At 64.9% G+C, this 55,705-nt stretch carries 53 protein-coding genes and 1 tRNA gene (2 of these 54 running past the window's edge); 24 read left to right on the top strand and 30 right to left on the bottom strand.

Annotation, left to right across the window (positions count from 1 at the left end; all coding sequences use genetic code 11):
* From BI327_RS29320 to BI327_RS29300, 5 genes are all read right to left on the bottom strand, one after another.
* Positions 1 to 30: the start of a nicotinate-nucleotide adenylyltransferase gene (locus tag BI327_RS29320; protein WP_083742263.1), read on the bottom strand. Its footprint begins 594 nt before the window's first position; only the first 30 of its 624 coding nucleotides appear in the window; its start codon is at positions 28 to 30; the stop codon falls past the left edge of the window.
* A 45-nt stretch (positions 31 to 75) separates the two neighbouring features.
* Positions 76 to 1,368 carry a glutamate-5-semialdehyde dehydrogenase gene (locus tag BI327_RS29315; RefSeq protein ID WP_076864725.1) on the bottom strand — a complete coding sequence of 431 codons (1,293 nt, stop codon included), beginning with the start codon at positions 1,366 to 1,368 and terminating at the stop codon, positions 76 to 78.
* 121 nt (positions 1,369 to 1,489) lie between these two features.
* Entirely contained in the window at positions 1,490 to 2,632 is a 1,143-nt protein-coding gene (proB, locus tag BI327_RS29310) for a glutamate 5-kinase (RefSeq protein ID WP_076864724.1), read from the bottom strand.
* Between the two features lie 67 nt (positions 2,633 to 2,699).
* A complete protein-coding gene (gene obgE, locus BI327_RS29305; protein ID WP_076864723.1) occupies positions 2,700 to 3,752 on the bottom strand; it encodes a GTPase ObgE in 1,053 nt (350 codons plus the stop codon).
* Positions 3,753 to 4,166: 414 nt separating this feature from the next.
* Entirely contained in the window at positions 4,167 to 4,646 is a 480-nt protein-coding gene (locus BI327_RS29300) for a MaoC family dehydratase (protein WP_076864722.1), read from the bottom strand.
* A 167-nt stretch (positions 4,647 to 4,813) separates the two neighbouring features.
* On the opposite strand from BI327_RS29300, the gene BI327_RS29295 reads away from it, so the two are divergent.
* A complete protein-coding gene (locus BI327_RS29295; RefSeq protein WP_076864721.1) occupies positions 4,814 to 5,728 on the top strand; it encodes a DMT family transporter in 915 nt (304 codons plus the stop codon).
* A 186-nt stretch (positions 5,729 to 5,914) separates the two neighbouring features.
* Here BI327_RS29295 and BI327_RS29290 read toward each other — a convergent pair whose 3' ends face one another.
* The 4 genes from BI327_RS29290 to BI327_RS29275 all read right to left on the bottom strand — a co-directional run bounded on the left by BI327_RS29290 (position 5,915) and on the right by BI327_RS29275 (position 8,726).
* Positions 5,915 to 6,511, bottom strand: coding sequence for a GNAT family N-acetyltransferase (locus tag BI327_RS29290; RefSeq protein ID WP_076864720.1), 597 nt, complete (start codon positions 6,509 to 6,511; stop codon positions 5,915 to 5,917).
* A gap of 169 nt (positions 6,512 to 6,680) precedes the next feature.
* Positions 6,681 to 6,950 (bottom strand): 50S ribosomal protein L27, encoded by a 270-nt coding sequence (gene rpmA / locus BI327_RS29285; RefSeq protein WP_021080922.1) that lies wholly within the window; start codon positions 6,948 to 6,950, stop codon positions 6,681 to 6,683.
* Positions 6,951 to 7,042: 92 nt separating this feature from the next.
* A complete protein-coding gene (gene rplU, locus BI327_RS29280) occupies positions 7,043 to 7,519 on the bottom strand; it encodes a 50S ribosomal protein L21 (RefSeq protein ID WP_050630469.1) in 477 nt (158 codons plus the stop codon).
* Between the two features lie 256 nt (positions 7,520 to 7,775).
* Positions 7,776 to 8,726: a GlxA family transcriptional regulator gene (locus tag BI327_RS29275; RefSeq protein WP_076864719.1), complete on the bottom strand. Its 951-nt coding sequence runs from the start codon at positions 8,724 to 8,726 to the stop codon at positions 7,776 to 7,778.
* Positions 8,727 to 8,851: 125 nt separating this feature from the next.
* Here BI327_RS29275 and BI327_RS29270 point away from each other — a divergent pair, with 125 nt between their 5' ends.
* Together BI327_RS29270 and BI327_RS29265 are read left to right on the top strand one after the other, a co-directional pair.
* Positions 8,852 to 9,655, top strand: coding sequence for an SDR family NAD(P)-dependent oxidoreductase (locus BI327_RS29270; protein WP_076864718.1), 804 nt, complete (start codon positions 8,852 to 8,854; stop codon positions 9,653 to 9,655).
* A 115-nt stretch (positions 9,656 to 9,770) separates the two neighbouring features.
* Positions 9,771 to 10,916, top strand: coding sequence for an ROK family protein (locus BI327_RS29265; RefSeq protein WP_076864717.1), 1,146 nt, complete (start codon positions 9,771 to 9,773; stop codon positions 10,914 to 10,916).
* A gap of 370 nt (positions 10,917 to 11,286) precedes the next feature.
* Here BI327_RS29265 and BI327_RS29260 read toward each other — a convergent pair whose 3' ends face one another.
* Complete coding sequence (locus BI327_RS29260; RefSeq protein WP_076864716.1) at positions 11,287 to 12,150, bottom strand: alpha/beta fold hydrolase; 864 nt, start codon at positions 12,148 to 12,150, stop codon at positions 11,287 to 11,289.
* Positions 12,151 to 12,363: 213 nt separating this feature from the next.
* Here BI327_RS29260 and BI327_RS29255 point away from each other — a divergent pair.
* Positions 12,364 to 12,453 (top strand) — tRNA-Ser (locus tag BI327_RS29255).
* A gap of 408 nt (positions 12,454 to 12,861) precedes the next feature.
* Here BI327_RS29255 and BI327_RS41935 read toward each other — a convergent pair.
* Positions 12,862 to 13,143 carry a hypothetical protein gene (locus BI327_RS41935; protein WP_143271707.1) on the bottom strand — a complete coding sequence of 94 codons (282 nt, stop codon included), beginning with the start codon at positions 13,141 to 13,143 and terminating at the stop codon, positions 12,862 to 12,864.
* A gap of 120 nt (positions 13,144 to 13,263) precedes the next feature.
* On the opposite strand from BI327_RS41935, the gene BI327_RS29250 reads away from it, so the two are divergent.
* Positions 13,264 to 14,544 (top strand): hypothetical protein, encoded by a 1,281-nt coding sequence (locus BI327_RS29250; RefSeq protein ID WP_076864715.1) that lies wholly within the window; start codon positions 13,264 to 13,266, stop codon positions 14,542 to 14,544.
* 121 nt (positions 14,545 to 14,665) lie between these two features.
* Here BI327_RS29250 and BI327_RS29245 read toward each other — a convergent pair whose 3' ends face one another.
* The 6 genes from BI327_RS29245 to BI327_RS29225 all read right to left on the bottom strand — a co-directional run bounded on the left by BI327_RS29245 (position 14,666) and on the right by BI327_RS29225 (position 20,526).
* Positions 14,666 to 14,911, bottom strand: a complete 246-nt coding sequence (locus BI327_RS29245; protein ID WP_245334970.1) for a hypothetical protein — start codon at positions 14,909 to 14,911, stop codon at positions 14,666 to 14,668.
* A 479-nt stretch (positions 14,912 to 15,390) separates the two neighbouring features.
* Positions 15,391 to 15,555, bottom strand: coding sequence for a hypothetical protein (locus BI327_RS42455; RefSeq protein ID WP_159450494.1), 165 nt, complete (start codon positions 15,553 to 15,555; stop codon positions 15,391 to 15,393).
* 215 nt (positions 15,556 to 15,770) lie between these two features.
* Positions 15,771 to 16,655 (bottom strand): sigma-70 family RNA polymerase sigma factor, encoded by an 885-nt coding sequence (locus BI327_RS29240; protein WP_076864713.1) that lies wholly within the window; start codon positions 16,653 to 16,655, stop codon positions 15,771 to 15,773.
* A complete protein-coding gene (locus BI327_RS29235; RefSeq protein WP_076864712.1) occupies positions 16,652 to 17,290 on the bottom strand; it encodes a flavodoxin family protein in 639 nt (212 codons plus the stop codon). The genes BI327_RS29240 and BI327_RS29235 overlap by 4 nt, the downstream gene beginning before the upstream one ends.
* A 179-nt stretch (positions 17,291 to 17,469) precedes the next feature.
* Positions 17,470 to 19,074 (bottom strand): ABC-F family ATP-binding cassette domain-containing protein, encoded by a 1,605-nt coding sequence (locus BI327_RS29230; protein ID WP_076864711.1) that lies wholly within the window; start codon positions 19,072 to 19,074, stop codon positions 17,470 to 17,472.
* A gap of 132 nt (positions 19,075 to 19,206) precedes the next feature.
* Positions 19,207 to 20,526, bottom strand: coding sequence for an Hsp70 family protein (locus BI327_RS29225; protein WP_076864710.1), 1,320 nt, complete (start codon positions 20,524 to 20,526; stop codon positions 19,207 to 19,209).
* A gap of 247 nt (positions 20,527 to 20,773) precedes the next feature.
* On the opposite strand from BI327_RS29225, the gene BI327_RS29220 reads away from it, so the two are divergent.
* Positions 20,774 to 21,523 carry a class I SAM-dependent methyltransferase gene (locus BI327_RS29220; protein WP_076864709.1) on the top strand — a complete coding sequence of 250 codons (750 nt, stop codon included), beginning with the start codon at positions 20,774 to 20,776 and terminating at the stop codon, positions 21,521 to 21,523.
* Between the two features lie 6 nt (positions 21,524 to 21,529).
* On the opposite strand, the gene BI327_RS29215 is transcribed toward BI327_RS29220, so the two are convergent.
* Both BI327_RS29215 and BI327_RS29210 read right to left on the bottom strand, forming a co-directional pair.
* Positions 21,530 to 22,018, bottom strand: a complete 489-nt coding sequence (locus BI327_RS29215; protein ID WP_076864708.1) for an SRPBCC family protein — start codon at positions 22,016 to 22,018, stop codon at positions 21,530 to 21,532.
* Positions 22,019 to 22,025: 7 nt separating this feature from the next.
* The gene (locus BI327_RS29210; RefSeq protein ID WP_076864707.1) at positions 22,026 to 22,982 is read right to left on the bottom strand and encodes a LysR family transcriptional regulator; all 957 of its coding nucleotides are present in this window, start codon (positions 22,980 to 22,982) and stop codon (positions 22,026 to 22,028) included.
* Positions 22,983 to 23,082: 100 nt separating this feature from the next.
* Between BI327_RS29210 and BI327_RS29205 the strand changes: the two genes are divergently transcribed.
* The gene (locus tag BI327_RS29205; RefSeq protein ID WP_076864706.1) at positions 23,083 to 24,264 is read left to right on the top strand and encodes an MFS transporter; all 1,182 of its coding nucleotides are present in this window, start codon (positions 23,083 to 23,085) and stop codon (positions 24,262 to 24,264) included.
* A 23-nt stretch (positions 24,265 to 24,287) separates the two neighbouring features.
* Positions 24,288 to 25,322: an aldo/keto reductase gene (locus tag BI327_RS29200; RefSeq protein ID WP_076864859.1), complete on the top strand. Its 1,035-nt coding sequence runs from the start codon at positions 24,288 to 24,290 to the stop codon at positions 25,320 to 25,322.
* Positions 25,323 to 25,344: 22 nt separating this feature from the next.
* Here BI327_RS29200 and BI327_RS29195 read toward each other — a convergent pair whose 3' ends face one another.
* Positions 25,345 to 26,247, bottom strand: a complete 903-nt coding sequence (locus BI327_RS29195; RefSeq protein ID WP_076864705.1) for a helix-turn-helix domain-containing protein — start codon at positions 26,245 to 26,247, stop codon at positions 25,345 to 25,347.
* Positions 26,248 to 26,553: 306 nt separating this feature from the next.
* Here BI327_RS29195 and BI327_RS29190 point away from each other — a divergent pair, with 306 nt between their 5' ends.
* The 3 genes from BI327_RS29190 to BI327_RS29180 all read left to right on the top strand — a co-directional run bounded on the left by BI327_RS29190 (position 26,554) and on the right by BI327_RS29180 (position 30,644).
* Entirely contained in the window at positions 26,554 to 28,194 is a 1,641-nt protein-coding gene (locus tag BI327_RS29190; protein ID WP_076864858.1) for a flavin-containing monooxygenase, read from the top strand.
* 39 nt (positions 28,195 to 28,233) lie between these two features.
* Positions 28,234 to 29,427 carry a serine hydrolase domain-containing protein gene (locus BI327_RS29185; protein ID WP_076864704.1) on the top strand — a complete coding sequence of 398 codons (1,194 nt, stop codon included), beginning with the start codon at positions 28,234 to 28,236 and terminating at the stop codon, positions 29,425 to 29,427.
* Positions 29,428 to 29,495: 68 nt separating this feature from the next.
* On the top strand, positions 29,496 to 30,644 hold the full coding sequence (locus BI327_RS29180) for a PLP-dependent cysteine synthase family protein (RefSeq protein WP_076864703.1): 1,149 nt from the start codon (positions 29,496 to 29,498) through the stop codon (positions 30,642 to 30,644).
* 10 nt (positions 30,645 to 30,654) lie between these two features.
* Here the strand turns inward: BI327_RS29180 and BI327_RS29175 are convergent, their stop codons facing one another.
* The 3 genes from BI327_RS29175 to BI327_RS29165 are packed head-to-tail and all read right to left on the bottom strand — an operon-like array spanning position 30,655 to position 33,636.
* Complete coding sequence (locus BI327_RS29175) at positions 30,655 to 31,788, bottom strand: threonine synthase (RefSeq protein WP_076864702.1); 1,134 nt, start codon at positions 31,786 to 31,788, stop codon at positions 30,655 to 30,657.
* Between the two features lie 13 nt (positions 31,789 to 31,801).
* Positions 31,802 to 32,458: an HAD-IA family hydrolase gene (locus BI327_RS29170; RefSeq protein ID WP_083742251.1), complete on the bottom strand. Its 657-nt coding sequence runs from the start codon at positions 32,456 to 32,458 to the stop codon at positions 31,802 to 31,804.
* A gap of 17 nt (positions 32,459 to 32,475) precedes the next feature.
* Complete coding sequence (locus BI327_RS29165) at positions 32,476 to 33,636, bottom strand: DSD1 family PLP-dependent enzyme (RefSeq protein WP_076864700.1); 1,161 nt, start codon at positions 33,634 to 33,636, stop codon at positions 32,476 to 32,478.
* 71 nt (positions 33,637 to 33,707) lie between these two features.
* Here BI327_RS29165 and BI327_RS29160 point away from each other — a divergent pair, with 71 nt between their 5' ends.
* Positions 33,708 to 34,631 carry a LysR substrate-binding domain-containing protein gene (locus tag BI327_RS29160; protein WP_076864699.1) on the top strand — a complete coding sequence of 308 codons (924 nt, stop codon included), beginning with the start codon at positions 33,708 to 33,710 and terminating at the stop codon, positions 34,629 to 34,631.
* 233 nt (positions 34,632 to 34,864) lie between these two features.
* Here the strand turns inward: BI327_RS29160 and BI327_RS29155 are convergent, their stop codons facing one another.
* On the bottom strand, positions 34,865 to 36,976 hold the full coding sequence (locus BI327_RS29155; protein WP_283807818.1) for an acetoacetate--CoA ligase: 2,112 nt from the start codon (positions 36,974 to 36,976) through the stop codon (positions 34,865 to 34,867).
* 120 nt (positions 36,977 to 37,096) lie between these two features.
* Here BI327_RS29155 and BI327_RS29150 point away from each other — a divergent pair, with 120 nt between their 5' ends.
* Together BI327_RS29150 and BI327_RS29145 are read left to right on the top strand one after the other, a co-directional pair.
* Entirely contained in the window at positions 37,097 to 38,098 is a 1,002-nt protein-coding gene (locus tag BI327_RS29150) for a glycoside hydrolase family 3 N-terminal domain-containing protein (RefSeq protein ID WP_076864697.1), read from the top strand.
* 96 nt (positions 38,099 to 38,194) lie between these two features.
* Positions 38,195 to 38,377 carry a hypothetical protein gene (locus BI327_RS29145; RefSeq protein ID WP_076864696.1) on the top strand — a complete coding sequence of 61 codons (183 nt, stop codon included), beginning with the start codon at positions 38,195 to 38,197 and terminating at the stop codon, positions 38,375 to 38,377.
* 89 nt (positions 38,378 to 38,466) lie between these two features.
* Here BI327_RS29145 and BI327_RS29140 read toward each other — a convergent pair whose 3' ends face one another.
* Entirely contained in the window at positions 38,467 to 38,862 is a 396-nt protein-coding gene (locus BI327_RS29140) for a hypothetical protein (protein WP_245334969.1), read from the bottom strand.
* A gap of 634 nt (positions 38,863 to 39,496) precedes the next feature.
* Here BI327_RS29140 and BI327_RS29135 point away from each other — a divergent pair.
* The gene (locus BI327_RS29135) at positions 39,497 to 40,060 is read left to right on the top strand and encodes a helix-turn-helix domain-containing protein (protein ID WP_245334968.1); all 564 of its coding nucleotides are present in this window, start codon (positions 39,497 to 39,499) and stop codon (positions 40,058 to 40,060) included.
* 29 nt (positions 40,061 to 40,089) lie between these two features.
* Here the strand turns inward: BI327_RS29135 and BI327_RS29130 are convergent, their stop codons facing one another.
* From BI327_RS29130 to BI327_RS29120, 3 genes are all read right to left on the bottom strand, one after another.
* Positions 40,090 to 40,338 carry a hypothetical protein gene (locus BI327_RS29130; RefSeq protein ID WP_076864694.1) on the bottom strand — a complete coding sequence of 83 codons (249 nt, stop codon included), beginning with the start codon at positions 40,336 to 40,338 and terminating at the stop codon, positions 40,090 to 40,092.
* Between the two features lie 172 nt (positions 40,339 to 40,510).
* The gene (locus BI327_RS29125) at positions 40,511 to 41,230 is read right to left on the bottom strand and encodes a Crp/Fnr family transcriptional regulator (protein WP_076864693.1); all 720 of its coding nucleotides are present in this window, start codon (positions 41,228 to 41,230) and stop codon (positions 40,511 to 40,513) included.
* A 181-nt stretch (positions 41,231 to 41,411) separates the two neighbouring features.
* The gene (locus tag BI327_RS29120; RefSeq protein ID WP_076864692.1) at positions 41,412 to 42,122 is read right to left on the bottom strand and encodes a Crp/Fnr family transcriptional regulator; all 711 of its coding nucleotides are present in this window, start codon (positions 42,120 to 42,122) and stop codon (positions 41,412 to 41,414) included.
* Positions 42,123 to 42,665: 543 nt separating this feature from the next.
* Between BI327_RS29120 and BI327_RS29115 the strand changes: the two genes are divergently transcribed.
* The 6 genes from BI327_RS29115 to BI327_RS29090 all read left to right on the top strand — a co-directional run bounded on the left by BI327_RS29115 (position 42,666) and on the right by BI327_RS29090 (position 49,431).
* Positions 42,666 to 44,186, top strand: coding sequence for a flagellin N-terminal helical domain-containing protein (locus BI327_RS29115; protein WP_076864856.1), 1,521 nt, complete (start codon positions 42,666 to 42,668; stop codon positions 44,184 to 44,186).
* Between the two features lie 389 nt (positions 44,187 to 44,575).
* On the top strand, positions 44,576 to 47,287 hold the full coding sequence (locus tag BI327_RS29110; RefSeq protein WP_076864691.1) for a hybrid sensor histidine kinase/response regulator: 2,712 nt from the start codon (positions 44,576 to 44,578) through the stop codon (positions 47,285 to 47,287).
* A 22-nt stretch (positions 47,288 to 47,309) separates the two neighbouring features.
* Positions 47,310 to 47,783, top strand: a complete 474-nt coding sequence (locus BI327_RS29105; protein WP_076864690.1) for a chemotaxis protein CheW — start codon at positions 47,310 to 47,312, stop codon at positions 47,781 to 47,783.
* 43 nt (positions 47,784 to 47,826) lie between these two features.
* Positions 47,827 to 48,216 (top strand): response regulator, encoded by a 390-nt coding sequence (locus BI327_RS29100; protein ID WP_018269419.1) that lies wholly within the window; start codon positions 47,827 to 47,829, stop codon positions 48,214 to 48,216.
* A gap of 36 nt (positions 48,217 to 48,252) precedes the next feature.
* A complete protein-coding gene (locus tag BI327_RS29095) occupies positions 48,253 to 49,110 on the top strand; it encodes a CheR family methyltransferase (protein WP_076864689.1) in 858 nt (285 codons plus the stop codon).
* Between the two features lie 3 nt (positions 49,111 to 49,113).
* Entirely contained in the window at positions 49,114 to 49,431 is a 318-nt protein-coding gene (locus BI327_RS29090; protein WP_076864688.1) for a pilus assembly protein PilZ, read from the top strand.
* A gap of 224 nt (positions 49,432 to 49,655) precedes the next feature.
* Here the strand turns inward: BI327_RS29090 and BI327_RS29085 are convergent, their stop codons facing one another.
* Positions 49,656 to 49,961, bottom strand: coding sequence for a hypothetical protein (locus BI327_RS29085; RefSeq protein ID WP_076864687.1), 306 nt, complete (start codon positions 49,959 to 49,961; stop codon positions 49,656 to 49,658).
* A 154-nt stretch (positions 49,962 to 50,115) separates the two neighbouring features.
* Between BI327_RS29085 and BI327_RS29080 the strand changes: the two genes are divergently transcribed.
* The 3 genes from BI327_RS29080 (at position 50,116) to BI327_RS29070 (ending at position 53,599) form a co-directional block, all read left to right on the top strand.
* Positions 50,116 to 50,748, top strand: coding sequence for a response regulator transcription factor (locus tag BI327_RS29080; RefSeq protein ID WP_076864686.1), 633 nt, complete (start codon positions 50,116 to 50,118; stop codon positions 50,746 to 50,748).
* 254 nt (positions 50,749 to 51,002) lie between these two features.
* Entirely contained in the window at positions 51,003 to 52,742 is a 1,740-nt protein-coding gene (araD, locus tag BI327_RS29075) for an L-arabinonate dehydratase (protein ID WP_076864685.1), read from the top strand.
* A 137-nt stretch (positions 52,743 to 52,879) separates the two neighbouring features.
* Positions 52,880 to 53,599 (top strand): ribonuclease activity regulator RraA, encoded by a 720-nt coding sequence (locus BI327_RS29070; protein ID WP_076864684.1) that lies wholly within the window; start codon positions 52,880 to 52,882, stop codon positions 53,597 to 53,599.
* A 177-nt stretch (positions 53,600 to 53,776) separates the two neighbouring features.
* Here BI327_RS29070 and BI327_RS29065 read toward each other — a convergent pair whose 3' ends face one another.
* On the bottom strand, positions 53,777 to 55,705 hold the 3' portion of the coding sequence (locus tag BI327_RS29065) for a S9 family peptidase (protein ID WP_076864683.1). 177 nt of this gene lie beyond the right edge of the window; only the last 1,929 of its 2,106 coding nucleotides appear in the window; its start codon lies beyond the right edge, outside the window — the gene reads right to left on this strand; its stop codon occupies positions 53,777 to 53,779.

Raw genomic sequence — 55,705 nt, 5'->3', positions numbered from 1 at the left:
CGGAAGCGCCTGGGCTGCGGACAACGACACGGTTGAGGCTTGCTGCAAGGGTCTACCGTGCGCGTGCGACAATGATCACGGCCGCGTCTGCCCGGTGCCGTGGACGCGGTATTTGAAGCTCGTCAGCTGCTCGGCGCCGACCGGACCGCGGGCGTGGAATTTGCCGGTGGCAATTCCGATCTCCGCGCCGAAGCCGAACTCGCCGCCGTCGGCGAACTGGGTCGAGGCGTTGTGCAGCACGATCGCCGAATCGACCTCGTTGAGGAATCTCTGCGCGGCAGCGGCGTCCTCCGTCACGATCGCATCGGTGTGATGCGAGCCGTGATTTTGTATATGCGCAATCGCTTCATCGAGACCGTCGACGATCTTCGCCGAGATGATCGCGTCCTCGTATTCGGTGTTCCAGTCGTCGTCGGACGCGGGCTTCACCCTGGCATCGGCGCCTTGCACGATGTCGTCGCCGCGCACCTCGCAGCCGGCCTCGATCAGCAATTCGACCAGCGGCTTCAGCTTCGTCGCGGCCGCGTTGCGATCGATCAGCAGGGTCTCGACGGCGCCGCAGACACCGGGACGACGCATCTTGGCGTTCAGCACGACCGACTTGGCCATGTCGAGCTTCGCACTGGCATCGACGTAAATGTGGTTGACGCCCTCGAGATGCGCGAACACCGGAACGCGCGCCTCCGCCTCGACGCGCGCGACCAGGCTCTTGCCGCCGCGCGGCACGATCACGTCGACGCCGCCGTTCAGTCCCGTCAGCATCAGGCCGACGGCCGCGCGGTCACGCGTCGGCACCAGGGTGATCGCGGCCTCGGGCAGTCCGGCTTCGCGCAGGCCCTGCACCAGGCATTGATGGATCGCGCGGCAGGAGCGGAAGCTGTCGGAGCCGCCGCGCAGGATCACGGCGTTGCCCGACTTCAGGCACAGCACGCCGGCGTCGGCGGCGACGTTGGGGCGGCTCTCGAAGATCACGCCGATGACGCCGAGCGGCACACGCACGCGCTCGATGGTCATGCCGTTCGGGCGCTGCCAGCTCTCGGTGACGGCGCCGACCGGATCGATGATTGCGCGCACGGTCGCAACGCCATCGGCCATGCCGTCGACGCGCGCCTGCGTCAGGGTCAGGCGGTCGACGAAGGCGGAGGTCATGCCGCCCGCGCGCGCTTCTGCGACGTCCTCAGCGTTGGCAGCGAGGATCGCCGGCGCGTTGGCGCGGATGGCGCGTTCGATCGCGGTGAGCGCCCGGTTCTTCTGCTCCGGCGGCGCCAGCGCCAGCACGCGCGCAGCGGCGCGCGCCTTGGCGGCGAGGTCGGTCATCAGGGCGGAGAGATCGGCGTTGCCGTCGATCGCCTTCAGGGGGGCGCTCATGGAAGTCCCAGCTTTGGAATAAGGCCATGTTCTAGCATGGCAATTGGGGGGTGGCGAGGCGCGGAACCGGCATGGCAGGTGGGCGGCGAGCCGACCCGCTCGGCCAATGGCCTATTTGAGCCTATTTGGCCGGGATTGCGCCTGCCGGGCCGATTACAAGGTCGTCGCGGTGGATCATCTCCGACCGGCCGCTGATGCCCAGGATGGTCATCACATCAGGCGAGGAGCGGCCCTTGATCTTCTCGGCATTCTCGGCGTCGTAGGCGACCAGGCCGCGGCCGATCTCATGGGTGTCCGGGCCGCGCACCACCACGGCGTCGCCGCGGGCGAACTGGCCGTCGACCCGGATCACGCCGGCCGGCAGCAGGCTCTTGCCGGCGCGCAGCGCGGCGACCGCGCCGGCATCGATGGTCAGCGTGCCCTTCGGCTCCAGCGAGCCCGCGATCCAGCGCTTGCGCGCGGTGACGGGATTGGCCGGGGTCAGGAACCAGGTGCAGCGGCCGCCGTCGGCGATCGCCTGCAAGGGATGCTCGATCTTGCCGGAGGCGATCAGCATGTGGGTGCCGGCGGTGGTCGCGATCTTCGCGGCCTCGATCTTGGTGGTCATGCCGCCCCGCGACAGTTCGGACCCGGCCGAGCCCGCCATCCCCTCGATCTCCGAGGTGATGCTTTCGACCACCGGGATCAGCTTGGCGTCGGGATCGACCGCCGGCGGCGCGGTGTAGAGCCCGTCGATATCGGACAGCAGGATCAAGAGATCCGCGCTCGCCATGGTGGCGACGCGGGCCGCGAGGCGGTCATTGTCGCCGTAACGAATTTCAGTGGTGGCGACGGTGTCGTTCTCGTTGATCACGGGCACCGCGCCCCATTCCAAAAGCTTCGCGATGGTCGAGCGCGCATTGAGATAGCGGCGGCGCTCCTCGGTGTCCTGCAACGTCACCAGGATCTGCCCGGCGCCGATGCTGTGATGGCCGAGCACTTCCGACCAGATCCGCGCCAGCGCGATCTGGCCGACTGCGGCGGCAGCCTGGCTTTCCTCGAGCTTCAGCGGGCCGCGCGGCAGCTTCAGGCGGCTGCGGCCGAGCGCGATCGATCCCGACGACACCACCATGACCTCGCAGCCGCGCTTGTGCAGCTTCGCGATGTCCTCGACCAGCGCGGCAAGCCAGGATGCGCGCACCTCGCCGGCCTGCGAGTCGACCAGCAATGACGAGCCGACCTTGACGACGATGCGGCGAAAGTTCTTGAGCGCGGGGCGTTTCATGGGTTCGGTCTGGCAGGAGAGTGGAAGCAAGTGGCGCCACGAGGTGGCATGGGTGGTCGAGTTGCCGTCAACCCTGCGGCACCGGCGTCGCCCACGGCTCCGCCTGACCGCCCTTGGCCTTGTTGGACACCGGCGCTTCGCCGATCACGTCGACCAGCGCGCGCAGCGCCTCCGGCACGCCTTCGCCGGTCGCGCCTGACAGCAGCAGCGGCGTCTTCTTCGCCGCCCGCTTGAGGCGATCCTTCTGCTTCTTCAACTCGTCGGGCGCGACCGCGTCGATCTTGTTGAGCGCGACGATCTCGATCTTGTCGGCGAGCTGGCCTGCATAGGCTTCGAGCTCGGTGCGCACCGTCTTGTAGGCCTTGCCGGCATGCTCGCAGGTCGCGTCGACCAGATGCAGCAGCACGCGGCAGCGCTCGACATGGCCGAGGAAGCGGTCGCCGAGGCCGGCACCTTCGTGCGCGCCTTCGATCAGGCCGGGGATGTCGGCGAGCACGAATTCACGGCCGCCGTAATTCACCACGCCGAGCTGCGGATGCAGCGTCGTGAACGGATAGTCGGCGATCTTCGGCCGTGCCGCGCTGACCACTGAGAGGAAGGTCGATTTGCCGGCATTGGGCAGGCCGACCAGGCCGGCATCGGCGATCAGCTTCAGCCGCAGCCAGATCCAGCGCTCTTCACCGGGCGCGCCGGGATTGGCGTTGCGCGGGGCGCGGTTGGTGGAGGACTTGAAATGCGCATTGCCGAAGCCGCCATTGCCGCCGGTCGCCAGCACGAATTTTTCACCGAGCTCGGTGAAGTCGTACAGCAGCGTCTCGCGGTCCTCGTCGAACACCTGGGTGCCGACAGGCACTTTCAGCACGATCGACTTGCCGTTGGCGCCATGGCGGTCCTTGCCCATGCCATTGCCGCCCTTCTGCGCCTTGAAGTGCTGCTGGTAGCGGTAGTCGATCAGCGTGTTCAGTCCGTCGACGGACTCGATGATGACGTCGCCGCCGCGGCCGCCATTGCCGCCGGACGGACCGCCGAACTCGATGAACTTCTCGCGCCGGAACGCGACGCAGCCATTGCCGCCGTCGCCCGAGCGAATATAGACCTTGGCTTCATCGAGGAATTTCATGATCCGCTACTATAGCGCTTTCGGGCGAAGCGGACGCCGGTTCGCCGGAAGAAAACGCGTCAAAATGAGAGTCGGGAGCGTACCGGTTCTGATCCGATCAGGACCGGTCCGCTCTAGTTAGGGCAGGGCGGCCTTCGCGGCAACCCGCCAGCGCCCTGACTTTGGCGAAAAGCCTTAATTTTCGGGCGTTTTTGCGGCCCAGGCGAAAGCGGGATGAGTTTTGGTTGAATCGGCCCGGCGCGGTCTCGGCCCACCTCTCCCCGTCGGGGAGAGGTCGGCGCGAAGCGCCGGGTGAGGGCTCTTGCTCTCTCGATAGACCGTAACCCCTCACCCGATTTGCTGCGCAAATCGACCTCTCCCAAGGGAGAGGTGAACTTCGACGCCGTTCCAGCTCAACCTCATCTCATCATGTTCCTAGGCGGGCCGCCTCCGGACCAGGAATTTCTGCATCCCCTCCAGCACCAGCTCGCGGCGCTGGTTGTGCACGGTCGAGCGCAGCGTCACGACACCGGTGGTCTTGCCCGGCGACAGCTCGATCACCTCGAGCGCGGGGTAGATGGTATCGCCGGCATAGACCGGTTTCAGGAACTTGCTCGACTGTTCCAGGAAGCCGATCAGCGACTCCTCGACGACATAGGGAAACAGCCCCGCGCCGGGCGCGGTGTGCACCAGGGTCTGGAAGCCGTGGGCGAGCAAATCCGGCATGCCGCGGCTGCGGCAATATTCGACGTCGTAATGGATCGGATGGGTGTCGCCGCTGGCGGTCTGGAACGCGGCGAATACCGCCGAGGTCTGGGTCCGGCTCGGAATCACGAAGCGCTCGCCGAGCACGAAATCCTCGAACCAGCGCTGCGCGGGGACCATGCGATGCTGGGTGGGGTCGAATTCGCTCATGCGGCGTTTCCTGCTCTGTTTCTTGAATGGCGGGCCCAGCCGTAGCGCAGCCGCGGCACTGCGACAATTGGTTCGATATGCCCTCGCCGGGGTTGTCCTGCACCGCCACGTCGGTAAAACCGGCGATACGACCGGCCCGACTCAGAGGCGGCGACAACAAGACAACGATGAGCCTGTTCGCAAAACTGTCCTCCTACGACGATCGATCGGCGCGGCTCGCCGGCATCGGCTTGATGCTGCTGTCGATCTTCATGTTCTCGTTCGGCGACGCGATGGGCAAATTCATCGTCGCCACCTATTCGGTCGGGCAATTGCTGTGGCTGCGCGCCTGCGCGGCGCTGCTGGTGCTGCTGCCGATCGTGTGGCAGCGGCGCGCCGATTTCCTGCATCTGGAGCGGCCGTGGCTGCAATTGCTGCGGGTCATACTGTCGACGCTGGAGGTCGCGGCGTTCTTCCTCGCAACCGTCTATCTGCCGCTCGCCGACGTCATCACCTATTATCTGGCTGGGCCGATCTTCGTCACCGCGATGTCGGGCCTCGTGCTCGGCGAGCATATCGGCTGGCGGCGCTGGACCGCGATCCTGGTCGGCTTCTGCGGGGTGCTGATTGCGCTCAGGCCATCCGCGCAGACCATCAGCTGGCCGGCGATGATCGCGCTGGGCGGCAGCCTGTCGTTTGCGGTGCTGATGCTGATCACGCGCTCGCTGCGCGCGACGCCGGATATCGTGCTGGCGACGACGCAATTCGGCGGCACCTTCATCCTTGGCCTCGTGCTGTCGCCGTTCGGCTGGGTGACGCCATCGGCCGGCAGCCTCGTGCTGTTCTTCACCGCCGGCATCATCTCGGTCGCGGCGCTGCTCTGCGTGAACCGCTCGCTGAAGCTCGCGCCGGCGAGCGTGGTGGTGCCGTATCAGTATTCGATGATCGTCTGGGCGGTGATCTTCGGCTTCGTGGTGTTCGGCGACGTGCCGTCCTGGGCCACCATCATCGGCGCCGCCATCATCATCGCGGCCGGCCTCTACATCTTCGTGCGCGAGCAGCAGCTGGGTCGTCCGGACTCCGCGGTCAATCCGCCGGCCTGATTCTTACCCTCCCCTGGAGGGGGAGGGTCGGATCACATTGAGCGCAGCGAAATGTGAGACGGGGTGGGGTGAAGGTCTTTCCTCATCCAACAGTGCCCGAGTGGAGAGATCACCCCACCCCGCTGCGCATTCCGCTTCGCTGCATGCGCAGCGACCCTCCCCCTCCAGGGGAGGGTGAAGACAGCCTCAGCTCTCCCGCCGGATCGAGTTGTTCCAGCTCTTCAGCGAGGCCCAGACGCTGCGCGACAGGCGGAAGCAGTCGACCGGGCTCGACGAGCCCAGCGCCTCGAAGCGGTGCAGCTCGACGCCGCCCCACTGGAAGCCGCACTTCTCGAGGATATTGCGCGACGACGGATTGACGACGCGGGCGCCCGAGATCAGCTGGTCGAGGTCGAATTCCTCGAAGAAGTAATCGATCACTGCGCGCGCGGCCTCGGTGCCGAAACCCTGGCCCCAATGGTCGACGCCGAGCCAGTAGCCGAGTTCGGCCGAGTTCTCTTCGCGCCAGTCGATGCCGACCATGCCGATCGGCGTGTGATTGTTCTCGATCAGGAATACGGTCTCGCGGCCGCCGGCGCCGAGTGCGCGCACGAAGTCGATGGCGTCGTCCTGGGTATAGGGATGCGGCAGGCGGCGGGTGTTCTCCGCGATGCGGCGATCATTGGCGAGGCGTGCGATTGCTTTTACGTCCGCGAGCGTCGGCTTGCGCAATGTCAGCCGTTCGGTCTCGAGGACGCAAGCTCTTGCCTCACGCAAGGTCGGCGTCGGGATGTCCTGCAACATGTCGAGCTCCTGTGATGCGATAATCGATACGCAACGCTTGGAACGTCACGCGCGGTCGAACCGGATCGCGCGCAACAAAAAGGGGAGGCCGGTCATCCCGCCTCCCCTTGGAGCTCTTTGCTGCTCCGCCGGTTCAACAGGACCCGGCGGACTCATGTGTGTCCACCGTCTACTCGGCCGCCTGCGCCATCGGGATAACCGATACGAATGTGCGGCCGTTGGCTTTGGCACGGAACTCGACATGACCCTCGACCTTGGCGAAGAGAGTATGGTCGGTGCCCATGCCGACATTAAGGCCAGGATGCCAGGTGGTGCCGCGCTGACGCGCGATGATGTTTCCGGGGATCACACGCTCGCCACCGAACGCCTTGATGCCAAGGCGCTTGCCCTTGGAATCACGTCCGTTGCGCGATGAACCGCCTGCTTTTTTATGAGCCATAGCTCGTCTCCGACTTCGCTTTGATCTCTAGATCAATTCCTTGACGGAATCATTTCACGTTTTGTCACGCTTCACATCTGGAAGCGTAACGATCACTTCTTCTCGCTCTTGGCGGCGGCCTTCTTGGCCGGAGCCTTTTTCGCGGCCGGCGCCTTTGCGGGCGCCTTCTTCTTGGCCGCCTTCGGCGCTGCGTCCTCGCCATCGGCGGGAGCTGCGACCTTTTCCTTCTTCGGCCGCGGGCCGATGGTCGGCTTGGCGTTATCGGCCAGGATCTCGGTGATGCGAAGCACCGTGAGCTCATCGCGATAGCCGCGCTTGCGGCGTGAATTCTTGCGGCGACGCTTCTTGAACGCGATCACCTTGGCGCCGCGCTTGTGCTGCAGCACTTCGGCCGCAACGGTGGCGCCTGCCACGGTGGGCGTTCCCAGCACCGGCGTATCACCGCCGAGCACCAGAACTTCGCCTAGCTGCACGATCGTGCCGACATCGCCGGCGATCTTGCCAATCTCGAGTACATCATTCGGAACGACACGGTATTGCCGGCCGCCGGTTTTGATGACTGCGAACATCGTTTGATTCCTTCGTGTTCGATCCCGGCCTCGGACGGATCGCCCGGGTCGGCTTTTTGTTCAGTCGCTATGGGTTGCGTGTTTTGCGCGAAAGGGAATGAATTCCCAAATGGCTCGCACAAAAACAATCGGCGCGAGAAATCCCCGCGCCGGATGGGCGGACTTATAGCCGCAAACGATGCAGAGTCAAGGTAAAGCAGGGCAAAAACCGGCCAAAGATGAAGGGTTTGGCGTGATTTTGGCCACGATTGACGGTTCAGGCCGCGGTTTGTGCGGCGGCCCGCGCGTGCCGGCGGATGGTCTGCGGCGGCTGGCCGAGCACCCGCAGGAACGCCCGCCGCATCCGCTCGCGATCGGCAAAGCCGGTCTCGCCGGCAATTTCGTCCATCGAATGGCGGCCGTCGCCGATCAGTTCGCGCGCGGCCTCGACCCGGAGCTGCTCGATCGCCTTGGCCGGCGACTGGCCGGTCTCGGCGCGGAAGGCGCGGCTGAACTGGCGCGGGCTGAGCCGTGCCACCTCGGCCAATTCCTCGACCGAGAGCTCGTTGCGCAGATGTGCCTTGGCGTAGTTGAGCGCGTTCTGCACGCGGTCGGATTTCGGCGCGAGCTCGAGCAGCGCGGAAAACTGCGACTGTCCGCCGGTGCGGCGATGATAGACCACGAGCTTGCGCGCCACCGAACGGGCGACCTCGACACCGAGATCATGCTCGACCATCGCCAGCGCCAGATCGATCGTCGCGGTCATGCCGGCCGAGGTCCAGATCGGCCCATCGACGATGTAGATGCGGTCCTGCTCGACCTTGAGCCTCGGAAATCGCGCCTGCAATTCGGCGGCGAATTGCCAATGCGTGGAGACGCGTCGGCCATCGAGCAGGCCGGCTTCAGCCAGCGAGAAGGCGCCGATGCAGGGTGCTGCGATGCGCTGCGATGCCGTCATCGCGCGCCGGATGTACTCGGTCAGTTTCGGCGATGCCGGATGCAGCTCGTGGCCGGCGCCGATGAACAGCGTGTCGAAGCTGCGCGCGCCGAAGGCTTCGGTCTCGACATTGAAGCCGGCGGATGAGCGCACCGGGCCGCCATTCTCCGACAGCAGCGTGACCTCGTAGAACGGCTCACCCGCGATCAGATTGGCGACCTCGAACGCGGTGATGGCGGCGAAGCCCATCACCTGGAATTCCGGGAAGATGACGAAGCCGATCTCCTGCATGGAACCCTCCGGCGGCAAATGATGTCCTAAAAAGGTGTATATATGACATTTGAGACATGCAAGGGGGAGCCTAAAACCTGACTTGCGGCCAAAACCGGCCGTCCACGGTCAAACAGGAGACCAACATGACCAAGTCAGCCAAGGGAACGGCGCTCGTGACAGGTGCGTCGTCCGGAATCGGTGCCATCTATGCGGACCGGCTCGCACGGCGTGGCTACGATCTGATCCTCGTCGCACGCAATCGCGAGCGCCTCGATGGGCTCGCCAAGCGTCTCGCGGCGGAGACCGGCCGTTCGATCGAGATCGTCACCGCCGACCTCAGCAAGCGCGCCGACGTCTCGCGGATCGAATCCATCCTTCGCAGTAATGCCGGCATCAGCGTGCTGGTGAACAATGCCGGCGTCGGCGCCACCGCGCCGCTACTTGCATCCGATGTCGATAAGATGAGCGACATGATCGCGCTCAATGTCGACGCGCTGATGCGCCTGACCTATGCGGCGGTGCCGGGATTCGTCGCGCGCGGCGGCGGCACCATCGTCAACATCGCCTCGGTCGTCGGCGTCCAGCCGGAACTGCTGAACGGCGTCTACGGCGGCAGCAAGGCCTTCGTGCTCGCGCTGACGCATTCGCTGCAGCATGAGCTGAAGGACAAGAACGTCCGGGTCCAGGCGGTGCTGCCCGGCGCCACGGCCACCGAGTTCTGGGACATCGCCGGCACGCCGGTTGCGCATCTGCCCGGCGAGATCGTGATGAAGGCGGAGGACATGGTCGATGCCGCTCTCGCCGGCCTCGACCAGGGCGAGGTCTTCACGGTGCCGTCGCTGCCGGAGGCCGCCGACTGGCAGGCCTATGAGGCCGCCCGCCAGAAGCTGATCCCGAACCTGTCGCGCAGCGCGCCCGCGGCGCGCTACGGGGTGAAGGCTGCCTGAAGCCTGCGAGATTGCCTCCCGCGCCCGGCCGAACGCCGACGCGCGGGACGCAACCATTTGAGTTCCCCGCCGTTAGCCTGATCCGGAAGAACCTCAAGCGGGCAGGCACGGGCGAATGGCTGAAGACGCTGGACTGACCACGGGCATCGCGCACCACGGTGCCGCGCGGCTGCCATCCGTCGACATCGACAGCTTCAACATCGAGCTGAAGGACGACGAGGGCTTTCTCGGCGATCGCGCCTCCAAGGGCGCCTTCCGCAAGATATTCGACCGCTGGCGCAAGCCGCTGCGCAATTCCGGCGAGGATCCGTTCGGCGACGAGCCGTCGGACAAGATCAGCAAGAAGAAGCTCGACGAGATGCTGGTCGGCGACGACACCGAGGCCTCCGCGGTCGTGCACAGCGCGATCGAGGAATTCGCCCAGGAGCTCGCCTATGTGACGCGGCGCTTCCTCAACACCAAGGCCTGGGCGAAGACCGAGCGCATCGTGGTCGGCGGCGGCTTCCGCGACTCCAGGCTCGGCGAGCTCGCGATCGCGCGCACCGACATCATCCTGAAGGCGGAGGATTTCAAGGTCGACATGGTGCCGATCCGCTTTCATCCCGATGATGCCGGGCTGATCGGCACGCTGCATCTCGCGCCATCCTGGATCTTCGAGGCGCATGACGGCGTGCTCGCCGTCGATATCGGCGGCACCAATATCCGCTGCGGCATCGTCGAGACGCGCTGGAAGAAGGCGCCGGATCTGTCCAAGGCGGCGGTCTGGAAATCCGAGCTGTGGCGCCATGCCGATGACGAGCCCACGCGCGAAGGCGCGGTGAAGCGGCTGGTGAAGATGCTGAAGGACCTGATCACCGCCGCCGAGAAGGAGAACCTCAAGCTCGCGCCGTTCATCGGCATCGCCTGTCCCGGCGTCATCAAGGAGGACGGCGGAATCGAAAAGGGCGCGCAGAACCTGCCCGGCAATTGGGAGAGCAGCAAATTCAACCTGCCGGCGAGCCTGGTCGAGGCGATCCCGCAGATCGGCGATCATGACACCGCGATCGTGATGCACAATGATGGCGTCGCGCAGGGACTGGCCGAGGTGCCGTTCATGCAGGATGTCACGCGTTGGGGCGTGCTGACGATCGGAACCGGGCTCGGCAATGCCCGCTACACCAATCGCCGGAAGGACAACGGCAAGGACGACAAGAAGGCCGGCAAGGACAAGGACGACGAGGGCGAGAAGAAGGCCAAAAAAGCCAAGAAGGCTGACGCCTGAATCCCGCGCTTTCTGCGATCGCGCGCGCGCCATCTTGCCTTCTCCTTCCCCCTGAAAAGGGGGAAGGTCGGGATGGGGGGCAGCCGCAGGCGATGCTGTATGCGGAGAGAGCTGATCCCCACCCGCTTTGCTCTGGCGAGCAAAGCGACCTCCCCTTTTCAAGGGGAGGTTAGCACGGACGTAGCCCGGATCGCACGGTAAGGTTGACCGGTTAGGTTAAGATCGGGTTCGAATTGCCGATCCGGCGCCGGCCGCTACCGTGGACCGTGTCGCTCCCGCCGACCGGCGAAGCCGCACTTCCCGGCCAGCAATATTGAAAAGCGGCACGGGACCGCCAGTTTTTGTCGCGTCCTGGCGGTCCCACCACTTTCTACGTCCAGTTGATCCGCCCGAAGAAGCCTCTGATCTCGGCGGCTGCGCGATCGGGGTCCTCGCGATGCGGGAAATGCCCGACGTCGGGAAACATCTTGAGGTCCAGGTTGGAAAAGGTGTCGCCCAGCCGGTCGGTCCATTGATAGGGAAACAGCGGGTCGTGCTCGGCCCAGCGGATGCAGGTCGGCACCGCGATCGGCGGCAGCACGGGCGCCTCGCCCTGCATCATCTTCACGCGCCCCGCATGCGAGGCGCGGTAATGCGCAAAGCCGCCGGCGAGGTTGCCGGGCTTGAAGAAGTTGTCGGCAAAATCCTCGATCACGTCGTCGAACGCGGTCTTGCGGTGCGTCCAGTTGTGCAGGAAGTGGCCGATATAAATGCGGCAGCTGTCTCTGTTGGCGCCGACCAGCGCGGGCGCCATCTCCATCTGGTGGAACGACTGGTACCAGATGTGGTTCAGCCGGTCGGGCGCGGCCATCCGCGGCCCGATGCCGGGATAGACGAAATCGAAGAAGAACAGCCCGGCGATGCGCTCCGGCGCCTTGCGGGCGAGCGGCTGCATCACGGCGCCGCCGACGTCGTGGCCGACCACGCCGGCTCGGTCGATGCCGAGCGCATCCAGCAGCGCCAGCATGTCGTCGGTATGCTGGTCGGGGCCGTACGCGCCTATCGGCTTGTCGCTGTCGCCGAAGCCGCGCAGGTCGGGCGCGATCAGGGTGTAGCGGTCGGCGAGTCGCGCCATCACAGGCTTCCAGGTCAGCCAGAACTCCGGCCAGCCGTGCAGCAGCAACAGCGGCGGGCCGCTCCCGGTCCGCGCAACGTGGAACGCCGCGCCATTGGCCCGAATCGTTGCATGATCCATGGTCCGCTCCTGCAGTTTCCGGCTCGCGCGTGCGCCGGCCGAACCCGAGGTGTCCCGCTAGCGCCTTGTTTCCGCGCACTTTCTCACGTCGGCCCGGTGTTTCGGTGGTATGAGGCAGCGGTGACGGAAATATTATTGCAGCGCCTTGTCTGTCCCGCCATCCTCGCCTAGAACACGCCCCGACCGCGGGTGGCGCAAATCACCTGGGCCGCTGGAGAGGTGGCAGAGTGGTTGAATGCACCGCACTCGAAATGCGGCATAGGTGCAAGCCTATCGGGGGTTCGAATCCCTCCCTCTCCGCCATCCACGAACAAATCCGATCCCGCTAAAGCCACCCGGCTGCGCTAGACCAGAAAGCCGCGGCTGGCCGTGACGCGGTCCGCGGCGCGTGACCGTCAGCCCGTGACGCAGGACGTTCCAACCGATCGTGTGACGCTTCGTCTGCAGGTGGTCGAGGACTTTGCCGCCTATCAGGTGCTCCTTGCCTCGTCTCGGTCCACCGGCATTGGGGGGCGATTCGAGACCCGCACGGTTTGCGGATGTTGTGCCACGATCTGACGTATTGGCGCTTCTCTTAATCAATGGCAGGACCGGCTAGACCCCTGTCTGTCCAGCGCACGCGCCTAGCAATAAAAGGCCCCTATTTGTCGCTCGAAGAAGAGAGTCAGAGCGCTAGAGACGCAGCGGATGAATGCGCTGGCGTCAGGCTACCTATAAGGAGCCAGGAGAGCGGATCTTCGGGCCAGCCCTGTTGGAAGGTGACCGAGGTGCGACATTGCCCTCAATTGGTGCTTCAAATCCCTTTTTGAATTTGTCGTTGAGCTCGTCACTGAACGGGCTATCGGGCCTCAAGCTAAACGGATCGGTACCGCAGCCATGCCGAGGTACACTGTCGGTCTGAACGCTCGCTTCCTTCTGGCAGCCCTGCTCGGACGACGCCGCCGTCGGCACGGTGATCAGCCCGCCCAAAACGAGCAGGAAAAAAGATCGCATCGGCAAATCCCTATCTCAATCGATGGTAGAGAATGCACTGACAGTACCACTTGAAATTAGCTAAAACAACGCTCACACTAGGCTCTTCAAGTGCCTTTCTGGAGATGGGGCTCTCCCGCGATGCACGTAAGACAGTTGGTCGCCGCGGCGACGGTGAGTATTTCTGTTGGCGCGTGTGCGTTCGTCGATCAATTTGACGATCGCGTTTATCGCGCGAATCTTCAGTCGCAAAGCGCGCTGAACAGCGAAACGCTGTTGAATGTCATTCGCTCAAGCCGTTATCAGAGCATGAACTTCGTCGCCATTACGCAGGTGACAGGCGGCCAGCAAGAGACGTTGAGCACGGGCTTGCCCACAATCACGATAGGACCCGCGCAGACGGCAGCGCAGCATCAGTTTGCGGTGACTAACTCCCTCAGCAGTCAAGCAACCGGGGGATATCAGTCAAATCCGCTTGTTTCTACTGGTTTCCAGAGCGCAATGCTGTCGCCGGTCTCTCCGCGAACTGTTGCCCTTCTCGCCGCCTCTCACCCCCGAGAGGCGGTGTTTTATTCGCTGCTCGACGCGATTGTTCTGAAGGTCGGTAACTGGATTGTTCGGTTTGAGAACAACGTCACTGTCGCGCCACTGGACCCACACTGTGGTCGTCTAACCGGGGACTATACAAAGGATGACCTCGTCGTTTTCGAACGATACTGCAATTACAATGCCTTTGTCGAAATGATGCGCATCTTGATATCGGCCGGCTTGACGTCGGAGCTGATGCCGCTTGAAAACGTCGCGCAGAAAGATCAGCCACAGGCCAGTGGTCACATCTGTTTTGATCGAAGTCGTGCGGCGATAGGGTATCGCGCGGACCCCGTCTGCGGCCAATCAGCCAAGAAGTTCCAGGCGGTGCAGGCTCTGGATGCGAGCAAAAAGGGAGCGGCGGCGAAAGGGCCCAAGGACGCGGCCCACCCTCCAGCTGCACCGGACGCCGCAACTGCCAAAGCCGGCTCGCCGTCACCGGCGCCTCAAAAGAAGGGATCGACGCGCGAAAGTACCGATCAACAGTTGACGATCGAGGGTGTCGGCACTTTCAACGTTACGCTGTCGTTTCGTTCGCCAGCCTCCGTGTATCGCTTCTACGGCTTGATGTTTGGTGAGCAGCAAGGTGGCAATTTTCGTTATCACTCGGCGGCTTATAAGAACTTCCTCCGGGAGGGTGAGCCGTTTATCAACATTAGGTCTGACGCATCCGAGGGATGTTATGTAAGTGTCAACTACGCAGGGCAATTCTTTTGCGTTCCCCACTATTCGCAAAACACGGCGCTGATCTTTGCGATGCTCGAAGAGTTACGTAACCTCAGCATTCAGTCGACGGATCTAAATTCGGCCTTCACGGTACGATTGTCAAACTGAGGCGCGAAGCGATGACTAGCTTCGCGCTAGGTCGAACAATCATGACGTTTCGCTAGCCCGCCTTGTACTTGCTAATTTGCATATCTCAGGCGTCTTGCTCTGTTAGCGAGCCGCAATCGCTTCAAGAGACTTGGTCTTTGCGACGCCAAAGCTGCCGACGCTGGTTGGCGACGCGATGTCTGATGGTGATGAAGCCCGGCAATCCGTTGATGGTCGCATAGCGGATCAAGCGTGAGGGGCGCGCGACGAACAGGCGCGCGAGCCCCGCATCGCGTTCCATCGCGGCTTCGAGCCCGACCAGCGGTCGAACAGGTGCCGGCACCCGGCCGCCGCCATCGGCATAGACCGCGACATCTTCGGCGAGCAACGCGCGCAACGCGGCAAGGTGGCCGTCCGTATCGCCGTGAAGAAGGCATTTGCGAGCTGCAGGCCTTCTTCATTGCCGGCCTCGATGAGGAGACTGTTGAAGCGGCTTCACCTCGCCGGACGGGCACGCATGCGAGCGCCTCGCGAGCGCGACTGGGAGCCGCGTTGCATCGTGACAAAAGTGGTCCTCGGCGAAACGAGCCTGTTGGTGCGCCTCGGTGCACCTCGTTAACCTTAATTTTCCCTTTCGATTGTCGATACAATTTTATCGATTATCCTCGTGACAATTGAGCGGTGTGACGAACCGCGCGATGAGGGGCAAGAGCCGAGTGGCTTGACGATCTCTCTGAAATCGAAGGGTGGGCAGAGCGCAGTGCCAGCCACCTTTCGGGCTGTTCGGCGGCGGCCGGCGGGGCAAATCAATTCCTGAAGTGCTGTTGATTGCCAGGTTGCGGCGCATCTCGCGCCGCATGACGTACCTCAATTTGGATGTTCAAGATGACGTTCGCGCATTTTTTGATCGCGGCCGGTGGCGGCTGTTTGTTGCTGGCTGGCTTCGTCGCCTTTGCCCTTTGGCGAAACGCGCTGCATTCGACGGCGCGGATTTAGCAACCGGCGAGATTGAATTCCGACGGCCTCGTCCATGGGGATGAGCGGGGCTGGCGGATGGCCGCACCGCCGCGCGGCCTGACAGCCGGGCACCGCGCCTTCAACCCACCCCAGGGCGACGCGTGTCCGGCTGTTCATTATCCGATCTGCCTTCGCCGTGATCCGAGAGCCTCGGCGAGGGAGATCGATCGCTGCGTGCCGTGGCCTCATTGCGAGCCCTGCGCGTCGATGCGGCCGCGCGGGACGCGCGATCAGTTTCGCCATCCCGTCACATCAGGCACGTTGTGCAGCTTGTCGGGATTGCGGGTTACATAGATCGCGACGACGGTTTCGTTTTCGATATGCAATGCGGTCGTTTGAACGAGATCGCCCTCGATGGTGATGAAGCCCGGCAATCCGTTGATGATCGCGTAGCGGATCAATCGTGAGGGATGCACGGCGAACAGGCGGGCGAGCCCCGCAAAGCGCTCCATCGCGGCGTCACACCCGACCAGAGGCCGGATCGGTGCCGGAACCCGGCCGCCGCCATCGGCATAGACCACGACGTCTTCGGCGAGCATCGCGCGCAACGCGGCGAGGTCACCGGTCCGTGTCGCCGTGAAGAAGGCATTTGCCAGCCGCAGGCCTTCTTCATTGCCGACGACGAAGCGCGGCCTGGCATCGTGGATGTGCGCGCGTGCGCGGCTCGCAAGCTTGCGGCAAGTCGCGGCCTCGCGCCCGATCGTCTCGGACACGGCCTCGAACTCCAACCCGAACACGTCATGCAGCAGAAACGCCGCCCGTTCCAACGGCGACAGGCGTTCCAGCGCAATCATCAACGGCAGGGTCAGGTCGTCGGCCGACTCCTCTTGCTCCGGATCGAAGAACGGTTCGGGCAGCCACGGTCCGACATAGCTGGTCCGCCGGCGCCGTGCGGATTTCAATTCGTTGAGCGACAATCGCGTGACGATGGTGTGCAGCAGCGCCTTGGGATCGCGGATCTGATCGTGGTCGGCGGCGAGCCAGCGCAGCCAGGCGTCGTGCACGACATCCTCCGCGTCGGCCACCGAGCCCAGCATCCGATAGGCCAGCCGGATCAGGCGCGGACGCAGCTCGGCGAAGATCTCGGCCGCCGATGTTTCGGCCGCGTCTTTCATGACGCCGCCCGAACGGCCGCTGCGGCTGCGTCACGGCCACGCGCAAACTGCAACGCGGCCTTCGCCACCCGCTGGCCCAAATGGCGCGCGGTCGCGAGATCGGATTCGGGCGGTGCGGTATCCGCACCCTCGTCGGTGTTCGACTGCGCCCCGGCTCCGAGCCAGAACCCCAGCCGGTTCGGGTCGGCGTCCGATCCCGATGCGGAGTTGTTCCCGGGCGGCAGATCGAGATTGATCCAGTGCATGCCGTGCTGGGCGGCGAACAGGGCAAGCTGGATCAATGTGGACAGCTTGTCGCCGGCATGTGCCCCCGAATTGGTGAAGCCGGCTGCGAGCTTGTCCTTCCACCGGTAGCCCTTGGACATCACCGCACGCGACGTTGCTTCCTGAAACGCTTTGAAGGTTGCAGACGCAGCTCCCATGTAGGTCGGCGTGCCGAAGATCAGTGCTTCCGCACCCAGCAGATGATCCCAGTTCTGTTCCACGTTCTCGACTGGCACCAGCAGCGCCTCCGCGCCATCGATATCCCCAACGCCGGACCTGACGGCCTCCGCCTGCCGCCGGGTATGGCCGTAGGCGCTATGATAGACGATCGCGATCAGGGTCCGACCGCCTCCGGTTCCGATAGTATCCATGGTGTCCTCTGCTGCTGCCATTACAGAGGCTAAGACAAGGCAGCGGCTCGAAACGTGACATGCCCTCCAAATTTTTGCCCGGAGGATATTGCCCCAATTGACCGCCGCTCAGCCGGTCGCGGTGGCCGCGGGCTCCTTTGCATGGGGTTGTTTTCGATATTTTGGTGGGAGCCGGACAATCAGGCCTCTCGCGATCGGGTGCCAGCACCGAGCTCGAACCTGCGGGTGATCGCGATCGCCTCGAGGAACGCCTCGTCGTGGCTGACCACCAGCAGCGCGCCGTCATAGGCGCGTAACCCGGCCTCGACCGCTTCCATGGATTCGATGTCGAGATGGTTGGTCGGCTCGTCGAGGATCAGCAGCGGCGGCGGTGTCGGGCCGCCCAGCACGCAGGCAAGGCCGGCGCGAAGCAGTTGCCCGCCGCTGAGGCTGGAGACCAATTGCAGCGCTGCATCGGCGCGAAACATGAATCGCGCCAGCGCGGCGCGACAGGCGTTCTCATCGGCCTCCGGATTGATGCGGCGGAAATTGTCCAGGATGGAGCATGAGGCATCGAGCAGACTGACCGCCTGATCGAACAACGCAAAGCGGGTCATCACCTCGACGGTGCCGCACGCTGGGGCAAGGTCACCGCTGACGAGCTTGAGCAGCGTGGTCTTGCCGGTGCCGTTCGGGCCTGTGATCGCGACGCGCTCTGGACCCGAGATAGAGAAGCTGAGACCACGCAGGATCAGCGCGTCCGCGGTATAACCGGCGTCAGCGGCTTCGATCCGCAGCACCATCCGGCTCGCCGGCAGATGCGTCGACGGCAGTCGCACCGAGAACGGTTGCAGCACTTCGATGCGTTGGCGCGCCGCGGCGGCAAGCTCGCGCGCCTGCGTCTGCCGGCGCTCGGCGAGGCGGGCGGCCTCGCCGCCGGTGTCTTCGCTGCGATCTCTACGCAGCCCGGCCGCGATGCGCGGCATGTCGCCCTTGGCGCGCTGCTTCGCGCCGGCACTGTCCTTGCGCGCCTTCCGTTCCGTGGCTTCCCGTGCCTTGCGATCGATCTCGGCGACGCGCTTCTCGGCATCATCCAGGTCGTGTCGTGCGGCTGCGAGCTCGATCGCCTTGCGTGCGCGGTACGCGCTCCAATTGCCGCCATAGCGCCTTGCTTCCAGCGAGGACAGCTCGACGATCGCATCCATCCTCTCCAGCAGCTCGCGGTCGTGGCTGACGATGATGGCGCCGTGCCGCCAACCGGCGAGCAGGTCGACCACCGCCCTGCGCCCCTTGCGGTCGAGATTGTTGGTGGGCTCGTCGAGCAGCAGGAAGTCGGGTTCTGCAAAAGTCAGCGCCGCGAGGCGCGCCCGTGTGGCCTGTCCGCCGGACAGCATCGCAAGTGGCGTGTCGGGCACATTGTCCAGTCCAACGCGCGCGAGCGCGGCCGCGATCCGGCTGTCGAGTGTCCAGTCGACATCCGCGAGCTCGTCAGCGGTCGCAAGGCCCTGTTCGGCACGGCGCAACGCGGCCATTGCGCGGCGCGCGCCGAACAGATCGACGATACACTCGTCCGGATGCGCCTGAACCGTCTGATGCAGCATCGCGACGCGTCCCTTCACCGAGACCGTGCCGGAGTGCGGCGCCTGCCGGCCGGCGATCAGGCCGAGCAGCGTCGTCTTGCCGACGCCGTTCCTGCCGACAAGGCCGGTCCGCTCGGGGCCGAAACTGAGATCGAGATTGGAGAGGAGAACCCGGCCGTCAGGCGCGGACAGGGTCAGATGGGAGAGCGTAATCGATGCTGGCATGGATATCCCCGTGGGCAAGGCGGATGGGCTTTGCTGTCAGGGTGAAATCCATTGCTGTCGGCATCCTCAGGGATTGATGATTGAACTGATGTAGTCGGCTATTGGGCCGGGATCAAGGCACGAGGCAGCGGGTCACGCCGCTTCGGCAAAAGTCCAGCGGTCGGGATCGGCGGTACGGCCGATCAGGGCGAGACCATAGGCGATCGATTCGAATTGATCCGCCGAGGTCAGCCGCGCTTCGCCGAAGCGTTCGGCAAACAGCCGCTGCACCGCCGGCACGAACGAGGTGCCGCCGGTCAAGAACACCTTCTCGACGTCGCGCGCAGTGATGCCGGATTTCGCCAGCGCCTCGTCGACCGTGGCACCGAGCCGCTCGATGTCGTCGGCGATCCAGGATTCGAAATCGTCGCGCGTCACGGTGGCGCCGATATCGATGCCTTCGCGGGCGAAGCGGAACTCGACGCGGTCGCTGCTCGACAGCGCGACCTTGGTGTCGGAGACGGCGCGGTAGAGCGCAAAGCCGAGATCGTGGTCGACGATGGTGATGAAATCGTGCAGCGGCGCCGGATCGATCGCGGTGCGGGCGAGCTGCTGCAATTCGCGCAAATCGCCATTGCCCCGCATCATCGCGAGCTGATGCCAGCGCGCGAGGCTCGAATAATAGTGATTGGGAATCGGCAGCACCTTGTCGAACGAGCGGTAGTTGGTGCCCTTGCCGAGCCGCGGCGAGACGATGTGGTCGACGATGCGGTAGTCGAAAGTGTCGCCGGCGATGCCGATGCCGGCATGCCCGAGCGGTTCGGCGCGCAGCACGCCGCCCTTGCGCGAGAACCGCATCACGGAGAAGTCGCTGGTGCCGCCGCCGAAATCGGCGACCAGCACCGTGGCGTCGTGGTCGAGGCTGCGCGCGAAGGAGAACGCCGCGCCGACCGGCTCGTAGACATAGCGCGCGTGGCCGGCGCCGAGCCGCTCGAACGCGGCGCGGTAACGTTGCATGGCGAGCTCGTCATTGGGATTGCCGCCGGCAAACTTCACCGGGCGGCCGACCATGATGGTCGGCGCGCCCAAATCGAAGCCTTCGCCGGCATGGCGCGTCAGCGTGCGCAGAAACGCCGCCAGCAGATCCTCGAACTTGTAGCGTTGCCGGAAGATCTGGGTGGTGTTGAAGGCCGAGCTTGCCGCAAAGGTCTTGAACGACTGGATGAAGCGATGGATCGTGCGTCCCTCGAGGAACTGCTCGATCGCCCACGGACCACCCTCGGCGCGCGGATGCAGGCCGGCGCCCGGCCGTTCCTCCCAGAAGCACAGCGCGGACACATAGACGCTATGCGTGCGGCCGCCGTGGTCGAAGCGAATTGCCTCGACCCGGCCGTCACCATCGGACAGCGCGACCACGGTGTTGCTGGTGCCAAAATCGACGCCAATCGAGACGGCGGGCGGGGCGCTCGACATGTCATGCTCGGAATTTGATGTGAAAGGGGGCGGACCTTTAGCGGCTTTGGCCTGACTTGCCAACCCTTTCGGTGCGTGCGTGTGCGCCGCCAGGAGTATGGCTCTGCTCCGGGAGCGGCTGTGACAGCAAAGTGACGAACGTTCAGCGAAACGTGACTCGACACGCTCTTCCGGTCCGGCGCGCTCGCTGCTCTATAACCGTCAGGCAAGGTGGCAGGGTACACCGCTCGGCTCGCAGGAGAAGCGTATGACACTGAACCCCACGGCTGAAAACTATCGTGTCGCGGTCAGTGCTTACGAGACCGGCCGCCCCGGCTACCCGGCCGCCATCGTTGCCGCCCTTCCGCTTCAGACCGCGCATTGCGTCGTCGATCTCGGTGCCGGAACCGGCAAGTTCACCCGGCTGCTGCTTCCGCATTTATCCGAGACGGCCCGTCTGGTCGCTATCGAGCCCGTCACCGAGATGTCGGCGAAGCTCGCGACCGAGGCAGGGATCGAGGTCATCAACACCCGCGCCGATGCGATCGATCTTGAGACCGGTAGCGTCGATCTCGTCACCTGCGCTCAGGCCTTTCACTGGTTCGACAACGAGGCGTCGGTCGCCGAGGTTGCCCGGCTGCTGCGTCCGGGTGGAACGTTTGCGTTGATCTGGAATGTCAGGGATGACGGCACGCCGTGGGTCCTGGCGTTGTCGCGCATGATCGAAAAATACGCCGGCGATACGCCCCGGCATCAATCGGGGCGCTGGCGCTGGATCCTGAATGATCCGCGCTTCGCGCTGGAGCAGGAGATCGTGCAGGACCATCCGCACCGGATGGCGCGGTCCGGGGTCTACGAGCGCGTCGTGTCGACGAGCTACGTTGCGGCACTTCCGGATGCCGAAAAGGCGCTCGTTCGCGACAGGACGGACGAGATCTTGCGCGAGGCTGGTCTCGGCGATGCAGAGGAAGTGGTGTTTCCCTACGTCACGCGGCTCTATCTGTTGAAGCGAACCTAGGCCACGCTATCGCGCGGCGCGTCCTTGCTCGACGGCCCGCTTCAGGCGCGGCAGCGCCATGCGCCAGTAGAAGGCGACATGCCTGGCGCCGGACTCGGCGCCGATTTCCCATCCGTTGCCGCGGCGGACCGGTGACGGCGGCACCTGCTGGGTGACGGTCAGCACCGTCTCGCCGCCGTCAGCCGCGAGCGTCATCGTGATCGTCGCATAGGATTGCGGAACATCCGGCAGGCCGGAGACCCGCGACCAATAGGCGTATGCGAGCAGCACTGGCGGTTCGACGCGGATGACGCGCCCCTTGTCGCGATAGCGCTTCGCGCCGATCTCGGCCTCGATCGTGATCGGTGCGCCGATCCGCCAGTCCGTCTTGAAATGGGCGTTGCGCCATGCCTCGCCCGCTTTGGGATCCATGACCGCGTCCCACACCTGCTTGGGTTCCGCGGTGATGCGGATCGACTCACTGACAGTCTGGAAGGTCGACGGGGCGTCGTTCATCGCATGCTCACTTGCCACCCACGATCTTCCATTTTCCGTCCGGGCCGCGCTTCAGCGCCGGGTCGCCGATGCGGATGTGTTGTGCCAGGAAATCGATGAAGGCGCGTACCCGTGCCGGCAGCGGGCCGGCATGGCCGACATAGACCGCGTGGATATCCTCGCGATCGCCGGGATTGAGGTTTTGCAGCACCGGTACCAGGCGCCCGGCCTCGATGTCGGGACCGATGTGAAACAGCGCCAGCCGTCCGAGCCCGATGCCGCCGAGCGTGAGCTGGCGCGCGGTCTCGCCGTCGCTGGCGCGGGCGACCGGCGGCGGCAGTGCTTCCTCGATCTTTTCGGCGCGGCGGAACGGCCAGCCGCGGATGCTGCGCGGAAAGGTCCAGCCGATGCCGCGGTGAGAGGTGAGGTCGGCCGGGGTCTTCGGGATGCCGAAGCGCGCGAGATAGGACGGCGCGGCGACCACCGCCATGCGGCTGGTGCCGAGCTTGCGCGCGATCAGCCGCGAGGCGCCGAGCGGGCCGGCGCGGATCGCGACATCGGCGCGCTCCTGCATCAGATCGACCAGCGTGTCGGTCAGCACGACGTCGAGCGTGATGTCGGGATGCTCGCGCATGAAGCGTGGCAGCAGCGGCATCACATGCAGCATGCCGAACGGGATGTTGCTGTTCACGGTGAGATGGCCGCGCGGCACGCAGGAGGCGGCCTCGCGTTCGGCCTCGTCGATGTCGGCGAGGATGCGCTGCGCGCGCTGATAGAACGCCTGGCCCTCTTCGGTGAGTTGGAGCTTGCGCGTGGTGCGGTTGACCAGCCGCGTGCCGAGCCGCGTCTCGAGCCGGGAGACCAGCTTGCTGACGCCCGATGGCGTCTGGCGCAGGCTGTTTGCGGCAGCGGTGAAGCCGCCGAGATCGACGACGCGGACGAACACGTCCATTTCGCCGGAGCGGTTGGTGTCTATTCGGGCCATCTTGAATTCACGTCACAAATGATTGGATTGCGGCCATTCTAATCCTTCCTCGCCCGGACCGCTATGTCGCATTGCGGAATCCTTACTCCCGGAGCGACACATGCCTCTCGCAGTCCTTGCCTTGACCGCCGGTGCCTTTGGCATCGGCACCACCGAATTCCTCATCATGGGACTGCTGCTGCAGGTCGCCGCCCACATGCATGTCTCGGTCTCTGCGGCTGGTCTTTTGATCTCCGGCTACGCGCTCGGCGTGTTCGTCGGCGCGCCGATCCTCACCCTCGGGACACGGTGGATGCCGCGCAAGGCGGTGTTGCTGGCGCTGATGGCCATCTTCACGCTCGGCAACGCGGCCTGCGCGCTGGCGCCGAACTACGAATTGCTCATGGCGGCGCGCATCCTCACCTCGCTGGCGCACGGCACCTTCTTCGGCGTCGGCTCGGTGGTCGCGACAAGCCTGGTCCCGGAAGACAAGAAGGCGTCGGCGATCGCCACGATGTTCATCGGGCTGACGGTCGCGACCTTGCTCGGCGTGCCCTTCGGCGCCTGGTTCGGCCTGATGCTCGGCTGGCGCGCGGCGTTCTGGGCGGTGGCTGTGATCGGCGTGATCGCCTTCATCGTGCTGGCGGTGCTGGTCCCCGGCCATGTCGGCGCCAAGGACAAGCCGGCGCCGCTGCGCGAGGAGCTCGCGGTGCTCGGCCGGCCGCAGGTGCTGCTCGGGCTTGCCATGACGGTGTTCGGCTTCGGCGGCTTGTTCGCGGTCTTCACCTATGTGCAGCCGATCCTGACGCGGCTGACCGGATTCTCCGACGCTGCGGTGTCGCCGATCCTGCTGGTGTTCGGCGCCGGCCTTGCGATCGGCAATGTCGCGGGCGGGCGGCTCGCCGACAAGGGACTCGCGCGTGCGTTGCTGGTGTCGCTCGGTGGGCTCGCCATTGTTCTGGTGGCGCTCTCGGCCGCCGTCTCGATCAAGGCATTGGTTGTCGCGCTGCTGTTCGTGCTTGGCATCGCCGCCTTCGCAACCGTCGCGCCGCTGCAGCTTCGCGTGCTGGAAGCCGCCGGCGTCGAAGGGCGGACGCTGGCCTCGAGCCTGAACATCGCGGCCTTCAATCTCGGCAACGCGCTCGGCGCCTGGGCCGGCGGCGTCACCATCGATCGCGGCCTCGGTCTCGGCGCGCTGCCGCTGGTTGCCGCCGTGATCACCGCGGTCGGGTTGCTGCTTGCGCTGTGGAGCCTGCGGCTCGATCGGCCGGTCGAGCTGGCCACGCAGTGCCCGGCGGAATGAACAGCATCACAAGGAGTATGACCATGGAATACCGCAATCTCGGCGCGTCCGGCCTGAAGGTCCCCGTGCTCAGCTTCGGCACCGGCACCTTCGGCGGCCACGGACCCTTGTTCTCCGCTTGGGGACGCAGTGACGCCAGCGAGGCGCGACGGCTGATCGACATCTGCCTCGAGGCCGGCGTCAATTTGTTCGACACCGCCGACGTCTATTCCAACGGTGCGTCGGAAGAGATCCTCGGTGCCGCGATCAAGGGCCGCCGCGACAAGGTGCTGATCTCGACCAAGACCGGCCTGCCGATGGGTGACGGTCCGCTCGATGCCGGCAGCTCGCGCTATCGCCTCGTCGCGTCGGTCGATGCTGCGCTGCGCCGGCTCGGCACCGACTACATTGATCTTTTGCAGCTTCATGCCTTCGACGCCTTCACGCCGATCGACGAGGTGCTGTCGACGCTCGATACGCTGGTGCGCGCCGGCAAGCTGCGTTATGTCGGCGCCTCGAATTTCTCGGGCTGGCATTTGATGAAATCGCTCGGCATTGCCGAACGGCACGGCTGGCCGCGCTACGTCGCGCACCAGGTCTATTATTCGCTGGTCGGCCGCGACTATGAATCCGAGCTGATGCCGCTCGCGCTCGATCAGGGCGTCGGCGCGCTGGTCTGGAGCCCGCTCGGCTGGGGCCGCCTCACCGGCAAGATCAGGCGCGGGCAGAAGCTGCCGGCGAACAGCCGGCTGCATGAGACCGCGCAGTTCGGTCCGGCGGTCGACGACGAGAAGCTTTACGCGATCGTCGATGCGCTGGACGCCGTGGCCACAGAAACCGGCCGCACCGTGCCGCAGATCGCGATTGCCTGGCTGCTCACGCGTCCCAGCGTGTCTTCCGTCATCATCGGCGCGCGCGACGAGGCGCAGCTGCGCGACAATCTCGGCGCGATCGGATGGTCGCTCTCGCCGGACCAGATCGCGCGGCTCGACAAGGCCAGCGCGGTGATGCCGCCGTATCCATACTACCCCTACCGCATCCAGGAGGGCTTCGCCCGGATCAATCCGCCGTCAGTGTAGGCCGATCGCCGACCCGCGTCGCTCACGCCTCGAGCTTCGTCTCGCAGACCTGCCGGCGGTACTCCGCCGGCGTCACGTTCATGAGCTGCCGGAACACGCGATTGAGATGGCTCTGGTCGGCGAAGCCTGCGAGCAGCGCGATCTCCTTCAGCGCCACGCGATCCCTGCGCAGATGCTGGCATGCACGTTCGACCTTGCGCCGCAGGACATAGGCATGCGGCCGCGTGCCGTAGTGGACGCGGAACTTGCGCGCGAACTGCACCGGCGTGCAATTGCAGATGTTGGCGAGCTCCTCCAGCGTGATGTTCCGGGAGATGTTCTGCTCGACATAGTCCTCGATCAACCGCGCATGCGCCGGCCTGAACCTGCCCTGCGCGCAGGGCATCTTGAACTCGATCGCGGCGTATTTGCGCAGGATGTGCACGCTGGCCTGTAGCGCCAGCGCGTCGTAGCAGAGGCGGCCACCCGGACCGCCGGCGGCGACTTCCTGAACCATCTGGTCGTTGATCCAGGTCAGCATCGGATCTTCGACCTTGAGCAGGTCGTGAAGCTCGACCGTCTCGGCGTCGCGGTCGAAGGCATCGCTCGCCGTCTTCGTCATCAAGGCAGGAGAGATGTAGAAATGGCTGACCTCGATGTCGTTCTTCCAGTGCCAGCTTGACGGTTCGGCGCGCGTCAAAAGCGACGTGACGCCGCGACCGACGTGATCCTGCTTCCACGCACTGCCGACACGGCGGTTCATCGACGTCACGCCGTCGCGATAGAGCACGAGGAGGAAGTTCTCCGACGGCGGGACCCAGATGTCTGATGGCGCGTAGCGGAAGATGCGCAGCCGGAAATCGTTCCGGCCGACCGGCGAACTATCCAGCTTCATCTCGCCGGGAGCGTAGCGCGGCAGTTCCTCGACCGTGATCAACTGGCCCATCGCGCGAGCCTCCTCCCTGGAAACCATCGGCGGTTGACCGCTTCTTCTTGTCTTTTTGGCCGGACGGCTGAGGCCAGAATAGGCCGCTTTCGCCGTTTGCCAAGGAGACCAATGGCCGACCGGCGATCGCGGCCGCGTTCCAGAGATTGTCGGTTTCGTCCAAGCGCCGGAAGCCGCAAGCGCCATAGCCTCCTGTGCGTCCCGGCAGCTCCGTTCATGCCGCCGGGGGCTCAAATTGGCGCAACGCACCGTCATCCCGCGATGCAGCGGATGGGAAAGGGCGTGCGAAACACCCAGGAGGAAACCATGACTGCGACCGCAACCAGGTCCAATGGAAGCAATGGCACGCACGCGACATCCAAATTCGACGCCGTGGTGATCGGTGCCGGCGTTGCCGGGCTCTATCAATTGTTCCGCCTGCGCGAGCAGGGCTTGAGCGTCAGGGCTATTGACGCCGGATCGAGCGTCGGCGGCACCTGGTACTGGAACCGCTATCCCGGTGCTCGCTTCGATTCCGAAGGCCACACCTATCAGTATTTGTTCTCCGAGGATCTCTACAAAGGCTGGAGCTGGAGCGAACGCTTTCCAGGGCAACCGGAAATCGAGCGCTGGCTGAATTATGTGGCCGACCGCCTCGACCTCAAGAAGGACATCCAGTTCGGTACCACGGTCAAGAGCGCGCATTTCGATGAGGCGACGCAGCGCTGGCTGGTCACGACCGACAAGGGCGACGTGATCGACACCCAGTTCCTGGTCACCTGCTGCGGCATGCTGTCGGCCCCGCACGTGTCCTTCCCCGGGCAGGAGACGTTCGAAGGCAAGCTGTTCCATACCGCGCGTTGGCCCAAGGGACCGATCGAGCTCGCCGGCAAGCGTGTCGGCGTGGTCGGCAACGGTGCCACCGGAATCCAGGTGATCCAGTCGATCGCCGGCGAGGTCGGCCATCTCAAGGTGTTCATCCGCACCCCGCAATACATCATCCCGATGAAGAACCCGAAATGGGATGCGTCGGATGCCGAAGCCTACAAGTCGAAGTTCAAATTCCTCACCGAACGGCTGCCGAAGACCTTTACCGGTTTCGAGTTCGACTTCGAGCACGCCTGGGCCGACCTGACGCCGCCGCAGCGCCGCGAGGTGATCGAGGAGTGCTGGAACCACGGATCGCTCAAATTGTGGGTGTCGTCCTTCGCCGAACTGTTCTTCGACGAAGCCGTCAACGCCGAGATCACCGAATTCGTGCGCGAGAAGATGCGCGAACGGATCAAGGACCCCAAACTGTGCGAGCAACTGATCCCGTCCGATTACGGCTTCGGCACGCACCGGGTGCCGCTGGAGAGCAATTTCCTCGAGGCTTTCCATCGGCCCAATGTCGAGATCGTCGGCGTCAAGAATAATCCGATCGCCCGCATCACACCGGAGGGCATCCAGACCGCCGACGGCACGGTGCACGAGTTCGACGTCATCATCCTGGCGACCGGGTTCGACGCCGGTACCGGCGCATTGACGCGGATCGATATCCGCGGCCGCGACGGCCGTTCGCTGAAGGAGGATTGGGGCCGGGATATCCGCACCACCATGGGGTTGCAGGTTCACGGCTATCCGAACCTGTTCACGACGGCGGTGCCGCTCGCGCCTTCGGCCGCGCTCTGCAACATGACCACCTGCCTGCAGCAGCAGGTCGAGTGGATCGACGATTGCATCAAGTACATGCGCGGCAAGGACCTGAGCGTCATCGAGCCGTCAAGGGATACCGAGGATCAGTGGGTGGCGCATCACGACGAGACCGCCAACGCGACGCTGATCGCGAAGACCAACTCCTGGTACCTCGGCTCGAACGTCGAGGGCAAGCCGCGCCGGGTGCTGTCCTATTGCGGCGGTGTCGGCACCTACCGCCAGAAATGCGACGAGGTGGCCGCGAGCGGCTATCGCGGATTTGCGATGCAGTAGGACTATGCCGTCAACATCACAAAATATGGGAGGAAGACAATGAGCACGAATTTCAGTGCGGCAGCAGATGCGATTCTCGACGGCGTCGTGACTTCAAACCCGCGTGTCCCCGGCGTGGTTGCGATGGTGACCGACCGGCATCGCAACATCTATGAAGGCGCCGCCGGCAAGCGCCGGCTCGACCAGCCGGCCGACATGACGACCGACAGCGTGTTCGCGATCTTCTCGACCACCAAGGCGATCACGGGCACCGCGGTGCTGCAACTCGTCGAGGAGGGCAAGCTCGATCTCGACGCGCCTGCCAAAAGCTATGCACCCGATATCGGCAAGCTCCAGGTGATCGAGGGCTTTGACGACAAGGGCGAGCCGGTGCTGCGCGCACCGAAGCGCGACATCACGACCCGCATGCTGATGGTTCATAGCGCTGGCCTGAGCTACGACTTCATCAACCATACCTATAACCGCCTCGCGCAGGAGAAGGGTCAGCCCAGCGTCATCACGGCGTCCAAGGCGTCGCTGATGACCCCGCTGCTGTTCGATCCGGGTGAACGGTGGGAGTATGGCACCAACATGGATTGGTGCGGCCAGATCGTCGAGGCGATCACCGGCCGTCGGCTCGGCGAGGTCTTCAAGACGCGGATCTTCGAACCACTCGGCATCCAGGACACGACGTTCGAGCTCACCGACGCGATGCGCCGCAAGCTCGCCGGGATCCACGCCCGCAACGCCGACGGCTCGCTGACGCCGATGGATTTCGAGCTACCGGCCAATCCGGAAATCCACATGGGCGGCCACGGGCTTTACGGCACGATCGGCGATTACATGCGCTTCATCCGGATGTGGCTGAACGACGGCGCCGGCGAACACGGCCGCGTGCTGAAGGCCGAGACCGTGCGGATGGCCGAGAAGAATCATCTCGGCAGCAACAAGGTCACCGCGATCACCGGCGTGATCACCTCGCTCGCCAACGACGCCGAATTCTTCCCCGGCCAGTCGAAGTCCTGGGCGCTGAGCTTCATGATCAATGACGAGCAGGCTCCGACCGGCCGTCCCGCCGGCGCGCTCGGCTGGGCCGGCCTTGCCAACCTGTTCTACTGGATCGACCGGCAGAACGGTTTTGGCGGATACTGGGCGACCCAGATCCTGCCGTTCGGCGATCCCACATCGTTCGTCGGCTATATCAATTTCGAGACCGCATTCTACGAATCCCTGAGGCTGCGCAAGGCGGGCTAGTCTGACGAGGGTCTGATGATCACCGTGTTCGTCTCGCCGTTCGAGGTGAACTATGGTTAGATGGCGCGATGTCGAACGAGCACATGTCGTCGCGCCAGAATTCTCCGGCCGGGCCGAGCTATCGGCGCGGCTGGGTCGATGACGCCGTCTCCGCGATCGAGGCGGATCAATGCCGGACCGCGGATACGCATCTGATGCGGCTGATCGTGCCGGCGCTATCCGGCATCGATATCTATTTGAAGGACGAATCGACGCATCCGACCGACAGTCTGAAGCATCGCCTGGCGCGGTCGCTGTTCCTCTATGCGCTGTGCAACGGGCATATCCGCGAAGGCACCGCGGTGGTCGAGGCGTCGTCGGGCTCGACCGCGGTTTCCGAGGCTTATTTCGCGCAGATGATCGGCGTGCCGTTCTACGCGGTGATGCCGCGGACCACGTCGGCCGAGAAGATCGCCGCAATTGAGCACTACGGCGGCAACTGCCATCTGATCGACGACGGCCGAGCGCTCTATGAAGAAGCCGCCGCGCTCGCGGCGCGGCTCGGCGGCCACTACATGGACCAGTTCACCTTCGCCGAGCGCGCCACCGACTGGCGCGGCAACAACAACATCGCCGAATCGATCTTTACCCAGCTCAAGGGTGAGCAGCGCCCGCTGCCGGAGTGGATCGTGATGGGCGCGGGCACCGGCGGCACCTCGGCGACCATCGGGCGCTACCTGCGCTATCGCCAGTTTCCGACCCGGCTATGCGTCGCCGATGTCGAGCATTCCGCGTTCTTCGACTGCTTCCGTACCCAGGATCGTTCCCGCGTATGTGAGCGGCCGTCATTGATCGAGGGCGTCGGCCGGCCGCGCTGCGAACCCTCCTTCGTGCCTGGCGTGGTCGATCGCATGATGAAGATCCCGGATGCGGCGTCGATCGCGGCGATGAACGTGCTGTCGCGCTTGCTGCGCCGGCTGGTCGGCGGCTCGACCGGCACCAATTTCCTTGCGCTCTGCCGTCTGGCATCGGAGATGCGCGCCGCGGGCGTGACCGGATCGCTGGTCACGCTGATCTGCGATTCCGGCGAGCGCTATCGCCAGAGCTATTACGATCCGGCGTGGCTCGCAGCGCGCGGGCTCGATCCAGCTCCCTACGAGGCGGAGCTGAACGCGTTCCTTGCGGGCGCCCTGCCCCTTACGTTCGCCGTCGAGGATGTCGTGAACCCGCGCGCCTGATGCGGCCTCGTCAGTCCTTGGCCAGCAACTCCGTGATCAGCCCCGCCGCCTTGATCCCGGTGCCGCTGATGATGACGACGGTGCGCTCCGTCGGCCGGATCGCGCCGCGCGCCTTCAAGACGTCGAGCGCAGCGGCGGCCGAGGCCGAAGTCGGCTCGACGAACAGGCCGGTCTGCGCCAGCCGCTTCAGGGCGGCGACGATGCCGTCTTCGGGGATCGCGACCGTGCCGCCGCCGCTCTCCTTCAGCGCCGCGATCATCTGCTTCAGCCGCAGCGGATGCTTGATCGCGGTGCCCTCGGCGATGGTCTTGTGGACTGCGCGATCGACCGGCGTGTCGACGCCGGCGATAAAGCTCGCATCGACCGGCGAGCAATTGAGGGGTTGCGCGGCGAACAGCCGCGGCAGCTTGGTGATCTGTCCAGCCGCGAGCAGTTCCTTGAAGCCGATATAGCAGCCGAGCAGGCTGCTGCCGGCACCGACCGGCATGATGACATTGTCGGGCGCAGTGAAGCCAAAATCTTCCCAGATCTCGTAGGCCAGCGACTTGGTGCCTTGCAGGAAGAACGGCTGCCAGTTGTGGCTGGAGTAGAAGATCTGCTTCGACTGGCGGATCGCTTCCGCCTCCGATTCCTCGCGCGGGCCCTCGACCAGCTGCACCTCGGCGCCGAACGCGTGCATCTGCGCCACCTTCATCGGCGATGTCGTAGCCGGCGCCAGGATCCTGACCCGCATGCCGCCCGCGGCGCCATAGGCCGAGACCGACGCGCCGCCATTGCCGGAACTATCCTCCAGCACCGCATCGACGCCGAGCTGGCGCAGGAACGACAGCATCACCGTGGTGCCGCGATCCTTGAAGCTTGCGGTCGGATTGAACCATTCGAGCTTGAAGTGCGGCCGCAGATCGTCCCATTCCTTCTCGACGGCAGGCGTGCAGCCTTCACCCATCGTGATCGGCTGCTTGATCTCGACCGGCAGCGCCGCGCGATAGCGCCACAGCGAGCGCGTGCCGCGATCGATCTCGTCGGGGGAGATGCCGGGCAGCGGCGTGACGAGCAGCGGCTTGCCCTCGTCGGAGCACCAGCGCGGCACATCCAGCGGGTAGAGTTTTCCGTTGAGCGGGTCGATGTAGCTTGGTGATGGCATCTCAGTTCAGTCCTCAAGGGGCGGGCCGGCCGGACATCTCGCGACCGAGCACGAAATCAGGCAAGGTCGCAAGGGTATCGCGAACCACGATCGGGGCGGGCGCCCCTTCCGGCAGATTCATTCCGGCCCGATTATGCCACCAAGTCGGCAAGTGCACACGTGCCGTGCCGAACAGATCATAGGCCGATCCCGCGACGAACAGGCATCGATCGGACGGGACCGGCAGTTCGTCGAGCGCGAGCTGATAGGGTTGCGGCTGCGGCTTGTAGTAGCCGGCGCGCTCGGCCGTCACGAACACCGTGAAGGGAATACCGATGCGGTCGGCTGCGATGCGGCCGAGCCGTTCCGAGCAGTTGGTCACGACGCCGAGCGCGACACCGGCCGCGTGCAGCGTGCGCAGAACATCGCGGACCTCGGGCCAGGGCTCGAGCTCCGCGTAGCGAGCGCCAAGCTCGTCGGCGCGCTCGACCGGTAGCCCGACATTGCGCGCCGCTTCACCCACCAGGTCCTCATAGGGCCGGTAGCGTCCGGTGGCGTAGGTGTTCCTGAGATATTCGGCCCGCCAGCGAAGCCCGCCTTCATCGGAGCCCGCGACCTTGTTCCAAAGCGTCCAGCTGTCGAGCAGCGCGGTCAGCAGGTCGAACAACACGGCGTCATAGGCTCGCCTCATGGGCTGCGCTCCATCTCCTACCATCCGCGAAATCGCTCCCATTGCCGTACCGTGTCGGAGCCGGCGGCGACGACATGATAGCGGTCGTGCTGCGCGCCGGTCGCGCAGGCATGGTTCGGCAGGATCCGCACCTTGGCGCCGACCGGCAGCGCAACCTGCGGCGCCGTGCTGCCGGAACGCAGCGCGATGATGCCGTGCTCCTGATTGGTCTCTGAGACGATCAGGTCGCGATAGGGCCGTCCCTCGATGTCGCAGACGATGCCGTAGCCCTGGTCGACCGGCTGTTTCGCCGTGCCGCGATCGCGCGACAGCGCCATCCAGCCCGCATCGACGAAGGCCCAGCCGCGGTCGGCGCGATGACCGATCACCGTCGCGAGCACCGACAGCGCAATGTCCTCGACCGCGCAGACCCCGATCCCGGCCATCACCAGATCGAACATCACGAAGACGCCGGCGCGCACCTCGGTGACGCCGTCGAGCCGGCGCGCGAAATGCGCCGTCGGCGTCGAGCCGACGCTGACCACGGGGCAGGGCAGTCCGGCCGCGCGCAACGCCTCGGCGCAGGCGACTGCGGCGGCGCGCTCCTGCTCGGCCGCCTGCTCGAGTGCCTCAACGCTGCGGCAGGAATAGGATTCGCCGGCATGCGCCATGACGCCGCGCAACTCGGCGCCGCCTTGATGCAGCGTACGGCCGATCTCGACCAGCAGCGGGTCGCTCGCGCCGACGCCTGCGCGATGACCGTCGCAATCGATCTCGATCAGCACGGGAATGCGGTCGCCCGAGGCGCGCGCCATCGCGGCGACGGCGGCGGCCTGCTCGGGGCTGTCGAGCACCACGGACAGGTCCACGCCCTGCCGCCGCAGCGCGGCCACGCGCTCGAGCTTCTGCGGCGCGATGCCGACGGCATAGAGGATGTCTTTCACGCCATCGGCGGCAAACACCTCGGCCTCTTGCAGCGTGGAGACCGCAGCCGGGCCGGCTGCACTGTCCATCACGGCGCGTGCCGCCGGAATTGATTTTGCGGTCTTCAGATGCGGGCGCAGCGGCACGCCGAGCCGCGATAGCCGCGTCTTCAGGCGGGCGATGTTGTGCAGCATCCGGTCTTCATCGAGGACCAGACACGGCGTCTCGATCCCGGCAAGCGGATGCGAAGTGTTCAGGACAGGGGCTGATGACATGCGGCGAGACTAGCCGTTTCCACGCTAAGCACAATTTACCGAATGTCATTCCTATATTAAGTCTAGGCTTAATGATCTCGACCGACGACATCCGCTTCTTCACGGCCATCGCCGCGGCCCGGTCACTGGCGGCCGCAGCGCGGGCGCTCGACGTGACGCCGTCGGCGGTCTCGCAGCGATTGCAGAGCCTCGAGCAGCGCCTCGGCGTTCAACTGATCAGCCGTTCGGCCCGGCGGCTGACGCTGACCGACGAGGGCGAACTGCTGGTGCTGCACGGCGGCGCGCTGCTCGACGAGGCAACGGAGCTGACCGAGGCGCTGCAGGCGCGTCGCGGAACCATCGCGGGCCACCTGAGGATTCTCGCGCCGCTCGGCTTCGGACGCCGCTACATCGCGCCGGTCGTCGCGGCCTTCCGAGCCCGGCACCCCGACGTGTCGATCGAGCTTGAACTGTCCGACCGGCCGGGGCGTGCGGCCGCGGGCGCGTGGGACGTCATGATCCACATCGGCGCGCTGAAGGATTCGACGCTTCGCTTGCAGCGTCTTGCGCCGAACGAGCGTTATCTGTGTGCCTCGCCGGCCTATCTGAAACGCCGTGGCATGCCGGCGAGCCCGCAGGATCTGCGCTCGCATCAGTGCATCGCGCTGCGCGAGAATGAGGAGGACGTGACGCTCTGGCGGTTTTCCCGCAAGCGTGCCGCGTCGGAGCCCGATGTCGTCAGGATCGAGCCGATGCTGTCGAGCAATGACGGCGAGGTCGTGAAGGCCTGGGCGCTGGCGGATCACGGCCTGATCGTCAGGTCGGAGTGGGATGTCGCCGAGGATCTCGCCGCCGGCCGGCTGGTCCGTGTCCTGCCGAACTTCCGCCTGCCGCCGGCCGACATCGTCGCGCTGCTCAATCCGGGCCGCAGCGGCCGGGCCAGGCGTACGCAGGCCTTCGTGGAACACCTGCGCGCGGCGCTGTCGCCGCCGCCATGGCGCGGCAGGCCGCGCTAGAGCATGATGAAGTCAAGTTGAATCGGTTTGACCGCAGGTTCGATCCACCTCTCCCCGACGGGGAGAGGTCGATTTGCGCAGCAAATCGGGTGAGGGGCCGCAGCTCTAACGAGGTAGTGTAACCCCTCACCCGCGCCTTTGGCGCGACCTCTCCCAAGGGAGAGGTGAACTTCCGCCGCAGCTTTAGCTCAGCTCAATCCAATCCACCATACTCTAGCAGCCCGCGGGCTCGCTTACGCCGCGCCGGACTGCTTGCTCAGATAGCCCTTCGCAAAGTCGAGATACCAGTCGAGGCAGCCGGGATTGGCCATCGCATCGCGGTTGATGACCTTCTCGACGGGATGGCCGAGCAACAGCTTCTTGACCGGCAGCTCCTGCTTCTTGCCGGACAGCGTGCGCGGAATTTCCGCCACGACGAAGATGTCGTTGGGCAGGAAGCGGCGCGACAGTCCGGCCTCGACCGCCTTGTTGATCTTGGCCTTCATCGCGGCATCGAAGGTGACGCCCTCGCGCAGCACCACGAACAGCGGCATGTAGCTGTCGCGGCCGAGATATTCGAGGTCGACGACCATCGAATCCAGCACCTCGGGCAGCGCCTCGATCGCCGAATAGAGTTCGCTGGTGCCCATCCGCAGGCCATGGCGGTTGATGGTGGCGTCGCTGCGGCCGAAGATCACGCAGGAGCCGTCGGGGTTGATCTTGAGCCAGTCGCCATGCCGCCACACCGGGCCGCGGCCGGAGCCGTCGAAATTGTCGGGATAGGTCTCGAAATAGCTCGACAGATAGCGCGCATTGCCGGGATCGTTCCAGAACCGCAGCGGCATCGAGGGCAGCGGCTCGGTGCAGACCAGCTCACCGACCTCGTCGATCACGGCGCGGCCCTGCTCGTCGAACGCTTCCACCGCGCAGCCGAGCAGGCGGCATTGCATGATGCCGGGCGTCTGCGGCAGTTCGCGATTGCCGCCGATGAAGGCGCCGGCGAAATCGGTGCCGCCGGAAATGTTCGCCCACCACATGTCGGCTTGAGCTGTGTTGCCATTGCGCGTCGATAGCGCGGCGAAACGTTCGTTGAACCAGGCTTGCGTATCGGCTGACAGCGGCGAGCCGGTCGAGCCGAGCGTGCGCAGGCCCGAGAGGTCGCCGACCGAGGCGAGATCGATCTCGGCCTTGGTGCAATTGGCGAAGAACGCCGCGCCGGCGCCGAAGAAGGTCGCCTTGGCGTCGGCGACGAAGCGCCACAGCGTGGTCCAGTCCGGCTTGTCCTTGGTGCCGCCCGGACTGCCGTCGAAGATGCAGCAGGTGGTGCCGTTGAGCAGGCCGTTGGCCTGGCAATTCCACATGATCCAGCCGGTCGAAGAGTACCAGTGGAAGCGCTCGCCGAACGAATTCGGCTGATAGCTGCAGCCGATGTCGTTGTGCAAGGTCGAGAGCGGCAGCGCCACCACGATGATGCCGCCGTGGCTGTGCAGGATCGGCTTCGGCAATCCGGTGGTGCCCGAGGAATAGACGATCCAGAGCGGGTGATCGAACGGCAGCCATTCCGGCTCGAAGGCGTCGATCGCAGCGCTCCGGCCTGCGAGGATGGATGACAGCCGCGTCTCCGGCGGTGCGGCGTCGCTGTGCAGGATGACGTGCTCGACCGTCGGCAGCGCACGGCGCAGCTCCTCGATCACGCCTTGCCGGTCGTGGCGCTTGCCGGCATAGGTCACGGCGTCGCAGGCGATCAGCACCTTCGGCTCGATCTGCTTGAAGCGATCGATCACCGCGGGCGCCGCCATGTCGGGCGCGCAGACGCTCCAGACCGCGCCCAGGCTCGCGGTGGCAAGGAAGGCGATGATCGTCTCGGGGATGTTCGGCAGATATGCGGCGACCCGATCGCCGGCGCGTACGCCCTGGGCCTTCAGATGCAGCGCAAGCGCCGCCGATTGGCGTTGCAGCTCCGGCCAGCTCGTCTCCGACAGCTTGCCGTCCTCGCCGCTCGCAATCAGGGCCGGCAGGCCGGCGGCATGCGCCGGCGCGACGTGGCGGAACACCTGGCGCGCATAATTCACCGACGCGCCGGGAAACCACACCGCGCCCGGCATCTTGCGTTCGGCGAGCACGGCCGCATGCGGCGTCGGCGAGCGCAGGTCGAAATAATTCCAGACGCTCTGCCAGAAGCCGTCGATGTCGGTGACCGACCAGCGCCGCATCGCCTCGAAATCCGCAAACTCAAGGCCGCGGGTCTGCTTCAGCCAGTCGCGGTAAAGGGCCATCTGCGGAACGTAAGGTGCGGTCATGAGCGGTTTCCGGAATTTCTTGTGTTGTGGCAGGCGCCATCGAGGCGTGCCGGCGTGTCTTAACATAGGGATGCGAGCACGGGGAACGCTGTCAGGCGGCGGCGTGCGTCATATTCTTACCGCCGCGGCAGCGTGCTATTCCGTCTGTGCGGGCTGATTCCAAGCCTATCCGATCAGTGAGCGGCCATGTCCGTCGGCGAACTCTTCATCCTCGGCTTCTACGGCAAGGTCATTCCGCCCTGGCTAAAGGAATTTGCCGCGCAATTCGGGCTCGGCGGCGTGATCCTGTTTGATTACTCCTGCCAGACCCGGCAATACGACAACAACATCGCCTCGCCGGCGCAGGTGCAGTCGCTCTGCGCCGAGATCGCAGGCCTGCCGTCGCAGCCGCTGGTCTTCATCGACCAGGAGGGCGGTCTGGTACGCCGGCTCAAGGACGGCCTGGGCTTTCAGCCGCTGCCGAGTGCGAAGGATTTCAATCTGCTCGCGGCAGCGGACAAGCAAGCAATCCTTGCCGCCAGCTATGGCGAGTTGCGACGGCTCGGCATCCGCTACAATTTCGCACCGGTCGTCGACGTCGACTACAATTCCGACAATCCCAATATCGGCAAGATCAAGCGGTCCTATTCCGCCGACATCGGCGAGGTCGAGGCCAATGCACGGCTGATCGACGCCGCGGCGCGGCAGGCGGGCGTAGGCCTCTGCTTGAAGCACTATCCGGGCATCGGCGGCGCGCGCGTCGATTCACACCTGGAGTTCATGGACATTTCCGATGCACTGCGGCCGGAGCAGGAGGACCTGTTCTACACGCTAGCACCGGATATCTACGGCGATGCGGTGCTGGTCAGTCACGCCATTGTCCGCCAGTGGGACGCGCAGCATCCGATGACGCTGTCACCGGCCGGAATCGGCCGGCTTCGCGGCCGCCTGCCCGAGACGCTCTTGATCACCGACGACATGCAGATGCAGGGGCTGCAGAAGGCGCTCGGCACGCAAGCGGCGAGCTTGCAGGCGATCGCCGCCGGCATGGACATGATCTGCATCGGCAACAATTTGTTCGACCAGGAGCAGGAGATGGCCGGCATCGCCGCTGCGGTCGCGCGTGCAGTGCAGGACGGATCGCTCGATCAGGCTGCGGTGCGGCGATCCATTGCGCGGGTGCAAAAGCGCAAGGCGCTGCTCGCCTGATTGGCGTTGAACCAAATTCTGCGCGGCGCGACCACAAGGGACGGAACCAATTTCATTACGGTGATTTAACAAAGACGCTCATCGGGGCTAACAACCATGAAGATGCTCAAGCGTCTCTTCCGATTGACCTGGCTACGCCGCGTCGCACGCAGTTCAGCCTATTATCCGCCTGCCTCCATCGATCCCGACGAATTCAGCCGCCTGCTTTGCAGCGGGCGCGCCGAGGATTTGCGGATCCTGGCCAAGCGGCTGAGCCAGCGCTCGCGGGCTCACGCCTAGGCGGTCGATAGGTCGCGATCGCGAGCCGGTTCTCACCAGAACCGGCAAGTCAAGCGCGCGGCCGCAAGTCCTGCTGTTCCCATCGGCGGCTATTGCTTTGCTTTCTCATGATTGCCGATCCCGACCGCCTTGTAGTCGTAGGTCGGATAGAACTCGGTATGGTAAGCGCCCCAGGCGCTGTTCTCGATGACGCGGTTGACCTCGCGAAGCCGCGAGGCCGGCAGCCGCAGGGTCACCACCTGGCCGACACCCATCATCACGTACCAACTGACGACCTCAACGCCTTCGGGTGGAAACGCCTTGTAGAAGCCTTGCCGCTCGAGCTGCGCATTGAGCTCGCTGAGCGGACGCGATTGATCGTGCTTGAAGAAGATCGTGACCATGATCGCGTTGTCTTGTGTCGGTGCGGCATTGCTGGTCGGCGGGGTCTGTGCCTGCGCGCCGGCGCTGGACAGCAGTACTGCGGCGAGCGCCGCCATCGTCATCCAGGATCGATTCCGCCCGTTTCGCCCTCGCTTCATTGTCGCACCCTTCTTGTTGGCCGAGAGGCGGCGATCATCGCGGCGCGTGCCAGGGCTGTAAATTGACATTCGCCTGACCTGACGCTCTCGGCCGATGTGAACCGTCTCATATGCGTGCGCTCCGGCGCGCGGTATGCCGTGCCATCCCCATGCCCAGAGGGATGATCGATGACGACCCGGCGAATGGCGTATTGGTGGTTCAGGTTCGTACTTTCGGGGCGGTTCCTGCAGAAATTCCTTCGGCTCCGGCCCCCTTGATGACGACGGGGGGCGGCGTGCATCCGGTTGTTTTGAACCCGGGAGGGGGCCGCGAGGGCCGTCCCGAAGAGCCGGCGACGGTAAGGATTCACCTGCGGGTACGGCGGGGCGAAGCCATCCGGCCGTCCCGTAAGAATACTGTAATTCGACTCAAATATGCGAGATTCGTTGCCAAATCAGCGGTAATCTGCGCCTGCTTGGCAGGTCGGGGCCCAAGGTCACAGTTGCGTCACCCGTAGTTTTACGGAGTCCCGCGTTAACGCGGCCACAAGTTCACCTTTGGTAAACCATACTTATGACGCAACATGACAATCGAGCCGAGGCGCGCCTTCCGGCATGGATGGGTGGAACCGCGCCGCTCGAGCCGCAGCCGCTTGAGCTTCAGGGCACCGCCGCGCCGCGGCCACAGGCGCCCGCCGACGCCGGCGCCGCGATCGTGCGCCAGTTCAATGGGCCGGTGACGGCGCTGCTGCTCTATATGAACGAGCTCAAACAGCACAGCCAGCAGTTCGCGCACGCGCCCGGCAACGGCGTCTATCTCCGGCAGGTGATCGAGAACGCGCTCGAGCAGACCGAGCGGGTGTCCGCGATGCTCAAGCAGATTTCCGATTTCTATCCGAATGCCGTCCCGGCCGCCGATCTCAAGCCGGCGGGCGACGACAAGCAGGCCGGCCCCCGTTCGCCTGAAATCATGTTCGCGCCGGAAGCCGGCCGCAAGCCGTTGACCAAGCGGGAGCGTGAAGTGCTCAGCCTGATCAGCGACGGCTATTCCAACAAGCAGGGCGCGCTGCGGATGAACATCAGCCCGCGCACGTTCGAGAGCCATCGCGCCGAGGCGATGCGCAAGCTTGGCGCGCGCAACACCGCCGATCTCGTCCGCAAGGCCTTGCTGCATTCCGCCTGAGCCAGGACCCGGTCCGCGAGAGCCCGGTCTCAGAAATCGTCTTTCGTGGCGAAGCACAGGCGCGGCGCGAGGCGCGCGGCCGGCGCCGCCGTCTTCGGCTCATCCGGAACGATCGTGACCACCCACGCCGCCGTCGCGCCGGACTTGTTTTCGACAATCGCGCGCACGCGCCCCGTGACGATCGCGCCGGCCGACCGGACCGTGGCCGTTCGGCCGTTGAACTGGGCCATGCGGAAGCGCCGGGCTTCTTTCCGGTCGGTCGTCTGGTACGTGAACATCGGCCCCCCCGTGCGTCCACGCAAATGTGAGGGGGCAGCGTTATCCGACGGTGAAAATCGCACGCCGTAGAAGTACGGCTCGGAGAACCGGAGACGTGGACACCGGTTTCCGCTCGCGACAAACGTAAGCGCTGGCGCGAAGATCGTGCTCCCGCAAGAGATCCGGAGACGGTCAGTCCCCGACCTCCTGGCAACTCAAGAGCCCCGCATACTGCGCCTTGACCGTCGCATAGCATTCGCACGCGGTCTTGATCAGCCCATCGGCGTTGGTGATCTCGATATGGCCGCGGCTGTAATGGATGAAATTGGCCTGTTGCAAGGTATGCGCGACCAGCGACACGCTGTTGCGGCGCGCGCCGATCATCTGCGCCATCGCCTCCTGCGTCAGGACGATCTTGTTGCTGCCGGAGAGATCGCGCGTGTGCAGCAGGCATCGCGCCAGCCGCGATTCCACGGTGTGGGCGGCGTTGCAGCCGGCGGTCTGCTGGATCTGGGCGTAAACGGCGAGCCCATGCCGGATCAATCTCGCGCGCAGGGTCGGGCTCTGCCCGGCCGCCGCGCGCAACGGCTCGAGTTCGACCGTCGAGGCGAGACCGGGCACCAGCACCGTGGCGTTGTTCAAGACCGGCCCTTCGACCAGCGGGGCAAAGGCGCCATAAATGCTGTCGCGCCCGACCATGGCGACCTGCACACGCTCGCCTCTTGCCAGCTTGACCACCAGCGAGATCACGCCCTTGTGCGGCATGTATGTCCGCTTGAGCATCTCGTCGGTCTCGATCAGGACCGAATCGGCGGTGAGGTCGACCGTCCGCAAGTGCGGACGGATCAACTCAAAATCACTCGCCGAGAGCGACGACAGGAATCCGTTGGGTGATCGCGGAACCGTATCCAAAGCAACCTCCTGCCTCCCGGCAAAGCTTGTCTCTGGGCATCAGGGCTGACGCGTGCAGCTGGACGTCCTTGCAACTTATTCTGGCACGTCCCGGTTCCAATGGAAACACGTCTTGGTTCCAATAGGAATGGGCTGATCGCCGCAGCGTCGCGTTATTCGCAATTGCAGCGGGTTACGCCCATCAATCTTCCGGCCCGATCAATTGTTCGGCGTGCGCCTTGACCGTCGCATAGCATTCACACGCCGCCTTCCGCAGGCCGTCGATATCGGTGATCTCGATATGGCCGCGGCTGTAGCGCAGGATGCCGGCCTGCTGAAATCCGTGCGCGACGATCGAAACCGCGTTGCGCCGGACGCCGATCATCTGCGCCAGCATCTCCTGGGTCAGCGGCAATGCCTCGCTGCCGCACAAATCGCGGGCCCGCAGCAGCCAGCGGGACAGCCGAGCCTCCACCGGATGGGAAACGTTGCAGGCAACGGACTGTTGCGTCTGCGCCATCAGCGCCTGCTCATAGAGTGCAACCAGGGTCCGGAAATCCGCGCTGCGGTTTGTGGCCTCGCGGAAATCCTCCGCCCGCACCATCGAGGCCATGCCCGGAACCACGACGATCGCGTCGGCAAGCAGCGGTCGCTCGTGCAGGGCGGCGGACGCGCCCACGATGCCGTCGCGACCGACGGTTGCAATCTCGACAGATTGCCCGTCGGACAGATTGACCATCATCGAGACCACGCCGCTGTGCGGGAAATAGACCCGCTGCACCGGAGCGCCGGCATCGGCGAGCACCGTATCCTTGGTCAGGTCGACGGTTTCAAGAAGGGGATGAAGTTGCGCGTATTCCGTGGAGGGGAGTGCTTGCAACAAACGATTGGGCGGGCGCGATAGCGCGGACATTGGAGCTCCTGCCGAGGGCGGGAGCACTATGGTCTCGCATCACCTACTCTTGGCGTGTGGAGTGCGAACATAGCTTGCCTGTCCAATTGCACAAGGGTTGTAGTGCGAACCTTATACCCTCTAGGAGGCAGACGGTCGGCATCGCATCGCCTGCGTGGTGATCGGGATCGATTCGCGCGGCGCGCATCGCGGACAACAAGGTTGCGGCATTGTCGCGCATTTATTGATTTCCATTAACTCTAACGGGTGGCTAACCGCGCATCGTGGTGATCGGGACCGCAACCTTCGAGGCACCGGGCCGGCAGCGGCAAGTTCCGCAAATGCGAGGACAAATTCGCTGCCACGATATTGATGCGGCGGCGGACACGCGCCGCTCAGCCGAGCTCCGCGTGGCCGCGGCAGGATTACCGGCAAAGCCGTTCTGGGTATTTGTACGGAGCCTCCCTTTAACGAACGGGTAGCGCGGACGGACCAGTGTGGCGTGGGTCGCCGTGTGAAATTTACGGCGTCGCGTCAATCGTGTTCATCCAGAAGGGTATCAGTATGTCCGGCATCGTTCTTTCAGCATCGGTCCGTCAGAATCTGCTTTCGCTGCAGTCGACGGCCGACCTGCTCGCCACCACGCAGAACCGCTTGTCCACCGGCAAGAAGGTCAACACTGCTCTCGACAACCCGACCAACTTCTTCACCGCGCAGTCGCTCGACAACCGCGCCAGCGACATCAACAACCTGCTCGATGGCATCGGCAACGGCGTGCAGGTGCTGCAGGCCGCCAACACCGGCATCACCTCGCTCTCGAAGCTCGTTGACAGCGCCAAGTCGGTCGCCAACCAGGCCCTGCAGGCTGCGGTCGGCTATTCCGCGAAGTCGTCGTTCTCGACCGCCGCGATCCCCGGCGCGACCACCGACAACATCCTCGGCAGCGCCGCTGCGACCAACGCCGCCGTCACCGGCACGTCTGCGCTTTCCACGATCGACCTGACGGCCGCCGCGGCTGACCTGACCTTCAAGGTCAACAGCCAGACCGTCACGCTGACGAAGGGTTCGTCCTACACGGCGGCCCAGATCACCAGCGCGATCAACACCCAGGTCGGCACCAGCGCCAAGGTCAACGCCACGCTCAACGGCAGCGGCGACCTGGTCGTGACCAGCACCAACACCGCCGGCTCTTCGGATGCCGTCACCATCGACACCTTCAGCTCCGGCGATGCGACGCAGCTCGGCTTCGCGGCTGCTACCGCGACTGCCAACGGCACCGCCGCCGGCAGCCCGCTGACCGGCCTCACGCTGACCATCGGCGCGACCGGCAACGGCACCGCCACCAACATCACCTTCGGCACCGGCGCAGGCCAGGTGAAGTCGCTCAACGACCTGAACAACGCACTTGCGGGCAACAACCTGCAGGCGTCGCTCAGCGCGGGTGGTGCGCTCACCATCAGCACCACCAACGATGCCGCTTCGGCGACCATCGGCACGGTCGGTGGCACGGCGGCCGGCGCCGGCAAGCTGTTCAACGGCCTGTCGGGCAGCGCTCCGGTGCAGGACCCGACCGCGCTGGCCAACCGCGCCAACCTGGTCAACCAGTACAACAACATCCTGGACCAGATCACCACGACCGCCCAGGACGCCTCGTACAACGGCATCAACCTGCTCAATGGCGACCAGCTCAAGCTGACCTTCAACGAGACGGGCTCCTCGACGCTGAAGATCCAGGGCGTCACCTTCGACGCCTCCGGCCTCAACCTCACCAAGCTCGTGGCCGGCACGGACTTCATCGACAACGCTTCGGCCAACGCCACGCTGAAGACGCTCAACTCGGCGAGCGGCCTGCTGCGCACCCAGGCTTCGACCCTCGGTTCGAACCTGTCGATCGTGCAGATCCGCCAGGACTTCTCGAAGAACCTGATCAACGTGCTGCAGACCGGCTCGTCCAACCTGACGCTGGCCGACACCAACGAGGAAGCGGCCAACAGCCAGGCGCTGTCGACCCGCCAGTCGATCGCGGTGTCCGCGCTGGCCCTGGCCAACCAGTCGCAGCAGAGCGTTCTGCAGCTGCTCCGCTAAGCGTAGCCGCAACAGACAACGAATAGCGAGGCGGCGGAGGAAACTCCGCCGCCTTTGCTTTATGTGCGATCAACCGCTCCGCGACCTCAACCAACGGGCGATCGGGCCTTGATGCAGGCGTGATGCCATGGCGCGAACGTTTCGCTCGGCTTAGCGGCTGCGCGATTTCATTTGATTCAAATTGCGATGACCGGTGGAACGGGCTCTTTCCCGTCCGGGTGGTAAAGGCCTGTCCGTGCAAGACCGGCCGTGACGTCGTGGTGCATCGTCAACCTCACGTGGTTCATCGTCCGTATTTGCACGGACGGCAAAATTAACGTCGCCGTGAAGCCGGTGGGGTTATCGATGCGAGGCGACCGTTCCGCAGCACTTTGAGGGGGCCTTTTCCGATGGACGATCTGTTGCGCGAGTTCCTGACGGAGAGCAGCGAGAGCCTGGATACGGTCGACAACCAGCTGGTGCAGTTCGAGCAGGATCCGAACAACGCGAAGATCCTGGATAACATTTTCCGGCTTGTGCACACCATCAAGGGCACCTGCGGCTTCCTCGGGCTGCCGCGGCTGGAAGCGCTGGCGCATGCCGGCGAGACGTTGATGGGCAAATTCCGCGACGGCATGCCGGTGAAGGCGGAAGCCGTGACGCTGATCCTGTCCTCGATCGACCGCATCAAGGAGATCCTGGGCGGGCTCGAGGCGACCGAGGCCGAGCCCGAGGGCAACGACCGCGACCTGATCGATCAGCTCGAGGCGATGGTCGAGCACGGCATGGCGGCGATGGCGGCTGCCGAAGAAGACGTGCCTGTCGTCGAAGCACCGTCCGTGCAGGCTGACATGACCGAAGGCACGCTGGTGGTGCAGACGCTGGAGCGGCCGCTGCGTCCGGGCGAGGTCTCGCTCGACGAGCTCGAGCGCGCCTTCCGCGAAACCGAGATTGAAGTCGCTGCGCCCGCGCCGGTTGCCAAGCCCGTCGCCGCAGCGCCCGCCGCCGAGCCGGCGGAAGCCGCGAAGAAGCCGGCCCGCAAGGCCGCCGCCGAAGACGTCCAGGAAGGCGACAAGATCGCCAACCAGTCAATCCGGGTCAACGTCGACACCCTCGAACACCTGATGACCATGGTCTCCGAGCTGGTCTTGACCCGCAACCAGCTGCTCGAGATCTCACGCCGCAACGAGGACACCGAGTTCAAGGTGCCGTTGCAGCGGCTCTCCAACGTCACCGCCGAGCTGCAGGAAGGCGTCATGAAGACGCGGATGCAGCCGATCGGCAATGCCTGGCAGAAGCTGCCGCGCATCGTCCGCGACCTCTCCGGCGAACTCGGCAAGCAGATCGAACTCGAGATGCACGGCGCCGACACCGAGCTCGACCGCCAGGTGCTCGATTTGATCAAGGATCCGTTGACGCACATGGTGCGCAACTCCGCCGATCATGGTCTCGAGACCACCGCCGAGCGCGTTGCCGCCGGCAAGCCCGAGCAGGGCACCATCCGCTTGAGTGCCTATCACGAAGGCGGCCACATCATCATCTGCATCGCCGACAATGGCCGCGGGCTCAACACCGAGCGGATCAAGGCCAAGGCGCTCCAGAACGGCCTCGTCACCGAGGCCGAGCTGGAGAAGATGACCGAAGCCCAGATCCACAAGTTCATCTTCGCGCCGGGCTTCTCGACCGCCGCGCAAGTCACCTCGGTGTCCGGCCGCGGCGTCGGCATGGACGTGGTGCGCACCAATATCGACCAGATCGGCGGCACCATCGACATCAAGAGCGTGGCCGGCGAGGGCGCCAGTGTCACCATCAAGATCCCGCTGACCCTGGCGATTGTCTCGGCGCTGATCGTGGAAGCCGGCGGCGACCGCTTTGCGATTCCCCAGCTCTCGGTGGTCGAGCTGGTGCGCGCCCGCGCCAACTCCGAGCACCGCATCGAGCGGATCAAGGACACCGCGGTCTTGCGCCTGCGCAACAAGCTGCTGCCGCTGATCCACCTCAAGAAGCTCCTGAAGATCGACGACGGCGCGACCACCAGCGACGCCGAGAACGGCTTCATCGTGGTGACGCAGGTCGGCAGCCAGACCTTCGGCATCGTGGTCGACGGCGTGTTCCACACCGAGGAGATCGTGGTCAAGCCGATGTCCACAAAACTGCGGCACATCGACATGTTCTCCGGCAACACCATTTTGGGCGATGGCGCCGTGATCATGATCATCGACCCCAACGGCATCGCCAAGGCACTCGGCGCCTCCGGCTCCTCGGCCCATGACATGGCCGACGACAATGCCTCAGCCCACGCCGCGAGCGGCGAGCAGCTGACCTCGCTGTTGGTGTTCCGCGCCGGCTCCTCGCAGCCCAAGGCGGTGCCGCTCGGCCTCGTCACCCGGCTGGAGGAGATCGCAACCGACAAGATCGAGCTCTCGAACGGCCGCTACATGGTGCAGTACCGCGAGCAGCTGATGCCGCTGGTGCAGATGGCGGGCGTCGAGGTGCAGTCCCAGGGGTCGCAGCCGATCCTGGTGTTCGCCGAYGACGGCCGCTCGATGGGGCTCGTGGTCGACGAGATCATCGACATCGTCGAGGAGCGGCTCAACATCGAGGTCGCGGGTTCGCAGGACGGCATCCTGGGCTCGGCCGTGATCAAGGGCCAGGCCACCGAGGTGATCGAYGTCGGCCACTTCCTGCCGATGGCGTTCGCCGACTGGTTCTCGCGCAAGGAGATGCGCCCGTCGGCGACCGCGCAGTCGGTGCTYTTGGTCGACGACTCAGCGTTCTTCCGCAACATGCTGGCGCCGGTCTTGAAAGCCGCCGGCTACAAGGTGCGGACCGCGCCGAATGCCCAGGAGGGCCTCGCCGCGCTGCGCTCGGGACAGGCCTTCGACGTCGTGCTGACCGACATCGAGATGCCCGAGATGAACGGCTTCGAGTTCGCCGAGAACATCCGCTCGGACCAGAACTTCAACCAGCTGCCGATCATCGCGCTGTCGGCGATGGTGTCGCCGGCGGCGATCGAGCGCGGCCGGCAGGCCGGCTTCCACGACTACGTGGCAAAATTTGATCGTCCCGGGCTGATCGCGGCGCTGAAAGAGCAGACCGCCGAGYTGCGCCGGGCCGCATGACACGGGATAAGGACGGGGATTGATGACCAGCAAGACCGAGATGAGCGAAGGCGCGATGGCCGAATACGTCACCGCGGTGATCGGCGGGCAGCTGTTCGGCCTGCCGATCTCGCGGGTGCAGGACGTGTTCATGCCGGAGCGGCTGACGCGGGTGCCGCTGGCCTCGAGCGAGATCGCCGGCGTGCTCAATCTGCGCGGCCGCATCGTCACCGTGGTCGACATGCGSGCCCGACTCGGGCTGCCGAAGGCCGATGACGGCAAGCTGCCGATGGCGGTCGGCGTCGACCAGCGCGGCGAATCCTAYGGTCTTCTGATCGACCAGATCGGCGAAGTGCTGCGGCTGCCCGACGACGGCCGCGAGGACAATCCGGTCAACCTCGATCCCCGCATGGCCAAGCTCGCCGGCGGCGTCCACCGCCTCGACGGCCAGCTCATGGTCGTCCTCGATGTCGATCGCGTGCTCGAACTGGTGCCAAAGACAGCAGCTGCAGCGTAACCTTCCGTCGCGGAGACGGCGGATTCTACAAGGAGGCCAACACATGAAGACATGTCTTGTCGTCGACGATTCCGGTGTGGTGCGAAAGATCGCGCGCCGCATTCTTGAAGGAATGGAATTCACCGTCATCGAGGCCGAGGACGGCGCGGTCGCGCTCGAGGCCTGCAAGCGCGCGCTGCCGGACGCGGTGCTGCTCGACTGGAACATGCCGGTGATGGACGGCTTCGAATTCCTCGTGCAGCTCCGCCGCATGCCCGGCGGCGATCAGCCCAAGGTCGTGTTCTGCACCACCGAGAACGGCATCGACCACATCTCGCGCGCGCTGCATGCCGGCGCCAACGAGTACATCATGAAGCCGTTCGACAAGGACATCGTGATCGCGAAGTTCCAGGAAGTGGGCCTGCTTGCGCTCGATGCGTCGGCCGAAGCCTGACACCCAGTTTCACCCTTTAGTCCTTGTGAGGCTCCCGTGACGCCCCCCGACTACGAGTATCTGCGAAAGCTCCTGAAGGACCATTCCGGTCTCGATCTGTCTGCGGACAAGCAGTACCTGATCGAAAGCCGCCTGCTGCCGCTGGCGCGCAAGAGCGGCCTGTCCGGCATCCCCGACCTGGTCGCCAAGATCAGGGCCGGCTCGACCACGCACACCGTCCAGGTGGTCGAAGCCATGACCACCAACGAGACGTTCTTCTTCCGCGACAAGGTGCCGTTCGATCATTTCCGCGACACCATCATGCCCGAGGTGCTGAAGGCGCGTGCGGCGCGCCGCAGCGTCCGGATCTGGTGCGCCGCCGGCTCGACCGGCCAGGAGCCTTATTCGCTGGCGATGTGCCTGAAGGAAATGGGCGCCACGCTTGCGGGCTGGCGGGTCGAGATCATCGCGACCGACCTGTCGCAGGAGGTGCTGGAGAAGTCGAAGGCCGGCATTTACAGCCAGTTCGAGGTGCAGCGCGGATTGCCGATCCAGATGCTGGTCAAGTATTTCAAGCAGTCGGGCGAGCTCTGGCAGATCAATCCCGAGTTGCGCGCGATGGTGCAGCATCGCCAGCTCAATCTGCTGCACGATTTTTCCCAGCTCGGCACGTTCGATGTGATCTTCTGCCGCAACGTGCTGATCTATTTCGATCAGGACACCAAGATCAACATCTTCAACCGCCTCGCCCGGTTGATGGAGGGCGACGGCTTCCTGGTGCTGGGCGCCGCCGAAACGGTGGTCGGCCTGACCGACACGTTCAAGCCGATTCCCGAGCGGCGCGGCCTGTACCGGCCGAGCGGCGTGCGGGCCGCCCTCGCGATGCCGAAGCCCGCCATGGCGGTCGGATATTGAGCGATGACCGAAGAGGCCAAATCCGTTGAGCGGGTCACCTTCAGCCGGGGCGTCGATGTCTGCATCATGGCCATCGACGGTACCTGGCGGCGCGACTGCCAGCTCAACGCCATCTCCGACAATGACGCGTCGCTGACCGTCGAGGGTTCCATCCAGGGCCTCAACCTGAAGGAGTTTTTTCTCCTGCTGTCCTCAACCGGGCTCGCCTATCGCCGCTGCGAGCTGGTCCGCGTCAACGGCACCGACATGGACATCAGCTTCCTCAAGGGCAAGCCGAGCAAGCGGCGCTCGGGCGCCGACGAAGAGCGGGCCAGAGCCTGACGCCAAGGCCTGACGACAAGACCTGACGGCAAGACCTGACGCCGAGGACCGATAACAAAGGCCGATACCAAAGGCGGACGCCGGGGCCTGACCCGGGTCGGGCGACATGGCCTGCCGCCATCCCGAGGGATACGTGGAACGGATCGCCGCCGGGCGGGTTGGACGTCGTCAGGACGATTTATGCGATGGCGGCAAAAGCCGGTGGTGGTTGCCGGCGTGGCGGGTCAGTTCAAGAGACGCGCCGGGCGCTCCGGATCGCGCAGCCGATCGAGCGCCATGCCAAGCCCGGCATCGCAGGTTTTCAGGGCGGTGGACGCCGTGACGTAACGCGGGGTGACGTCGTCAAGGACGAAGATGTCGACGGCGTCCTGCTCGGCCAGCAGTGCCTCACGCGCAATCGCCGCTTCGATCAGCCGCAGGCTCGCCTGGACATGGCCAATCAGCGCGACCAGGTCGGTCACGATCAGATTGTAGGGATCGTTGCCCTCGTCCAAACGCACTGCAACGCCGTCCTCGGCCGCATTTTCCACGCATGTTTCTCCACTGCCCCCCACTTTTAGGGAACGCGGTGCTACTTGTGCGTTAAGCGGACGTCCCGTACAAATACGGGTCCATTGATCGAGATGGTCGAACTACTTCTTGTGCGGTCTGGGCAGCACGCTTCACCACTGATGGACGAGACATATGGTTGAGAATGGCGCTCCTCGCGGGGAAATCTTTGTAGTCGACGACGATCCCGCCGTTCGCGAGACGCTTTCCGTGGTCCTGTCGACCGCCGGTTACAAGGTGATCTGCTTTGCGGACGGCGCCGCGCTGCTCGCGGTGGCGCGCAGCAGGACGCCGGCCTGCATCCTGCTCGACGTGCATATTCCCGGCAAATCAGGCCTCGATATCCTGCGCGAGCTGCACGGCGAGGATTATCCGGCACCGATCTTCATGATCTCCGGTCAGGGCGACATCGCGATGGCGGTCAGCGCCATCAAGAACGGCGCGCTCGACTTCATCGAGAAGCCGTTCCGCGGCAACGAGATCGTCAGCCGCCTCAATGAGGCGATCGACGCCTACACAAGGCGCCAGGCCGAGACCTCGGCGTCGCGCATCGCCTCGCTGCACTTCCCGGGCCGCGAGCCGCTGACCCGCCGCGAGCGCGAGGTGCTCGAACAGTTCACCGCGGGCGCCTCCAACAAGGAGGCCGGCCGTCATCTCGGCATCAGCCCGCGCACGATCGAGGATCACCGCGCCAACATCATGAAGAAGCTCGGCGCGCGCAACGCCGCCGATCTGGTCCGCATCGTGATGACGGCGCAGCAAAAGTAAGCCAGAGCTGATCGCCATCGGGGTTCACGCCCGGCGGAGATTTCGCGATCGTACAACGCGCGCGAGTATCTCCGCCTGCTCCAATTCGTCAGCCAGATGTGGGCCGCGCCGCGCGGCGGCATGCGCGTTTCGCAGGGCGACACGTTGCGAAATCGAGTATATGCGTCTCGCAGGGCAGGCGCGCGGACGATTGCGCATCTGCGAGTAACGTCCAGACCCACGTCCAGACTCACGTCCAGATCCATGGCGCAGCGATGACGAAAAAGAACAAGACCCCGGATCAATTGCGCAGCGCGCGCTGGTTTGCGCCCGACGATCTGCGTGCCTTCGGCCATCGCTCGCGCGCGATGCAGATGGGTTACGCGCCGGAGGAGTGGCGCGACCGGCCGGTGATCGCGATCATCAACACCTGGTCGGACGCGCAGCCCTGCCACATGCACTTCAAGAGCCGGGTCGACGACGTCAAGCGCGGCGTGCTGATGGCCGGCGGGTTTCCGCTGGAGCTGCCGGCGCTGTCGCTGTCGGAATCGCTCTTGAAGCCGACCACGATGCTCTACCGCAACATGCTGGCGATGGACGCCGAGGAATTGCTGCGCGGCCATCCGGTCGACGGCGTGGTGCTGATGGGCGGTTGCGACAAGACCACGCCCGGCCTGCTGCTCGGGGCCACCAGCATGAACCTGCCGGCGATCTATCTGCCGGCCGGGCCGATGCTGCGCGGCAACTGGAAGGGCCGCACCCTCGGCTCCGGCTCGGATGCCTGGAAATACTGGGACGAGCGCCGCGCCGGAAAAATCTCCGACAAGGACTGGGTCGACATGGAGGCCGGCATCGCCCGCAGCTATGGCACCTGCATGACGATGGGCACGGCCTCGACCATGACCGCGATCGCCGAAGCGATCGGCATGACCTTGCCCGGCGCCTCATCGATCCCCGCCGCCGACGCCAACCACATCCGGATGAGCTCGGAGGCCGGCCGCCGCATCGTCGAGATGGTGTGGGAGGATCTGACCCCGCAGAAGATCCAGACCCGAAATGCCTTCGAGAACGCGATCACGGTCGCGATGGCGATGGGCTGCTCGACCAACGCCATCATTCACCTCATTGCGCAGGCGCGCCGCGCCGGCCAGGACATCTCGCTGGATGATTTCGAGATTGCGAGCCGCAAGGTGCCTGTGATCGCCAATGTGCGGCCGAGCGGCGATCTCTATCTGATGGAGGATTTCTTTTATGCCGGCGGCCTCCCCGGCCTGATGAACCGGATCAGGCAGCATCTGCATCTCGACTGCTTGACGGTCACCGGTAAGACGCTCGGCGAGAACATTGAGGGCGCCGAGGTCCACAATGACGACGTCATCCGCGCCGTCGAAAACCCGATCTACCAGGAGGGCGCGCTCGCGGTGCTGAAGGGCAATCTTGCGCCCGACGGCTGCGTGATCAAGCCAAGCGCCTGCGATCCGCGCTTGCTCAAGCACACCGGACCGGCGCTGGTGTTCGACGACTATCCGTCGATGAAGAAGGCGGTCGACGACCCCGACCTCGACGTCACGGCCGATCACGTGCTGATCCTGCGCAACGCCGGCCCGCAGGGCGGCCCCGGCATGCCGGAATGGGGCATGTTGCCGATCCCGACCAAGCTCGTGAAGCAGGGCGTACGCGACATGGTGCGGCTGTCGGACGCGCGGATGAGCGGCACCAGCTACGGCGCCTGCATCCTGCACGTCTCGCCGGAATCCTTTATCGGCGGCCCGCTGGCGCTGGTCAGGAACGGCGACCGCATCACGCTCGACGTCGCCGCGCGCACCATCAATCTCGACGTGCCGGAGGCGGAGCTCGCCAGGCGCCGCGCGGAATGGAAGCAGCCCGAGCAGCGCTTCGAGCGCGGCTATGGCTGGATGTTCTCGAAACACATCAAGCAGGCCAATGAGGGCTGCGACTTCGATTTCCTCGAGACCGGTTTCGGCAAGCCGGTCGGGGAGCCGTCGATTTATTGACCGTCGTTCCGGGGCACGCGAAGCGTGAGCCCGGAACCCATTTGTCCACAGCGCATGCGGCCCGATGGATTCTCAGATGCGCAATTGCGCATCATAGCTCGCGCTTTGCGCGCCCCGGAATGACGAAGAGAGAACCGATGTCAAAACTCAGCGACACCACCCGCAACAAGCTGAAATCCGTCTCCACGGCCACCGTCGCAACCGCGCTGTTCAAGCGCGGCCTCCGCATCCAGATGATCCAGGATGTTCATCCCCTCGCGCCGGATCAGCCGACCATGGTCGGCGAGGCCTTCACGCTGCGCTACATGCCGGCGCGCGAGGATCTCAACACGATCGAGGTGTTCCGTGATCGCGCGCATCCGCAGCGCAAGGCGATCGAGGAGTGTCCGGTGGGAGCGGTGCTGGTCATGGACAGCCGCAAGGATGCGCGCGCGGCATCGGCCGGCGCGATCCTGGTGACGCGGCTGATGAAGCGCGGCTGCGCCGGCGTCGTCACCGATGGTGGCTTCCGCGATTCGGCCGAGATCGCGCGGCTCGGCTTTCCCGCCTTTCACCATCGCCCGAGCGCGCCGACCAACCTGACGCTGCATCAGGCGATCGAGATCAACGTCCCGATCGGCTGCGGCGATGCGCCGGTGTTTCCCGGCGACGTGATCCTCGGCGACAGCGACGGCGTCATCGTGATCCCGGCGCATCTCGCCGACGAGATCGCCAACGAGACCTTCGAGATGACCGCGTTCGAGGATTTCGTCACCGAGCAGGTCCAGAACGGCCGCGGCATTTTCGGTCTCTATCCCGCCACGGATGAGCAGACGTTGAAGGACTTCGCGGCCTGGCGGAAGGCGAAGGGGCGATAGCGGCTGCCGCGCACTCCGCCGTCGTCCCGGCGAAGGCCGGGACCCATAACCACAGGGAGGAGTTTGGCGAAGACTAGCAGTGCCGTGGTACTGCGGCTTCCTCACTCGATAGATCACGCGGTATGGGTCCTGGCTTTCGCCAGGACGACGATGGGGAGGTATCCGAGCTACGATCCCCTACACCTCCGCCGTCTCAGCCATCCCCACCGCCCACAACGCGAACGCGTAGACGATCGCGACTTCATCCAAACGGTTGAAGCGGCCGGAGGCGCCGCCGTGGCCGGCGCCCATGTTGGTGCGCAGCAGCACCGGGCCGCCGCCGCGCATCGTGGCGCGCAGACGGGCGATCCATTTCGCCGGCTCCCAGTAAGTGACCCGAGGATCCGTGAGCCCGCCCATCGCGAGGATCGCCGGATAGTCCTTGGCCGCGAGGTTATCGTAGGGCGAATAGGACAGGATGGTGCGGAAATCCTTCTCGCTCTCGATCGGGTTGCCCCATTCCGGCCATTCCGGCGGCGTCAGCGGCAAGGTGTCGTCGAGCATGGTGTTGAGCACGTCGACGAACGGCACCTCGGCGACGATGCCGGCGAACAGCTCGCCGGCACGGTTGGCGACCGCGCCCATCAGCATGCCGCCCGCCGAGCCGCCATGGCCGACGATGCGCTTTGCACTCGTGTATTTTGCTTCGATCAGCGCGCGGCCGGCGGCGGCGAAATCGTCGAACGTGTTGGTCTTCTTCTCGCGCTTGCCGTCGAGATACCAGCCCCAGCCCTTGTCGGCACCGCCGCGGATATGCGCGATCGCATAGACGAAGCCGCGGTCGACCAGCGACAGCCGGTTGGCGGCAAACGAGGCCGGCATCGCCATGCCGTAGGAGCCGTAACCATACAGCAGCAGCGGCGCCTTGCCGTCGCGGACGAAATCCCTGCGATGCAGGATCGACACCGGCACAAGCGCGCCGTCATGCGAGGTCGCCATGATGCGCGTGGTGACGTAGTCGGCCGGGTTGTGGCCGGACGGAATCTCCTGGCGCTTGCGCAAGGTCCGCGTCCGCGTCGCCATGTCGTAGTCATAGACCTCCGACGGCGTCGTCATCGACGAATAGGCAAACCGCATGTTGGTGGTGTCGAACTCGTAGCCGCCCATGGTGTCGAGCGAATAGGCCGCCTCGTCGAAGGCGATCGCGTGCTCCTCGCCGGTCCTGAGATCGCGGATGATGATCGCCGGCAGCGCATTGGCGCGCTCCAGCCGCACCATGTGGCCGGCGTAGAGCTCGACGTCGAGCACATAGACACCCTCGCGATACGGGATCAGGTCGCGCCAGTTGGCGCGCTCCGGAGACGCGAGCGGCGCGGTGACGACCTTGAAGTCGATGGCGTCCTCGGCATTGGTCAGGATGAACAGCTCGTCGGCACGGTCGGCGATCGAATATTGCACGCCTTCCTCGCGCGCGGCGACCAGCCGCGGCGGCGCGTCGGGATCGGCAAGATCGATCAGCCGTTGCTCCGAGGTCTCGTGGTCGCCGCCGGCGATTACGCAGAAGCGGCCGCTGGCGCTCTCGTGCAGATGGGTGAACCAGCCGGAATCCTGCTCCTCGTAGATCAGGATGTCGTCGGCCTGCTTGGTGCCGAGCTTGTGCCGCCACACCTGCATCGGGCGGTGATTGTCGTCGAGCTTGACGTAGAAGAAGCTTTTGGAATCCGCGGCCCAGACCACGCCGCCGTCGGTCTCCTCGACGAGGTCTTCGAGATCGCCGCCGGTTGCCCAGTCGCGCACGCGGATCGAGAAATACTCCGAACCCTTGGTGTCGGCGCTCCAGGCGTGGAGCTTGTGATCGTTGGAGTGCCGGCTGCCGCCGAACTTGAAATATTTGTGGTCCTTTGCCAGCGCGTCGCCGTCGAGCACGACATGCGGCTCGCCGCCGTCGCGCGGCGTGCGCGCGAACAGCTCGTGCTGGCCGCCCTCACGGAACTTGCGGAAATAGGCGAACGGGCCGTCCGGCGACGGCACGCTGGAATCATCCTCCTTGATCCGCCCGCGCATCTCCTTGACCAGCCGCTTCTGCAAGCCTTCGGTATGGCCGAGCAAGCTCTCGGTGTAGCCGTT

Source organism: Bradyrhizobium mercantei, from assembly GCF_001982635.1.
Classification (GTDB): Bacteria; Pseudomonadota; Alphaproteobacteria; order Rhizobiales; family Xanthobacteraceae; genus Bradyrhizobium; species Bradyrhizobium mercantei.
Note: the sequence above shows the minus strand (reverse complement) of the source record. Positions and strands in the feature narration are given on the sequence as shown.

Excerpts from the sequence above, each read along its gene's own strand:
- BI327_RS29315 (WP_076864725.1), bottom strand. The coding sequence starts at position 1,368 with ATGAGCGCCCCCCTGAAGGCGATCGACGGCAACGCCGATCTCTCCGCC.
- proB (WP_076864724.1), bottom strand. The coding sequence starts at position 2,632 with ATGAAACGCCCCGCGCTCAAGAACTTTCGCCGCATCGTCGTCAAGGTC.
- obgE (WP_076864723.1), bottom strand. The coding sequence starts at position 3,752 with ATGAAATTCCTCGATGAAGCCAAGGTCTATATTCGCTCGGGCGACGGC.
- BI327_RS29300 (WP_076864722.1), bottom strand. The coding sequence starts at position 4,646 with ATGAGCGAATTCGACCCCACCCAGCATCGCATGGTCCCCGCGCAGCGC.
- BI327_RS29295 (WP_076864721.1), top strand. The coding sequence starts at position 4,814 with ATGAGCCTGTTCGCAAAACTGTCCTCCTACGACGATCGATCGGCGCGG.
- BI327_RS29290 (WP_076864720.1), bottom strand. The coding sequence starts at position 6,511 with ATGTTGCAGGACATCCCGACGCCGACCTTGCGTGAGGCAAGAGCTTGC.
- rpmA (WP_021080922.1), bottom strand. The coding sequence starts at position 6,950 with ATGGCTCATAAAAAAGCAGGCGGTTCATCGCGCAACGGACGTGATTCC.
- rplU (WP_050630469.1), bottom strand. The coding sequence starts at position 7,519 with ATGTTCGCAGTCATCAAAACCGGCGGCCGGCAATACCGTGTCGTTCCG.
- BI327_RS29275 (WP_076864719.1), bottom strand. The coding sequence starts at position 8,726 with ATGCAGGAGATCGGCTTCGTCATCTTCCCGGAATTCCAGGTGATGGGC.
- BI327_RS29270 (WP_076864718.1), top strand. The coding sequence starts at position 8,852 with ATGACCAAGTCAGCCAAGGGAACGGCGCTCGTGACAGGTGCGTCGTCC.
- BI327_RS29265 (WP_076864717.1), top strand. The coding sequence starts at position 9,771 with ATGGCTGAAGACGCTGGACTGACCACGGGCATCGCGCACCACGGTGCC.
- BI327_RS29260 (WP_076864716.1), bottom strand. The coding sequence starts at position 12,150 with ATGGATCATGCAACGATTCGGGCCAATGGCGCGGCGTTCCACGTTGCG.
- BI327_RS41935 (WP_143271707.1), bottom strand. The coding sequence starts at position 13,143 with ATGCGATCTTTTTTCCTGCTCGTTTTGGGCGGGCTGATCACCGTGCCG.
- BI327_RS29250 (WP_076864715.1), top strand. The coding sequence starts at position 13,264 with ATGCACGTAAGACAGTTGGTCGCCGCGGCGACGGTGAGTATTTCTGTT.
- BI327_RS42455 (WP_159450494.1), bottom strand. The coding sequence starts at position 15,555 with ATGGACGAGGCCGTCGGAATTCAATCTCGCCGGTTGCTAAATCCGCGC.
- BI327_RS29240 (WP_076864713.1), bottom strand. The coding sequence starts at position 16,655 with ATGAAAGACGCGGCCGAAACATCGGCGGCCGAGATCTTCGCCGAGCTG.
- BI327_RS29235 (WP_076864712.1), bottom strand. The coding sequence starts at position 17,290 with ATGGATACTATCGGAACCGGAGGCGGTCGGACCCTGATCGCGATCGTC.
- BI327_RS29230 (WP_076864711.1), bottom strand. The coding sequence starts at position 19,074 with ATGCCAGCATCGATTACGCTCTCCCATCTGACCCTGTCCGCGCCTGAC.
- BI327_RS29225 (WP_076864710.1), bottom strand. The coding sequence starts at position 20,526 with ATGTCGAGCGCCCCGCCCGCCGTCTCGATTGGCGTCGATTTTGGCACC.
- BI327_RS29220 (WP_076864709.1), top strand. The coding sequence starts at position 20,774 with ATGACACTGAACCCCACGGCTGAAAACTATCGTGTCGCGGTCAGTGCT.
- BI327_RS29215 (WP_076864708.1), bottom strand. The coding sequence starts at position 22,018 with ATGAACGACGCCCCGTCGACCTTCCAGACTGTCAGTGAGTCGATCCGC.
- BI327_RS29210 (WP_076864707.1), bottom strand. The coding sequence starts at position 22,982 with ATGGCCCGAATAGACACCAACCGCTCCGGCGAAATGGACGTGTTCGTC.
- BI327_RS29205 (WP_076864706.1), top strand. The coding sequence starts at position 23,083 with ATGCCTCTCGCAGTCCTTGCCTTGACCGCCGGTGCCTTTGGCATCGGC.
- BI327_RS29200 (WP_076864859.1), top strand. The coding sequence starts at position 24,288 with ATGGAATACCGCAATCTCGGCGCGTCCGGCCTGAAGGTCCCCGTGCTC.
- BI327_RS29195 (WP_076864705.1), bottom strand. The coding sequence starts at position 26,247 with ATGGGCCAGTTGATCACGGTCGAGGAACTGCCGCGCTACGCTCCCGGC.
- BI327_RS29190 (WP_076864858.1), top strand. The coding sequence starts at position 26,554 with ATGACTGCGACCGCAACCAGGTCCAATGGAAGCAATGGCACGCACGCG.
- BI327_RS29185 (WP_076864704.1), top strand. The coding sequence starts at position 28,234 with ATGAGCACGAATTTCAGTGCGGCAGCAGATGCGATTCTCGACGGCGTC.
- BI327_RS29180 (WP_076864703.1), top strand. The coding sequence starts at position 29,496 with ATGTCGAACGAGCACATGTCGTCGCGCCAGAATTCTCCGGCCGGGCCG.
- BI327_RS29175 (WP_076864702.1), bottom strand. The coding sequence starts at position 31,788 with ATGCCATCACCAAGCTACATCGACCCGCTCAACGGAAAACTCTACCCG.
- BI327_RS29170 (WP_083742251.1), bottom strand. The coding sequence starts at position 32,458 with ATGAGGCGAGCCTATGACGCCGTGTTGTTCGACCTGCTGACCGCGCTG.
- BI327_RS29165 (WP_076864700.1), bottom strand. The coding sequence starts at position 33,636 with ATGTCATCAGCCCCTGTCCTGAACACTTCGCATCCGCTTGCCGGGATC.
- BI327_RS29160 (WP_076864699.1), top strand. The coding sequence starts at position 33,708 with ATGATCTCGACCGACGACATCCGCTTCTTCACGGCCATCGCCGCGGCC.
- BI327_RS29155 (WP_283807818.1), bottom strand. The coding sequence starts at position 36,976 with ATGTTAAGACACGCCGGCACGCCTCGATGGCGCCTGCCACAACACAAG.
- BI327_RS29150 (WP_076864697.1), top strand. The coding sequence starts at position 37,097 with ATGTCCGTCGGCGAACTCTTCATCCTCGGCTTCTACGGCAAGGTCATT.
- BI327_RS29145 (WP_076864696.1), top strand. The coding sequence starts at position 38,195 with ATGAAGATGCTCAAGCGTCTCTTCCGATTGACCTGGCTACGCCGCGTC.
- BI327_RS29140 (WP_245334969.1), bottom strand. The coding sequence starts at position 38,862 with ATGACGATGGCGGCGCTCGCCGCAGTACTGCTGTCCAGCGCCGGCGCG.
- BI327_RS29135 (WP_245334968.1), top strand. The coding sequence starts at position 39,497 with ATGGGTGGAACCGCGCCGCTCGAGCCGCAGCCGCTTGAGCTTCAGGGC.
- BI327_RS29130 (WP_076864694.1), bottom strand. The coding sequence starts at position 40,338 with ATGTTCACGTACCAGACGACCGACCGGAAAGAAGCCCGGCGCTTCCGC.
- BI327_RS29120 (WP_076864692.1), bottom strand. The coding sequence starts at position 42,122 with ATGTCCGCGCTATCGCGCCCGCCCAATCGTTTGTTGCAAGCACTCCCC.
- BI327_RS29115 (WP_076864856.1), top strand. The coding sequence starts at position 42,666 with ATGTCCGGCATCGTTCTTTCAGCATCGGTCCGTCAGAATCTGCTTTCG.
- BI327_RS29100 (WP_018269419.1), top strand. The coding sequence starts at position 47,827 with ATGAAGACATGTCTTGTCGTCGACGATTCCGGTGTGGTGCGAAAGATC.
- BI327_RS29090 (WP_076864688.1), top strand. The coding sequence starts at position 49,114 with ATGACCGAAGAGGCCAAATCCGTTGAGCGGGTCACCTTCAGCCGGGGC.
- BI327_RS29080 (WP_076864686.1), top strand. The coding sequence starts at position 50,116 with ATGGTTGAGAATGGCGCTCCTCGCGGGGAAATCTTTGTAGTCGACGAC.
- araD (WP_076864685.1), top strand. The coding sequence starts at position 51,003 with ATGACGAAAAAGAACAAGACCCCGGATCAATTGCGCAGCGCGCGCTGG.
- BI327_RS29070 (WP_076864684.1), top strand. The coding sequence starts at position 52,880 with ATGTCAAAACTCAGCGACACCACCCGCAACAAGCTGAAATCCGTCTCC.